We start from the raw sequence: 51,286 nt of genomic DNA, 5'->3' as shown, positions 1-51,286 counted from the left end.
ACTCACCATCCTCAACGCCATCATCAGGGACGGACGACCATGGCAAACCGCTTGACAAACAAGACAGTCGCTCTCCCCGCTGGGTAGAAGGGACGTTGCGGAGACGCCTCGCTTCTGATCAAACTGTTTCGTGCGGTTGCAGCCGTGCCGCTAGTTCCCCTCTTCTCCCCAGCGGGGAGAAGGTGGCCCGAAGGGTCGGATGAGGGGGCCGCGATCGCAAAGACATACGGCTGATCGCCAAACTTCAGACGGCAACCTTCTCCGCATATTCCTGTAGCAGCCTATCTACCAGCTGCGGCGTCAGCTCATCGAAATGGGTAATGATAACATCCGGATCGAGGCTCGAAACCGGTACGTCAGAATAGCCGAACGGCACGGCGATCGATGGTACGCCGGCGTTTCTCGCAACGGCGATGTCGTTGACACTGTCGCCGATCATCACGGTGCGGGCGATGTCGCCGCCGGCGCGTTCGATGGTGCCGGTGAGGTGGCGGGCGTCGGGCTTGCGGTATTCGAAGCTGTCGCCGCCGGTGATGGCGTCGAAATATCGGGTGAGGTCGAGCTTGCCGAGCAGGCCGAGCGCCAGGCTCTCCATCTTGTTGGTGCAGACGGCGAGGCGGTAACCCCGGGATTTCAGCCGGTCCATCGCGGCGACCAGGCCGGGATAAGGTTCAGTCCGGCCGGGCATGTTGCCGGCATAATGGGCGACGAAACGCTCGACCAGCGACGGCAGGGCGTCGCTTTCGAGCGGATGGCCGCGCAGCCGGCAGGCGCGCTCGATCATGACGCGCGCACCCTGGCCGACGAGGTGGGTGAGGTCGTCGTAGCTGACCGGTGCGAGGTCAAGGGCCGCGATCGTATGGTTCAAGCTCTCGACGAGATCTACGTGGGTATCGAGAAGGGTGCCGTCGAGATCGAAGACGACGAGCGCCGGGCGAGCGGGAACAGGGGTCAAGGGCATGTCTCTTTGAGCGATGGTCGTCTTGAGGAGCGATGGATCGTCCTAGGGAACGATGGATCGTCCCTGAGGTAGGCGATCACGCGGCGGAAAGCAACGTCAGGCAATGGCCGGGAAGGCTGCAGGCCTCTGTTTCGGCTTTTCATTTTCCGTGATGATTTTGACTTTCGTTTGCCAGGCGAGCCGTGTAAACAGCACATCCAACGCAATATCAGGAGCTGGCGGCGCATGGATGCCCGCGAAATGAAGATCAAGGCCGCCGAGGCCGCACTCGCCCATGTGGAAAGCGGGATGCGTCTCGGGATCGGCACCGGCAGCACGGCGGAGGAATTCGTTCGCCTGCTGGCGGAGAAGGTCGCGGGCGGCTTCAGGGTCGAAGGCGTACCGACGTCCGAACGAACCGCGCGGCTCTGCGTCGAACTCGGCGTGCCGCTGAAGTCGCTCGACGAACTGCCGGCACTCGACCTGACGATCGATGGCGCCGACGAGGTCGATCAGGCGCTCAGGTTGATCAAGGGCGGCGGTGGCGCATTGTTGCGCGAAAAGATCGTTGCGGCCGCCTCCGAGCGAATGATCGTCATTGCCGACGAGAGCAAGCTGGTGGAAACGCTCGGCGCCTTCGCGCTGCCGATCGAGGTCAATCCGTTCGGGCTCGTCTCGACGCGGATTGCGATCGAAAAGGTGGCGGCACGGCTCGGTCTTTCCGGTGAACTCGATCTGCGCCAGTCGGGTGACGGAGAGTTTACCACGGATGGCGGCCATCACATCATCGATGCATCTTTTGGCCGCATTCCTGATGCAGAGGCGCTTTCGAGCGAGCTGAATTCCATACCCGGCGTCGTTGAACACGGGCTCTTTATCAATATGGCGGCACTTGCGATCATTGCCGGTCCTGCGGGTGCGCGCACGCTGCAGGCAAACAGATAACAGGAGCATATACTCATGATGAACATTGCAGGTCTTGGCCGTCTCGCCGCTGCGTCCGTCGTTCTTTCCGGGCTTGCCTTCGGCTCCGCCGTCAAGGCGCAGGAAGTCTCCGAGGACCAGCTGAAGGCGTCTCGCGCGGCGATCGACGCCATTGGCGCCACTGCCCAGTTCGACAACATTCTGCCCGGGCTCGCCGAGCGTCTGAAGGCCGGCCTGATCCAGGATTCGCCGAACTACCAGGACATCATTTCGTCGACGGTCGACGCGCAGGCGCTGGCGCTGGCGCCGCGCCGCGGCGATCTGGAGAAGGAGGCGGCACTCACCTATGCCAAGACCTTCACCGTCGATGAGCTGAAGGCGATCGCCGACTTCTATAATTCCGACGTCGGCAAGAAGCTGCTCCGCGACGGTCCGGTCGCCTCGCGCGAGACGGCGAAGGCTGCCGACATCTGGGCGCAGGGCATTTCCCGCGACCTGGAAAAGCAGAGCAACGCCGAGCTTTCCAAGGTCATCAAGGCGCCGCCGCCGGCAACCGACAGCCCGACCGCGCCGGCTCCGGCACCGGCCGCCCAGCAGTAAGGCCTGCCCCATCAAATTTGCGAAAGCCCGGCATCGTCCGGGCTTTTTTGCTATGATGCGGTAAATGCCGCCGGCGAGGCTTCAGGTGACTGCAGACATGTCCGATCACGGTAGGGCCGTCCGAGTGCGGATATCCGGCAAGGTCCAGGGTGTCGGTTTTCGCTATTGGACGCGCGATGAGGCGGTACGGCTCGGTTTGACGGGCTGGGTTCGCAATGAAGAGGACGGGGCCGTCGTTGCTGTGATCGCAGGGCCGGACAGCGCCATTTCGACGATGATCGAGCGTTTCGGGCGCGGGCCTTCAGGGGCGTCTGTTTCAAACGTCGAGACGGAAGCAACCCAGCTTGAGAAGAACCCGACGGATTTCCGGATTGCCCGCTGACAGCGCCAATCTCTAAGCATATGCAATTGGCAACGCATGTGCGCCGCAACTCAGCCCCTACGGGTTCGGGTTTTTTGCAAGTTGCCATTCACCCGTCTCATCCGGCTCTACGCGCTTGTTGCCACGATAGAAGATCGGCAGCCTCGTCTTTTTGTCGATCGAGAAGCGGCTCGGCGTGTATTTTTCATTCTCATGGCCTTGAATGGCGAGGCCCAGCGCTTCCTTGAATTTGCCAGCCTTGCACAGGTTGCTGAAGAGAGTTTGATCCATCTTTTGCTCCGCCATTCTTTTCCATCCCACGGATTGCCTGCCAGCCTCGGCCGACCGGGTCAACCGTAAACGGTGACTGGTCAACCGAAGAAGGTGACCGGGTCACCGAAGACGGTGACTGGGGTCAACCGCAGACGGTGACTGGGTCAACCGGAGACGGTGACTGGGGTCAGCCCTTTACAATGAAGATTCGGCGACGGGAACGGGATGACGCTGGAGCGGGCTTTTGTTTTCATGACGATCGCCCCTATATCAGGAAGATCCTTCCTGCGATTCCCTTCCGGAGCTTCTCATGTCTTCCTACGACTACGACCTCTTCGTCATCGGCGGCGGTTCCGGAGGCGTGCGCGGCGCACGTGTCGCCGCCTCGCTCGGCAAGAAAGTGGCTATCGCCGAGGAGTATCGCTACGGCGGCACCTGCGTCATCCGCGGCTGCGTGCCGAAGAAACTCTTCGTCTATGCTTCGCAGTTCCACGAGCATTTCGAGGATGCGGCGGGTTTCGGCTGGACAGTCGGCGAAAGCAGCTTCGACTGGAAGAAGCTGGTGGCGGCCAAGGATGTTGAAATCGCCCGTCTGGAAGGCCTCTACAAGAAAGGTCTCGCCGGCGCCAATGCCGAGATCTTGGAAACGCGCGCGGAACTCGTCGATGCCCATACGGTCCGGCTGCTGAAGACCGGTCAGACGGTGACGGCAAAGACGATCGTGATCGCCACCGGCGGACGGCCGAACCCGCATGCAGCCCTTCCCGGTCACGAGCTCTGCATCTCCTCCAACGAGGCCTTTCATCTCGAGGAGTTGCCGAAATCGATCGTGATATCAGGCGGCGGCTATATCGCCGTCGAGTTCGCCAATATCTTCCATGGCCTCGGCGTCGAGACGACGCTGATCTATCGCGGCGCCGAAATCCTGTCGCGCTTCGACGAGGATCTGAGGCGCGGGCTGCACGAGGCGATGGTCGCCAAGGGTATCCGCATCCTCTGCCACGACACGCTGCAGAAGGTTTCGAAGGGTGCGGACGGGCTCATTATGGAGACGCTGAACAACGGCACGCTGCAAGCCGGTGTCGTCATGCTGGCGCTCGGGCGCGATCCGAACACCGAAGGCCTCGGCCTCGAGGCGGCCGGCGTTGCGGTCGACGAGCGCGGCGCCGTTATCGTCGATGAATATTCCCGCACCAATGTCGAAAACATCTATGCGCTCGGCGATGTCACCAACCGGGTACAGCTGACACCGGTGGCGATCCACGAGGCGATGTGCTTCATCGAGACCGAGTACAAGAACAATCCGACCCGGCCGGACTACGAGCTGATCCCGACCGCCGTGTTCTCGCAGCCTGAGATCGGCACTGTCGGCTTTTCGGAAGAGGAGGCCGGCAAGCGTTATTCCGAACTCGAAGTCTATCGCGCCCAGTTCCGGCCGCTGAAGGCCACGCTTTCCGGCCGGGCCGAGCGGATGATCATGAAGCTGATCGTCGATGCGGTGAGCCGCAAGGTGGTCGGCGCCCATATCCTCGGCCACGATGCCGGCGAGATGGCGCAACTGCTCGGCATCACGTTGAAGGCCGGCTGCACCAAGGACGATTTCGACCGGACGATGGCGCTGCACCCGACGGCGGCTGAAGAGCTCGTCACCATGTATGCGCCGAGCTATCGGATCCGCGACGGCAAGCGGATTTAACCCGTGCCTCTAAGCCCACTTAGCTGGTGATGCGGGGCGCGCGGATGACCTTGAGGAAGAGTTCCTTCATCGCTTCGGTGATGCCTTGGGTCATCGACACCTCGAAATAAAGGCCGGGCGAGGCGCATTCCTGCATCTTCGTGGGGATCTCGTTCTGGAAGGGCCTGATCCAGTCTTTGTACCAGTTGTTCTTCGGCAGCGGCAGATAGGTGGTGTAGAGCACCGCAACTCTGATTCCCTTGTTCTTCAGCGGCTGGCAGAAAGACGTGTCGATCGGCTCCTGGCAGCGTTTGCCGGTGAGTTTCTTCGTGCAGCCCTGTGGCTTTTCGCTGTCGCCGACACCGTCCGAAACGAAGAACAAGATCTTTTGAGGTGTCGCGGAGGTGCTGCCATCGCCGGGGGTGGTGATGATGGTTTTCATCTGATCCAGCGCGCTATCGAAGCTCGTCTGCTGGTCGTTGTTGTAGCCCTGCCTCGGGATGGTCATCAGGTCGACGGCATCGGTATAGGTACGCACCTGATCAAGATCGTCCGTTGGGTTGGATATGGTCGTCAACTTTGCGTCTTCGGCCTTGGTGCCGAAGGTGTAGACGCCCATGCGGAACTGATTGTCGGAAACACGCGTCGTCTTGGCGGTTTGCGTCAATTCTTTGGTCGCCTGACGCACGACGTCGATGCGCATACTGACGCCCAGCTTCTTGGCGAGATTGTAGTAATTGTTTTTGTTCTCGGTTTCGTGGCAGGCAAAGGCGCAGGTGTCGCTGGTGTTCTTTTCCATGGTCGCGACGTCGTTGGCCGTTGCGCCGACACCCATCGAGGGGGTGTTGTCGAGCAGGATGTAGAAATCCATGAAGGTGGCGGTCTGGTATTCGGCCGTGGCCGTGCCGGAGATCGTGACCGTGTCCCGGCCGAGGATGCGCATGAAGGTGGTGGGCATGGTGGCGCTGAAGGAGACCAGCGAATTCACCTTGTTGGCGGTCTTGGTGACATCGATGCCAAGATCGACATGAACGTCGGTCAGCTCGCCGGACATCTGCGACGTAAAAATGTTGCGCGCGTCGTCCTTGCCGAGCGAGATCGTGCCGTCGCCACTCATTTTCATCGCGGCGGCGACGGCGCCGGATTTTTCAGAGATCGCGCCGACGGCGGCGGCATCGGCAGCGGCGTAGAGCTGTGTCCTCAGGCTGAGCGCGTGGGCGAAATCCACCGCCATGCCGGCCGCACCGAAGAGAGGCACCACCAACAGCGCCGTCATGATGCCGAAATTGCCCGAGCGGTCCGATATGAAACCGGGCGGAAGGATCGCCATGCTATGTCCCCGACATTGAAACTCTTTCCGTTCTACATTGAAAGTCTAAAATATGGGGAAATCGACATGGTATATGGCGGTTTAACCAGATAAGGCGGGCGGCGGCGGTGAGGCGACAACTGTCGGCGAATGGTCTTTGCAAGCCGGGTCTAAAGGTCTATAAGCCGCCGCATATTGAGGGCATCCTGAGGTATGGATGTGAGAACAGGTGAGTGAGATGGCAGACAATTGGACCCCGAGCAGCTGGCGGCAAAAACCGATCCTGCAGGTTCCCGAATATCCCGACGCAGCCGCTTTGGCGGCAACGGAAGCCACGCTCGCCAGCTATCCGCCGCTCGTCTTTGCAGGTGAAGCGCGCCGCCTGAAGAAACATCTCGCCAATGTCGCCGAAGGCAACGGTTTTCTGCTGCAGGGCGGCGATTGCGCCGAGAGCTTCGCCGAACATGGCGCTGACAACATCCGCGACTTCTTCCGCGCCTTCCTGCAGATGGCCGTGGTGTTGACCTTCGGCGCGCAGCTGCCGGTCGTCAAGGTCGGCCGCATCGCCGGCCAGTTCGCCAAGCCGCGTTCGTCGAATGTCGAGAAGCAGGGCGACGTGACGCTGCCGGCCTATCGTGGCGATATCATCAACGGCATCGAATTCACCGAGGAGTCGCGCATTCCGAACCCGGAACGCCAGGCCATGGCCTATCGCCAGTCGGCTGCGACGCTGAACCTGCTGCGCGCCTTCGCGATGGGCGGTTATGCCAATCTCGAAAACGTGCATCAGTGGATGCTCGGCTTCGTCAAGGACAGCCCGCAGGGCGAGCGCTACCGCAAGCTTGCCGACCGCATCAGCGAAACCATGGATTTCATGAAGGCGATCGGCATCACCTCGGAAAACCATCCGAGCCTGCGCGAGACCGATTTCTTCACCAGCCACGAGGCGCTGCTGCTCGGCTACGAGGAGGCGCTGACTCGCGTGGATTCCACGTCGGGCGACTGGTATGCAACGTCGGGCCACATGATCTGGATCGGCGACCGCACGCGCCAGGCCGACCATGCGCATGTCGAATATTGCCGCGGCATCAAGAACCCGATCGGCCTGAAATGTGGCCCGTCGCTGCAGGCCGACGACTTGCTGCAATTGATCGACATCCTGAATCCTGCCAACGAGGCCGGGCGCCTGACGCTGATCTGCCGTTTCGGCCATGAGAAGGTCGCCGAAAGCCTGCCGAAGCTCATTCGCGCCGTCGAGCGCGAGGGCCGAAAGGTCGTCTGGTCCTGCGATCCGATGCACGGCAACACGATCACGCTCAACAACTACAAGACTCGTCCCTTCGAGCGGATCCTGTCGGAGGTCGAAAGCTTCTTTCAGATCCACCGCGCCGAAGGCTCGCATCCCGGCGGCATCCATATCGAGATGACCGGCAAGGACGTGACCGAGTGCACCGGCGGCGCCCGCGCCGTCTCCGCAGAAGATCTGCAGGACCGCTACCACACCCATTGCGATCCGCGCCTCAACGCCGACCAGGCGCTCGAACTCGCTTTCCTGCTTGCCGAACGCATGAAGGGCGGCCGCGACGAAAAGCGGATGGTCGCCAACGGCTGAGGCTGGGTCGAAACAGATGACGAAAAGCCCGGCTCGCCCGGGCTTTTTGTTGGCAGGCTTTGCTCTTTACTCGGCGTCATCCTCGGCCTCGTGCCGAGGATCTGCTGCGCCGGCTGCAGATGCTCGGGACAAGCCCGAGCATGACGAAAGAGGAGTTGGCCGACTTTGTCGGCGGTCTAAGCCCGGCGTGATTGCCGGGCTTTTTTGTTGCCGGTAGACCAAGCGCTCATATGCTGGCCTGGACGCTGTGCAGATTGGCGTAGACGCCGTCTTGCGCCATGAGCTCATCATGGGTGCCCTGTTCGACGATGCCATCAGCCGTCAGGACCAAGATGCGGTCGGCATGGCGGACAGTCGACAGGCGGTGGGCGATGACCAGTGTGGTTCGGCCGTTCGCCAGGCTGAGCAGTGCCTGCTGCACAGCCCGTTCGCTCTCGTTGTCGAGCGCGCTGGTCGCCTCGTCGAAGATCAGGATCTCCGGATTCTTGAGGAAGGCGCGGGCGATGGTGATGCGCTGGCGCTGGCCGCCCGAGAGCTTGACGCCGCGTTGGCCGATATCGGTGTCATAGCCATGGGGCAGGGCGCTGATGAAGTCGTGCGCATTGGCGGCGCGCGCGGCCGCCTCCAGTTCGGGATCGCTGGCGTCGGGCCGGCCGTAGCGCAGGTTTTCCGCCACCGTACCGGCAAACAGGTAGACATCCTGCTGCACCACCCCGACATGGCGCCGGAGCGAGGCCAGCGTCACATCGCGGATGTCGATGCCATCGATCTGGATCGCCCCGGCCTCGACATCGTAGAAACGCGGTATCAGCGCGCAAAGCGTGCTCTTGCCGACCCCTGACGGGCCGACCAGGGCGACGAACTCCCCGGGAGCGATGGTGAGCGACAGCTGCTCGAGCACCCGCGGGCCATCGGCCTCATAACCGAAGGCGACGTTGGAAAAACTGATCTCGCCCCTTGGCGCCGGCATCGGACCCGCCGCCGGCCGATCGGTGATATCGGGGGCGATCTCGAGGATCTCCATGGCCCTGACAAAGCCGGTATAGCCCTCCTGCCAGAGGCGCACGAAGTTGGCGAGCCGCTGCACCGGATCGACCAGCACGGCGACGCAGAGCAGGAAGGTCAGCATATCAGGCACGGTCAGCTCCGCTGACAGGATGCGCAGGCCGCCGACGATGATCACCAATATGGTGACGAGCTGGGCGAAGGTTTCGGTGCCGACCGAAAACCAGGCTTCGCTGCGGTAACCCTCGGCGCGGCTTTGCAGGAAGCGCCGGTTCTGCTCGGCGAAGCGTTCCTTCTCCAGCGCCTCGTTGGCGAAGGACTGGACGACGCGGATGCCCGCAATAGCGTCCTCGACGCGCTCGTTGACGGCAGCGATCTGCCGTTTGCTGGCTTCGAGCGCGCGGTTCATGTGCCGGTTGAAATAGAGCGCATAGGCCACCGCCACCGGGGTGAGCAGCAGGATCAGGGCTGCCAGTGGCGGATCGATGAAGAACAGCACCAGCATGGCGCCACCATATTTCAGCACGGCGATGGAAAGATCCTCGGGGCCATGATGAAAGAGCTCGCCCAGCCACAGGCTGTCATTGGTGATGCGGCTCATCAGCTGGCCGGTGCGCTGGCGGTCGTAGAAGCTGAACGAGAGCTTCTGGCAATGCTCGAAGAGTTCCTGCCGCACCGTTGCTTCGATGCGGGCGCCCATCACGTGGCCGCGATAATCGACGAAGAAGATAGCGACGATCTGGACCGCCAGAACGGCCAACATGACGCCGCCCATCGCCAGGATCTGTGCAAGGGCCTGCGGCGCGTCGGGCAGAGCCAGAAGGCGGCTCGTGACGACGTTGGCGCAGAGCGGCAGGGCGACTGCCGTGCCGGCGACCAGGATGGCGCACAGCAGATCCGCCAGCAGCAAAGGCAGGTGCGGACGGTAGTAGGAGAGGAATTTGCGCATGCGCGACCAGCGCCGCTCGCGGACGGCGGCGGCATTCGGGTGGTCGCGGAAGAGGTTCGGAGACGGGTTACGACGTCGCGAGTTTTTCCTCGCGCGGGAGAACGGAATGTTCATGAAGCTGAATGTCCTTGTGGGGGATGTTTCCTTTCTGTTTGGACAGGGTCGCTCTCATGTCAGTCTCCCGAGGATGAATTGAGCTGTTAGTATCGCCGACAACCGCGCCGGATTCAATGCAGCGATGGGAGGAGGCCGGCGGGTGTTGTCGACGGGCAACAGCTTCCCGGCGCAATTTCGGGCCAAGCAGGGGCTTTATTGCACCAGCACCGATTGCTGGCAGCGCACATCGGTGACGCGCACGTCGGCTTCGCCGACCTTGACGCCGAGTAGCGTCAGGAGGTTGAAGAGCAACTCGTCGAGCGGCTTGGTCAGCCCCGTAAGCGTATCGGCGACGGCGCTCTGCACCACCGATTTCGACAGGCCGATGCCGAGGCCGAGAATGCTGACCTGGATATCCGTCTCCTTGACCAGCGACGCCATGGCCGAGGTCAGGGTGTCCTTGGTCGAGACGTTCTTGATGGTCTTTGCCGCGATGTCGGCCGGCTGGAAGGTGAGCTTGCTCTTGCTGAGATTAGTCACGTTGACATGGGCGAGGCCCGAGACACTGAGCAGAATCGCGTCGATCAGCTTGGCACGGGTGACGCGTGGCGGACTGTCGAAATTGACGAAGGCTTTGGGGTCGACGTCGCCGAGCGACAGTTCGGCGACGCCGGGTACCACATCGACGCCAACGCTCGCGTTTTTGGCGCCGCCGCCGAGACAGGTGATGGTCGCGAGCCTGGCCTCGGCATGGGCGACCTCGAGGTAGAGAGGCACGCGTACCTTCAGCCCGGCGAGGGAATTGGTCCCGAGCACCGACACTTCGAGCGCCAGGCGCACCTGCGCCGTGCGGACGGTGGCGCCAACGGCGCCGATCCCGTTCGAGGCCGCACCCTTCGGCATCTCGCCGATCGCAAGCGTCAGCTTCACCGTGGCAAGCCCGGGCACGGAGCCGCCGAGATTGGCGGCGACCTGCTTCTCCTGGTTGGCCGCAACGGCTGCCGCCGAGACAATATCCATCACGCTCGCCTCGGCCGAGAGCTGTGAGCCGCTGCCGATGACGCGCTCGCCGATCGGGCCGAGGTTGAAGAGATCCTCGAGCTTGATCTTGACCTGCGTCGTGCCGAGCGCCTTTTCGATCGTGTTGAGCGCATTGGTGACGGTGGGCGTGAGGCCGCCTGTCTTGCCGAGCGTCTTCAAGAGCCTGGGATAGGAGATGTCGGTTGCCAGCAGATCGTCATAGGTGCCGGCGGTGAGGTTGAGATCGGTCGCCAGCATGTCGAGGAAGGGGAGCAGCTTGATATCGGCTGATGTTAGCGCCTCGTAATCGGCCACCTTCAGCGAGAGGCTCGTGCCGAGCAGACTGCCGAGCAGCGCGTTCAGCACGCCGCCATTGAGGCTTGCCAGCCGTGAGCCGATCGAGAAGGCAGCAAGCTTTGAGGCCGAGGCTGTGCCGACCGCCCTGAGGTTGGGAGCGGTGGCAAAGGCAGTGGCGAAGATCAGCTCCGCCTTCTGGGTGATGCCGACCTTGACGGCGTCGTAGGGTTGGGCGCCGGCGGCAAAACGGCTGCCGAGCGGCACCGAGGCATCGGCGAGATAGGTGCCGGGAGTGAATTCGGCGACAGCGTCGAATTGCTTGAGATCAGCCGTTGCCGGCAGCGCGCCCTTCTTCGTCGCATAACCCGTGTCGGTGCGGACGGCAATGTTGAGGCCGTTTTGGTCGAAATTGGTGACGAGATTGTCGGCGGCGTGGCTGATGTCGGCGGCGGCGACGATGGCGCCGATATCGCTCAGCTGCTGCAGGCGGCGCTGCTGCAGCGTCATCATGCCGTAGTCGACGCCGAGGCCGAGGGAATAGAGGATGAGTGGGGCTGAGATCGCTGCCATGATGGCGATATTGCCTGATGCATCGGCGGCGAAGCGGCTCAGGCGGGCCCTGAACATCGGCATCTCACAGGCCTCCCATCCGGATGGTCGCGAAGCGCCGGATCATGTGGTCGGGCAGGGGAAAGGTGTAGAGGTTCCAGATCGGCAGATTGACGGTGTCATATTCCGCCGTCACGGTGAACTGGTTCGCATTGCCGGGGTCCGTGGTAACTGTGACATGCAGCTTGCTCTTTTCGAGCAGCGGATGGTCGATGGTCGACTGGCTGATGAAATCATTGACCAGCTGCGATCGCTCCTGGCTGGTCATGCCGGCAACGGCGGTGCGCGCGGCATCGGCGGTCAGCTGCTGCACCGCATGGGATGCGCTCAGATAGATGCCGTAGGCGATCATCGTCAGGACCACCAGAAGGAAAAGCGGCGCGACGATGGCGAATTCGATTGCTGCGGCGCCACGTTCGTTCGAAGGGAAACGTTGGAAAATTCTCATTTTTCACCTCGCAAGCTGACCGTGCAAGTATCGATCAACGGTTGTGACTCTAGAGCCGCAGAGGTTAATTTTGGATTATCTAATAAACGTTTTGGATGTATTAGATTATTATTATATTCCTTTTGTTTTGTTAGAAAATAGCATTTTATTGAGGAATTTTCCTTGTGCTGCAACCTGTGGTGTGTTTCCGCGTTGGCTGGGGAGATGCGCGCATAAGGAAATGCTACTTCCTGCTCCGCGCCGAAGTGTTGGCGTGATTGGCACAGGGCCGCCGGCCTTCAAGATTCCTGATGGTTCGTTCAGGGAAATGGATTTGACGCCGGAGCAGATCGGCGGCAACGTTCCCTTGGAAACAGCGGGGCGACGATGACCGAACAGCATACAGGCGGCTGCCTTTGCGGCGCCGTGCGATTTTCAAGTGCGGCAAAGCCCGGGCCTGTCGTCGGCTGCCATTGCTCGCAATGCCGCCGGCAGACGGGGCTTTACTACGCGGCGGTCAACGTGGCGCGCGCGGCTCTTTCGGTGGAAGGCGCTGAAGCGGTCCGCTGGTACAGGTCAAGCGAGGAGGCGCGACGCGGCTTCTGCTCGAATTGCGGCTCGGCGCTGTTCTGGCAGGCGGACGGATCGGCGGAGATTTCGGTGATGGCCGGCGCCTTCGACGAGCCGAGCGGCCTTGCCTTCGGCCATCACATCTACTGCGCCGACAAGGGCGATTTCTACGAGATATCGGACGGCCTGCCGCAATATGCGGTGAATCCGGTTTAGCTTTTCGCGGCCAGCGCTGCTGTGAGGCGGGCCACGTCCTCGCGCAGCGCCGTCAGCTCGGTCAGCACGCTCATATCGATCTTCTGGTGCAGGGAGAGCACCTCAAGCTCGGCCTTGAGATTGACCTCGTAATCCTTGGCGGCCTCGAAGCGGTCGCGCTCGGCCTGCCGGTTCTGCGACATCATGATGATCGGCGCCTGGATGGCGGCGATCATCGACAGGATCAGATTCAGAAAAATGAAGGGGTATGGGTCGAAGGGATTCGCCACCAGACCGATGGTGTTCATCAGTGTCCAGACGGCGAGAAAGGCGAGGAAGGCGAGTATGAAGGACCAGGAGCCGCCGACGCGGGCGATGCCATCGGCAATACGCTCGCCGAAGGATGACTCTGCTGATAAGGCGGCGTTGACGTCGGTCGAGATGACCTTGCGTTGGTGCGCTTTCGCCAGCACTCGCTTTTCGACGTCGCCGAGCTCGTCGGCCGGTTTGTCGAAATGATGGTGCACGAAGTCCGAAAGATTAGACATTGCCTGTTTCCGATACCGGTTATCGATGCGGTCGCTTTCGGCGCCAGTATTCCGCTCCGGAGGCAAATTGCAATGCGTATCAGTGCCGCGCGGGGGCACGCGAGATCCGTTCACAAAAATTTCGTCGTCGCGAGGTGCCGCTTTCGGCCCGAACGTGTTGCGGTCGTGAAAGCTGCAGGCTAAATAAATGACATGACACAGGAAAACGCCCTTTCTGATATCTTCCGCATCGCCATCGGTCAGCTCAACCCGACGGTCGGCGATGTCGCCGGCAATCTGGCCAAGGCGCGTGAGGCGCGCGCCGATGCTGCCCGGGAGGGCGCGCATCTGCTCGTCCTGACCGAGCTTTTCATCTCCGGTTATCCGCCTGAAGATTTGGTGCTGAAGCCGGCCTTCATCCGCGCCTGCTGGAAGGCGGTCGAGAATCTCGCGGCCGATACCACCGATGGCGGGCCGGGCGTCATTATCGGCTTTCCCCGGCAGGACGAGACCGGGCGCTACAATTCGGTCGCCGTGCTCGACGGCGGCAAAGTGATCGCGGTGCGCGACAAGATCGACCTGCCGAATTACGGCGAGTTCGACGAGAAGCGCGTCTTCGACCAGGGCGCCATGCCAGGGCCGGTGAATTTCCGCGGCGTACGCATCGGCATTCCGATCTGCGAGGATATCTGGGGCGATCTCGGCGTCTGCGAGACGCTGGCCGAAAGCGGGGCCGAGATCCTGCTGTCGCCGAATGGTTCGCCCTATTATCGCGGCAAGGTCGATATTCGCCATCAGGTGGTGCTGAAGCAGGTAATCGAGACCGGCCTGCCGCTGATCTATGCCGCCCAGCTCGGCGGCCAGGACGAACTCGTCTTCGACGGAGCGAGTTTCGCTTTCAATGCCGATAAATCACTCGCCTTCCAGATGAGCCAGTTCGAGACGGCACTTGCTGTAACGACATGGAAGCGCGGCGAAAACGGCTGGCACTGCGCCGAAGGGCCGATGGCGCGTATTCCAGAGCGCGAGGAAGCCGATTATCGCGCCTGCCTGCTCGGCTTCCGCGACTACGTCAACAAGAACGGCTTCAAGACGGTGGTGCTCGGCCTTTCCGGCGGCATCGACTCGGCGATCTGCGCGGCGATCGCCGTCGACGCGCTGGGCGAAGAGCGGGTACGCACGGTCATGCTGCCCTACCGCTACACCTCGGAGGATTCGCTGAAGGATGCGGCCGATTGCGCCAAGGCGCTTGGCTGCCGCTATGATATCGTGCCGATCGAACCGCCGGTGACGGGCTTCAGCAGTGCACTGTCCAGCCTTTTCGAAGGCACGGACAGCGGCATCACCGAAGAGAACCTGCAGAGCCGGGCGCGCGGCGTCATCCTGATGGCGATCTCCAACAAGTTCGGCTCGATGGTGGTGACGACCGGCAACAAGTCGGAAATGTCGGTCGGCTACGCCACGCTCTACGGCGACATGAATGGCGGCTTCAACCCGATCAAGGATCTCTACAAGATGCAGGTCTATGCGCTTTCCCGCTGGCGCAATGAAAACGTGCCGCCGGGCGCGCTGGGGCCGTCGGGCGAGGTGATCCCGCAGAATATCATCGACAAGGCGCCTTCGGCCGAGCTTCGTCCCGACCAGAAGGACCAGGATTCGCTGCCGCCCTATCCCGTTCTCGACGATATCCTTGAATGCCTGGTGGAAAAGGAAATGGCGGTCGAGGAGATCGTCGCGCGCGGCCATGATGTTGGGACCGTCCACCGGGTCGAGCACCTGCTCTATCTCGCCGAATACAAGCGCCGGCAATCGGCGCCTGGGGTAAAGATCACCAAGAAGAATTTCGGCCGCGACCGGCGCTATCCGATCACCAATCGTTTCAGGGATCGCTGACGCAATTGAGATCGCTGACGCAATCGAGATCGCTGACGCAATCGAGATCGCTGACGGCATCAAGCTTTTCGGGAGGAATCATGCGCAGCTCGGTTGAGATCTACAATGTCAGGACGGGCAGGGCCCGCGAGGTCTGGCAGACGGACAAGCTGGTGGAGGCGCCGAATTTCTCGCCGGATGGTTCCTACCTGCTCTTGAACGGCGACGGGCTGCTTTACCGGTTGCCGCTCGATGGCGGCGAGGTGGTCAAGGTCGATACCGGCTTTGCCGTCAACTGCAACAATGATCACGGCATTTCGCCCGATGGCACTGAGATCGTCATTTCCGACAAGACCGAATTCGGCAAGTCGGCGATCTATATCCTGCCGATCGAAGGCGGCACGCCGAGGCTGATCACCGAGAACCTGCCATCCTACTGGCATGGCTGGTCGCCGGACGGGCGCCAGCTCGCCTATTGCGGCATCCGCGACGACCTCTTCGATATCTACACCATCTCCGTCGACGGCGGCACCGAGACGCGGCTGACGCATGGCGAGGGCCGCAATGACGGACCGGATTATTCCGCCGACGGGCAATGGATCTATTTCAATTCCAGCCGTACCGGGCTGATGCAGATCTGGCGCGTCCATCCCGACGGCACGGGTCTCCAGCAGGTGACATCAGACGATTACGGCAACTGGTTCGCCCATCCGTCGCCCAACAACGACACGGTGCTGCTCCTATCCTACGACCCATCGGTGTTCGACCATCCGCGCGACCTCGACGTGCGGCTGCGGCTGATGGACATGGATGGCGGCAATCTGAGGACGCTGTTCGAACTCTTCGGAGGGCAGGGCACGATCAACGTGCCCTGCTGGTCTCCTGACGGCGAAGAATTCGCCTATGTCCGCTATTTCCCGGCGGCTTAAGCGCGGGTCTGGCGGCGCTCGCGGGCAGACTTTGCCAGGTCTTCCAGTACCGCGACCGACATGTCCCAGTCGATGCAGCCGTCGGTGATGGACTGGCCATAGACCAGCGGCTTGCCGGGAACGAGGTCCTGGCGGCCGGCAACGAGGTTACTTTCGATCATCATGCCCTTGATGTCGCTGTTGCCGGCGGCAATCTGCGCGGCCACGGATTTGACCACGAGCGGCTGGTTCATCGGATCCTTGCCGCTGTTGGCATGGCTGGCATCAATCAGGATGCGCGGGGCGACGCCGAGCTTGACGGCTTCGCCGGTCACCGCTTCGACGTCGGCCGCTTCATAGTTCGGCCGCTTGCCGCCGCGCAGGATGATGTGGCAGTCCTCATTGCCCGTCGTCGAGGCGATTGCCGCCTGGCCTTCCTTGGTCACCGCCGGGAAGTGATGCGGCTGCGAGGCGGCGAGGATGGCATCCAGCGCCACACGCACGCCGCCGTCGGTGCCGTTCTTGAAGCCGATCGGGCAGGAGAGGCCCGAGGCGAGCTGCCGGTGGATCTGGCTTTCGGTCGTGCGCGCGCCGATCGCGCCCCAGCTGACGAGATCAGCAATATATTGCGGCGTGATCGTGTCGAGGAATTCGACGCCGGCGGGAACGCCCATCGCATTGATGTCGAGCAGCAGGCGTCTGGCAATCCTCAACCCCTCTTCGATGCGGTAGCTACCGTCGAGATGTGGGTCGTTTATCAGGCCCTTCCAGCCGACCGTCGTGCGGGGCTTTTCGAAATAAACGCGCATGACGATCTCGAGATCGTCGGCGAAGCGGCGTCGCTGTTCCTCCAGCCGTGCGGCATATTCCCGAGCCGCAACGGGGTCATGGATGGAGCAGGGGCCGATGACGACGACCAGGCGATCGTCCTCGCCCTGAAGAATTCTGTGAATCTCGCCACGATTGCTGGTCACGGTCTCGGTGACAACAGCGTCGCGGTGGATTTCCGCGAGGATATCGGCGGGTTTGGTGAGGGGTATGATCTCGAGGATACGCAGATCATCAATGGTGTCGGACACGGGGTATGCTCCTGTTTGGTCATACCTGCGCGGAACAAAAAAAGCCGCCAGGTAGACTAGCGGCTGTTCGGGTTGTCGTCGCGTCGAATTCAGTTACGCATGGACCCGCGTCCGCTGTGAGCAGCGGTACCAATAAAATCGCGAGGCGTAGGTTGAGGTGATCGACATGCGGCGTATGTAGCGTCACGCTCGGGCATTGTCACGCAGAATTTGCTGCCTGAAAAGCTGACGCTCTTGCGGGGACAGACCCTCTGAGGAAGGCATGTCGCACTCGATCTGTTTATGCATATCGCCCGAACCGTGCATGCTCCGGGCGATATCGTTTTCACTGCTTTGGAATGTCGTTGCTGAGATCAGAGAGCGTCGACGTTCACACCGACGGTGATGGCGCCGATCGGCGTTCCCTTGTCGTCGGAAATCGTCACGCTTGCCTGCGACTGCAGCGTCTGGGTCGACTCATCCTTTTCGATCTCGTCGACGAAGACGGCGTCCTTGCCGGCGCCGAAGGACTTCTGGAACTTGGCCTCATCGCCCTGCCAGTAGTCGGATGTGATGTCGCTTTGACCGACGTCCAGACCCTTTGCATCCATGACGAAGATTTCCGTGATCTTGCCGCCGGAAGCCTCCTTCTTTCCTTGAAGGAATTTCGACAGGGCATTGTTAAGCACACCGTCGATCATCGAGTGGTCGGAGCCATCGACTTCGGCACGCCACTTCTTGTCGAGGGCGTCGATATCGGCAGCGCTGAGATTGGCGTTGGCAGTGTTCTGCGCCTTGATAGCCTCGATGATGGCGGGGTCGTTAAGCCAGGGCTTGACGTCGCTTGTTACGTAGTCGGAGATCGGGGCAAGCTGTGCATCCTGTGCCGTGGATACGCCCATGGGCATGGCAAATGCGGTGCAGGCCAAAAGAAATGCGGGCACGATTTTCTTCATAGTGTTTCCTTCCTGATTATGGGTTGCTGCGGCATAAGGCTTATTGAACGAGGATGACGTTAGAACTCCTCCCAGGCACCGGGAGCAGCGGCAACGGCAGCATTTCCTGCATGTCGCTGCACGAAGGCTCTCGGCTCGGGACGAGATTGGCGGGTGGGTTGAACGGCTTTGGGCTGGCTGGCCGCAGACGCGCCGACGATGAACCTGCCGGCAGAGTCCTGCAGCAGGCGTCCTTGCGACAGCAGTTCGTGGCAGGCTGCGTTGGTTTCCTCGACCATCGCCGCGTTCTGCTGTGTCGTCTGATCCATCTGGTTGATCGCGCCGTTGATTTCCTGCAGACCCGTCGCCTGTTCGCGATAGGACTGGACGATGGAAGCGATACTGTCGCTGATGCGGTTGATCTGCTCCTCGATCTTCAGCAAGGCGTCGCCGGTTTCGTTCACCAACCCGACGCCCGCGGCAACTTCCTGACCGGACACATTGATCAGGTTCTTGATTTCCTTGGCTGCATTTGCAGACCGCTGGGCGAGCTCACGCACCTCCTGCGCAACAACCGCAAAACCCTTGCCGGCCTCGCCGGCGCGCGCCGCCTCGACGCCGGCGTTCAACGCCAGCAGGTTCGTCTGAAAGGCGATTTCGTCGATGACGCCGATAATGCGGCCGATCTGGCTCGACGAGGTTTGAATCCGGTCCATGGCCCCGATCGCATCACGCACCACCGTCGCCGAGATATGGGCGCTCCGCTTTGTCTCCTCGACCAACTGCCCGGCATTTTCTGCCCGTTGCGACGATGTCCTGACCGTCGTGGTCACCTCATCCAGTGCCGCAGCGGTCTGTTCCAATGCTGCTGCCTGTTGCTCGGTCCGCCTGGCGAGTTGATCCGCGGAGGTCGCCAGCTCGCTCGAGCCGGTTTCAACCGCCACGGAAGCGGTCTTGATCTCTGTCAGCGCGGCCGCGACCGCATCGACCATGTTGTTGAAATCCTGCCGCAATTTATCGAATTCTGGACCGAGATCGGCCAGGTGTATCGAGAAGTCGCCGGCGGCGAGCCCTTCCAATGCATTTGCGAGAGCGTTCATGACCAGCCGTTGCGTGTTGCTGGCCTCTTCGGTCAACAATGCGTTGCGCGCCCGTTCGGCGTCGAGCGAAGCGCTCTGCTCGGCAGCGGCCTGCTCTCTCTCGACTTTCGCAATCGCCTCGTGACGGAAAACTTCCAATGCACGCGCCAGAAAGCCGATCTCGTCGCCATTTTCCCTGTAGGTGACGGGAGAGACCAGATCGCCTTTCTGCAACGCGCTAATTCTCTCGCTGATTACCCTGATGGGCCGGCCAACGAGGCTGCGCATGGCGAGAAGGAAGGCGATGACGGCCAAGGCGGTGATCGCGGACTGCGTGAGCAGCGAAACGAGAACCTTCTGCCTGACTTCGGAAGCGATTTTTTCGACAGACCAGTTCGTGACGATGTAACCGGTGGCCTTGCCTGCCTTATCCAACGGAAGCGGCGCGATGATCGTGACCACGCCGGCGGATGTTCCGCTATCATCGACAGTCGTCTTTTCCGGTTTCGCGCTGAGACGCTTCGCCAGATCGGCGGGTGCAGGCAAACCGTTGATGCCGTCGCGTGTCCACGCATCGACGGATGCTGGTTCCGCGTTGAATGCGGCAAACTGTACAAGATCAAGTGAAGGGTCGTCGCGGTAGAGGGAGTAAGCCTCGCGAACGGCATTCGCTTTCCCCCATTTCACGCCGCCCGCGGCCAGAGATGCAAACTGCTCCGCATCCTTGGACCAGTTCGCTTTGGCGCCATCGATCAAGGCCCGGGTTTCGTACATCCAGGTATAGGTGGCGAAAGCGGAAATGCCGCAGAGATTGACGGCAACGATAATCGCCGCCAGCTTGGCTGTCAGAGGCATCGTTTTCAAAAATTGGAACATTCCGCGGCGGCCTAGAATTGCGGCTCAGTCGGACATGTTCCCGACCGGCGTATCAATACGGGCATCGACGCCGACGGTCACATCACGAGCGCTCATGCCCATGTCCTGATAGCAACCCAAAACGCGCAAACGCAGTGTGTATTTGATGTGTGAATAAATCATAAAGTAGAAAGGAATGCTGAGCACACGCGTGCCATTCGCGCCTACTCCCGCCGTTGCCGAGCCTTGCGAACCGGTGGGTGCAGGAGGGGTCCATGGCGCGAGGGAGATCAGCTATTTTCCGCCACGGCCTCTTCGGGCTCGGCATGCCGGCGCTTGCGGCCGCGCGCCGTCAGTTCTGCGCCGGCATCATGCGGCAGGCGCAGGAAGGTGATGCAGGCCAGTGCCGAAATCGCCGCGACGCTGAAGAAGGCGATATGGAAATCCGAAACCAGCAGCCTGCCGCCGTGAAAGCTGCTCGAGATTTCGAGGATGCCGCCGGCGATCGCCACACCCATCGCCATGGAGATACGCTGGGCAACGGCATTGATCGCGGTTGCCTGGCTGCTGTCGGCGTCGTCGACATCGCCGAAGGCCATGGCGTTGACGCCCGAGAAAGCCATGGAGCGGAACAGGCCGCCGATCAGCAGGCAGGCCATGATGAGGAATAGCGGCGTTTCGGCGGTGAACAGACCGTTGATGCCGAGGAAGATCGCCGCCAGCAAAGTCGTGATTGATATGACGGTGCGAAAGCCGAAGGCATTGAAGGTGCGCGATGCGGCGAATTTCGAGCCCATGGAGCCGAGCGCGCTGACGAAGGTGACCGAGCCCGATTGCAGCGGCGTCAGGCCGAAGCCGAGCTGCAGCATCAATGGCATCAGGAAAGGCAGGGCGCCGAGCCCCATGCGGAAATTCGAGGCGCCGAGGATCGCCGCCCGGAACATCGGGTAACGGAACATCTTCGGATCGAGAAGCGGATAGGGCACGCGGCGGGCATGCAGGAGGTAGAGGAGGCCGGCAAGGATGCCGATGGTAACTGTGGCATAACCGTAGATAACGGGCACGGCCGGCAGGCTGATCACCGACACGCCGAAGACGAAGCCGGAGAAGCCGAGGCCGCACAGGAAGAAGCCCGGGAAGTCCATCGGCCGCGGACTGCGTGGCTCGACCGCCGGCAGGAACCGGGTGACGAGGATGATGCCGAGCACGCCGATCGGGACATTGATCCAGAAGATCCAGTGCCAGGTGAGGTAGGTGGTGAGGAAACCGCCGATCGGCGGACCCATGATCGGACCGATCAAAGCGGGAATGGTGAGCCAGGCCATGGCATCGACGAGTTCATGGCGCGGCGTTCCCCGGACCAGCAGCAGGCGGCTGACCGGCGTCATCATCGAGCCCCCTGCGCCCTGGATCAGGCGTGAGATGACGAAGGCCGTGATCGAGTTGGAAAAGGCGCAGGCGATCGAGCCGATCATGAAAACGAAGATCGCCATGCGGAAAATGTTGCGCGCGCCGAAACGATCGGACATCCAGCCGCTGATCGGGATGAAGATCGCCAGCGCCACGAGATAGCTGGTGACGGCAAGCTTCAGCGCGATCGGCGAGGTGCCAATATCGGCAGCGATTGCCGGCAGGCTGGTGGCGATAACGGTCGAATCCATCTGTTCCATGAACAGGGCGACCGCAAGGATCATGGGTGTGAGGCGGGGCACGGGCAACCAAAGTGTAAAGAGAAAAAGTGCGGCGCCATGGGCGTCGGCCAGGATCGGTTTGTTTTTAAGGCAGCGATGCGCCTCTGTCCATGAAGTCGATGTCGCATGCAACGTGTCGGCGGTATGAGGGCCGGCTTGCCGCCGCCGCGCTTTCCTGAAATAGATGCGCCGTCAGGTGCCCGCCGGTAAGGCGGGAGAATCGGGAATCCGGTGCAAGACCGGAACGTGCCCAACGCTGTAAGGCCGACGCCTGCCGCTTCATCACGCCACTGGCTTTTCGCCGGGAAGGCTGCGGCAGACGGATGACGCCGAGTCAGAAGACCGGCCTGGTAAGATAGACCGATCCGCGCGGACGGCGGGGCGGTCGCGTTGTTTGGGATTTGACGATGCGACCCTTTGATGAGGATGCCCTTTCGGCGGCATCCGGTTTTTCCTTGGCCGAACGCGAGGCCGTCTATCATGCGATCATGACGCGGCGTGACGTTCGCAGCCAGTTCCTGCCCGACTCTTTGCCCGATGATGTCGTGAAGCGGTTGCTCACGGCAGCGCATCACGCGCCGTCGGTTGGTTTCATGCAGCCGTGGAATTTCATTCTGGTGAAAAGCCCAACTGTGCGGGCGCGCGTCCGGGACGCCTTTGCCAGCGCCAACGAGGAGGCGGCGCAGATGTTTGCCGGCGAGCGGCGGCAGGCCTACCGCGCCCTCAAGCTCGAAGGCATCGTGGAGGCGCCGCTCGGCATATGCGTGACCTGCGATCCCACGCGCAGTGGCAGCGTGGTGCTGGGGCGCACCCACAATCCGAAGATGGATTCATACTCGACCGTCTGCGCCATCCAAAATCTCTGGCTGGCGGCGCGGGCGGAAGGGGTCGGCATCGGTTGGGTCAGCATTTTTCGCGAAGGCGATCTGAAGAGCATTCTCGGCATACCCGAGCATATCGAAGTGGTCGCCTGGCTCTGTGCCGGTTTCGTCGACCGGCTCTATGACGAGCCGGAACTCTCCGTCAAAGGCTGGCGGCAGCGGTTGCCGCTCGATGAACTCGTCTTCCATGATGGATGGGGACTGAACACCTAGAGGTCGTCTTCTTCGGCACCGACAAAGGCGAGGTCACGATTCGCGACATCAAGATGCAACAGAACTTCGCTCGCAGCATGTCGCTCGCCGACGCGATGAACCCCGACAATCTGCTCTGCTACGAAATGAACGGGGCGACCCTGCCTGCCCCCAACGGTTTCCCGCTGCGGCTGATAACTCCGGGCTGGTACGGGATCGCCAACGTCAAGTGGCTGGAAGGGCATCGAGGTTCGCGACACCCGCTTCATGAGCCTGCTGATGGGCCGCGACTATGTCACCATCCGGGAGGAGGAGCATAACGGCGAGACCGTGTGGGCCGAGACCTCGGTCGGCCGGGCTTTGCTGAAATCCGCGCCCGCGAAGGTCACGCGCAACGACTCGGGTCACCGGGTCGTCGGCGCAGCCTGGGGTGCACCAATCGACCGGGTCGAACTGAAAATCGATCAAGGGCCCTGGATGCCGGCAGTCATCGTCCACAGCGAGGAGGCCGAATACGCCTGGAAGATTTGGTCACTGGATTGGCCAAATCCCTCGCCTGGAGAACACACGGTGACCTCGCGCGCGATCAGTACCGCAGGGCAAATTCAACCGGCGATGGACGATCCCTTGATCGCCAAAAAGCACACCTACTGGGGAAAGCAATGGCCAGGTGACGCGCCGCATCCGCATCGTTTGAGAAACGTTGCTGCCTCCCACGTCGGCTGCTGAGTGGACGGAACGTTCCACCGAGAACCCCTCGCTTAGGATTGCGACATTTCAGGAGAAAGGGCGCTAGCGGCCCTTCCGCTAGTCTGCCCCGTCTTTTTTTGCCCGCTCGATGAATTTCCCGGCGACTGCTTTGCCAAGTGCGGCACCGGCCCGGTTGTCCATTTCATAGTGGATGCCGGCCCAGATGCGGGAATCGCCCGCTTCCTTGCCGACCGTTCGGATGAACTCTGCCTGGTCGGGGAACAGATAGGCAAGCACCTCGCATCGGGCAGTCGACAACGTGGAGTGATTCGACGGATAACTGGGATGGGCCGGCACTGCGAACAGGGGAGTGATGCTCGGGTCAAGCATGTTGGGCCGCAGGTACCAATAAGCGTATTTCCCGTCGTTGCTTGCAATATAGGCGTCGTAGTAGACCGTTGCGAGCATCGCGTAAGCCCGTGCGGCGCGCGGCGGGTTCGAATCCGTCTTGTCCTCGAACATCCACTTGCTGGCATAGTCATACCAGTCGGTGAACAGGCCGGATGGGCTTTGCCAGTAGAACGCCTTGTAGCTGTTGGGGAATTTTCGCTCAAACTGGCGGACTGCATCCGTCTCGGCCTTCACGGCCGCAGACTTGCAGTCGGGCGGAGTCGGTGGCCTGAATTCATCGGCTGTCTCGAGCAGGATCGGCTTCCAGTTTGGCATGGTTGCATTGGCGGGTTTGTCTCCGACCCACATGCACGGCCCGGTCGGCACGGTGCCGGTCCAGACGGCATCGGAGCCGTCGGCCTTTGCCCGCGCAATCACTTGCTCTGCCACGCGTCGCCCCAGTTCCAGGCCGGCGGATGAATCGCTTGGGAACTGGACACCGGCAAGGACACGCGACTGTGCGGCTTCTTCGGCCATCGCCTGGAACGACGACGCCTCGTCGGGAAAGAAATAGGCAAGAACGGTCGCGGCGGCGGCGGCGGCGGCCGCGTGTTCGGATGGATAATCGGGACTCCGAGGCGTAGGTAGCGCAGTCGGCAGTGTCGTATCCACCTCGCTCGGGCGGGGGCGATTGTAGAAGTATTTCGACTCCCAAGCCGCGATGGTGGCGTCGTAGACCGCCATCGTCAAATAGGTGTAGACGCGATGCGCATTGGGGATCGTCTGGTTTGCGAGAAGACGTTTGTTGACCAGGTCGATCCATCGATAGCCGGGCGAGCCAGCGTCCCAGAATGTGATCTTGGCGGCGACCTGCGCATCGTTCTTTGCGACAAGTTCGCGAACCTGCTCCAACTCAGTTGCGGAAGTATCCGGTGGGGGCGAGACTCGGAAGTCTTTGCCCGACGTGATTACCCACGTCTTCCACATTCCAGCGTTTGGCTCTATCTGATCCGATTGGGCGAAAGCGAAGTTCCCTGACAAAAGGATTAGCGCGCAGGCCTGCTAAAGCCGCTAAGCATTTTCGACCCCCATAGTTGATCCCCGGCCCAAAGACGGAAGGTTTTCTGTGCTGTCAAATTTTCTAATTTAGCTTGTTCTAATTATACCGCGAAGCGCTGCCAAGTGAAAGGATCAAAAATGAGAGCAGGTTGCGGTATGAAAGGTCAGGTCCGAAGATCGCTGTCTTCCTGCTTTGCACCTCGCAGGGTCACTGTGACGACGCTCAGCAGTTGATGGAATAGGCAGGAAAGCCCCATTAACGGCCATGAGGTCTTTGCTCAAGCTCAAGCACATTTCCCTCTGGGTCGCGTGCATAAGCAATTAGATACGGCATCTCTGGCGTCCCGAAATCCGTAATTTGTCCGATCTGCGCCCCTCCAGCTTGGATGATGTTTGAAAGTGTGTCGCTAATATCTTCCATCTGGAATGCTAAGTGTCCGAAGCCGGGTTCATTGACCCTTGGCTGGTCACGATGATGGATGACCGTATGTTCGTGAATCTCCAGAAAAGGCCGTTCCAGTTCCGGGAATTTAAGCCAGATTGCACGAATCTCAGAATTTGAAAGCCCATTCCCTCGCGAGACCTTTTCGCCTGACAACGTCTTCGGTTCGCGAAGAACATCGCATTTCATGACGTTCACGTAGAACGCGGCGAGTGCTTCCGCATCGCGGGCAACCAAGTTGATGTGAGCAAGTCTCATGACGTTCGGCATCCTCGCCTTTGATGTAACCATCAGGTTCCCTGAAGGCCACGAAAGAGGTCTGCTTCGGGCCGAACCCGGACTTCTAACGCGTATAAATTATGCCGAGCTTTCGATCCAGGACTAACGGAAATCTCAGGCCTTAGGGAATGGGCTCGGCATAGTATCGGGCTTGGGATAAATTCATAACCTTCATGTCTTTACGCTGAAGGCGAAATCCCGGAATTTCCAATAGATATTCGGCTATCGGCTCAATCGGAGGATAACGGCCCAATGAACATGATCGACTTGAAGGAACGCATCATCGTGATCACAGGCGGTGCGCGCGGCATCGGCTATGCTATCGCAGAGCGCGTCATCCAGTCTGGTGGCAAGGTGGCCATCTGGGACTTGAACGAAAACATGGCGAAGAACAGCGCTTCCGCTCTCGGATCCGGCACAGTCGCTTTCGGCGTCAACGTCGCAGATCCCGTATCAGTGAAAAACGCGGCGGCGGCGACCGAAGAGATTTTTGGCCGTATCGACGGGCTCGTCAATTCCGCCGGGATTACCGGCCCGGTAAAGCCCGCGATCGAATACGATGTCAGCGAGTGGAAAGGCGTCGTCGATGTCTGCCTCACGGGAACCTTCAATTGTTGCCGGCACGTCGTTCCGGTCATGTTAAAGCGCGACTACGGGCGGATTGTGAACATCTCCTCGGTTGCGGGAAAGGAAGGAAATCCGAACATTGCCGCCTACAGCGCAGCGAAAGCTGGTGTGCTGGGCTTCACCAAGTCCCTTGGCAAGGAACTCGCAAAGACAGGAATCGCCGTGAACGCGGTAACGCCGACCACAGCAAAGACACCTATATTGGACGGGCTGACAGCCGAGTTTATCGAATATATGCGCGTTCGCATTCCGCGCGATCGTTTCGTCGAACTTGGTGAGATCGCTTCCATGGTCGTCTGGCTGCTCTCCGAAGAGAACTCCTTCACGACCGCATCAACGTTCGACTTGAGCGGCGGTCGTACAACCTACTGATCACACTCAAGCGACCCGCATTCCCATCCGGCCGCACGTTTACGTGACATCTCCGTCATCTCATGCACCCTGGCACAACGCCGCTATGGCTCCGCCACCGCAGTTTCAGCTGTTCAATCACTGCTGCTGTTGCGGCTGCGGGCCCGGCGTTGCCGGATTGGCGAGGTCGATCGAGCCCTGATCGCCGGCCAGAAACTGCGGGCCGACCTGACGGACGCGGTTCTGCGTCGGATCATAGGGGCGCTCGGGAACGGATGGTTGCTGTGCGGCGGCTGCAGCATCCTTTGCCGGGGGATTGGTGCGGATGGTGGTGATCGAGCCCTGCTGCGGCGGCTCGCTCACCGCCTGCTTGCCGCGCATTTCCTCATAATAGGCGGTGAGATTGCAGGCGCAGGAGGACTTTTCCCCGGGCGTGCGATTCTTGTAGGCAAAGGCATTTTTCATGGCGCTGTAGGGCGTGCCCGTTGCGACCGAGATCATGTTCGAGGCTTCGGTGCTCGTCACGTCACGATAGAACAGTTCAGTCTCGATGCCCGGGCACATCTTGGCGCAGGTCTGGGCGTCGCGGCCGAAATCGACCGACGTGGCGTTCGAGCTGATCGGGAAGAAGCCGCCGTCGCAGCTGCGCACGCACATGGTGCTGACCGGCGAGAGCATCTCGGCCCGCGGCAGACCGTAACGCGGATCGATCTCCTCACCGCCGCCGAGCGGAATGAAGGTATCGCTGCGCATCGCTTGTTCCTCGACGCTCGGGGCCGGTTCGTTGGCGCTGCGATCGCTCGGGGCATAGAAGTTTTCGCTGTTGCAGCCATTGCGGTCGAGAGCGGCGACCAGTTCGCGGCGGGCGCCGTCAGCGGCGCCGTTCTGGCCGGCCAGTTCGTTGCGGCGGTCCTGGAGATAGCGGATATTGTCGATCATGCGGGCTTCGGACTGCGAGAGCTCGGCGCAGTAGTCGGCATTCTCGCCGCCGATCACGACCATGCTGCCCGAGGTGCAGCCATTGCTGCGCAGCTCGTTGCGAACCTTGCGCAGCTCGAGGTTCTGCTCGGCCATGGCGCTGGAATATTGGCGCGCTTCCGGGCCGTTGCCATTGCCGATCGATCGCGGCAGGTCGGCAAGGCGACCGCGCAGGTCCTCACAGATGGCGCTGTTTTGCGCGGCGGCAGGCGCCGCAAAGGCAAGGAGAAGAGCAAGAGACAGGTTTCGGCGTTTCACGGCGTCGTCCCGGAATGAGCAAAGAATCGATCGGTCGATTGCGGCCTCGATCGCCGCGCGTTGTCTCTTAACGTGTTTCTCTTAATAAGCTGGGATAAATTCCTAGCGTATTTTCGCGATTTTATCTAGCGGACCGCCAGAGACCCAGTGTTCGATTATGAAGAGGCTGCCGATGGTTATCAACGAGGCCACGTGCTCCACTCCAATCTCATGGGTCGCTTGGGGAGCGTACTCATATCCGGACGTCGAAAATGACAGGTATTGCCAACGAACTCAGCTCCCCTGCAACGACAGTCGGGATACCCGAAGCCCAACACGGCCTCCATGTCTTCGTGGACGGTTGTTATGAACCCGGTTCTGGGCACGGAGGCTGGGCATTTGTCGTTTACCGCGATGCGGCGGAAATCGCGTCCGGCTTCGGTGGCGCTGAAGATTCCGCCAATAATTCGATGGAATTGACCGCCGTCCTTAGGGCGGCAATCTGGATCAACACCGAAGCAAGCGGCGAGCCCGCTACCATCTGGTCCGATTCCGTCTATGCCGTCACAGGCTGTAATAGCCGGCGACATATCTGGAAGAACAACGGCTGGAAGAAAAGCAATCCGAACGGGAATGCCCGAAGCCGAACAATCGCCAATGCGGAACTCTGGAAAGCAGTCGACCTTCAACTATCCCCGAATGGTCTGGTGACCATCGCCTGGTGCAAGGGCCATTCCGGCATAGCCGGCAACGAGCGCGCGGATGCGCTCGCGGAGAAAGGGCGCCTGTCGATACGGAGTGCCTGAGACGGCATCAAGACATGTGTCGGAGCGGCTTCAAGAGCCGCTCGTACCAGAGGATTTTATCCCAGGCCCCGGCTTGATATCTGCTGTATATCAACCGGCTGCAGATGCTCGGGACAAGCCCGAGCATGACGAAAGGGTGGCCGACATTGTCAGCAGTCTGAGCCGGCTCAGGCCGGTTGCGATGCCTCGACGACGGCGAGTGCCGCCATGTTGACGACGCCGCGGGAGGTGACCGAGGGGGCGAGGATATGGGCGGGCAGGGCGGTGCCGAGCAGGATCGGGCCGACATGCAGGCCGTCGGTCATCGACTTTACCACACCGAGCGTGATGTTGGCGGCATCGAGGTTCGGGAAGACCAGGAGGTTCGCCTCGTCGTGCAGGGTCGTGTCCGGCATGACGCGCTTGCGCAACGCTTCAGTGATGGCGCTTTCGCCGTGCATCTCACCGTCGACCTCGAGGTCGGGCGCGGCTTCGCGCACGAGCTGCAGGGCGTTGCGCATCTTCGTGGCGCTTTCGGATTCACGCGAGCCGAAATTGGAATGCGAGACCAGGGCGGCGCGCGGGGTGAGGCCGAAACGGCGGATTTCCTCGGCCGCCAGCACCGTCGCCTCGGCGACCTCCTCGGCGGTCGGATTGAAGGTAACATAGGTGTCGGTGAAGAAGGTGGCGCCGCGCTGCGAGATCATCAGGCTGAGGGCTGAGAAATCGCGGACATCCTTGCGCTTGCCGATAATCAGGCGGACGTCGCGCAGATGCTTCTCGTAACGGCCTTCCAGGCCGCAGATCAGCGCATCGGCCTCGCCGCGCCTCAGCGCCAGCGCGCCGATGACGGTGGTGTTGGTGCGTACGATCGTGCGGGCGGCTTCCGGGATGACGCCGCGGCGGCCGACGAGGGAGAAATAGAGATCGACATATTCGCGGAAGCGCGGATCGTCTTCCGGGTTGATGACCTCGAAATCCTGCAGCGGCCGGATGCGCAGGCCGTAGCGCTTCAGGCGTGTCTCGATGACTTGCGGGCGGCCGATCAGGATCGGTTCGGCAAGGCCTTCCTCGAGCAGCACCTGGGCGGCGCGCAGCACGCGTTCGTCCTCGCCTTCGGAGAAGATGACGCGCTTGCGCTCGGCGGCCTTGGCCGCGGTGAAGATCGGCTTCATGACGAAGCCGGAGCGGAAGACGAAGCGGTTCAGCTGGTCGAGATAGGCATCGAAATCCTGGATCGGACGGCGCGCCACGCCGCTCTGTTCGGCGGCCTTGGCGACCGCAGGCGCGATGCGCAGGATCAGGCGCGGATCGAAGGGCGAGGGGATCAGATAATCGGGGCCGAAAACCGGGGTCTCGCCGGAATAGGCGCGGGCGGCGACATCCGAAGGCTCTTCGCGGGCAAGGGCTGCGATGGCGCGCACGGCCGCCATCTTCATTTCCTCATTGATCGTCTCGGCACCGCAATCGAGCGCGCCGCGGAAGATATAGGGGAAGCAGAGGACGTTGTTGACCTGGTTGGCGAAATCCGAGCGGCCGGTGCAGATCATCGCATCGGGGCGGGCGGCACGGGCGAGATCCGGCATGATCTCCGGTGTCGGATTGGCAAGCGCCATGATCAACGGTTTGTCGGCCATCTGCGCCAATAGTTCCGGCTTCAGCACGCCGGCGGCCGACAGGCCGAGGAAGACGTCGGCGCCGCCGATATTTTCGGCCAGCGTACGCGTCTCGCTCTTCTGGGCATAGATGGATTTCCATTCATCCATCAGCTCGATGCGGCCCTCATAGACGAGGCCTTCGAGATCGTGGACCCAGATGTTTTCGCGTTTTGCCCCGAGAATGACAAGCAGGTTGAGGCAGGCAAGGGCGGCAGCACCGGCCCCGGAGGCGACGATCTTGATGTCGGCGATGTTCTTGCCGGCAAGCTCCAGCCCGTTCAGGATCGCGGCGGCGACGATGATCGCCGTGCCATGCTGATCATCGTGGAAGACGGGGATCTTCATCTTCTCGCGCAGGCGCCGCTCGACCTCGAAACATTCCGGCGCCTTGATGTCCTCGAGGTTGATGCCGCCGAAGGTCGGTTCCAGCGAGGCGATGGTCGAGACCATCTGGTCGACGCCTGCCGCGTCGATCTCGATATCGAAGACGTCGATGCCGGCGAATTTCTTGAAGAGCACGGCCTTGCCCTCCATGACCGGCTTGGAGGCAAGCGGGCCGATATTGCCGAGGCCAAGCACTGCGGTGCCGTTGGAGATGACGGCGACGAGATTGGCGCGCGAGGTATATTCGGCCGCCATTTCGGGATTGTCGCGGATGGCAAGGCAAGGGGCAGCAACGCCGGGCGAATAGGCGAGCGCCAGGTCGCGCTGGTTGCCGAGCGGCTTTGTCGCCTGGATCTCAAGCTTGCCGGGGCGAGGATAGCGGTGGAAGAAAAGCGCCTGTTCGTCGAGATCGCCGCTCGTCAGGTTCTTTTCCGTCTTCGATTTTTCCGGGTGATCCATCGCCGCCTCCGTGCACGTCTTTTGGGGAATTCCCTCCATACATTAATCGAATACGGGCGACAGTATGGAAATGAGAGATGGGAGAAGTTTTCGTGACGTGGGCGGGGACCCCCGGGACGACCATTCGACCCCGAAGCCAATGGCTAATCCTTTTGGAAAACTTGTTTGACGACCTCAACAGGCGCAAAATGCCGCCGCGACGGTGCGGGGCGCCGGGCGCATGGAGGAAATCATGGACAATTTGAACCTCACGACCCTGCAAAGGGGGCAGACGATGGTCAATGACGTGGCCATCGATGCTTTTGCCGCCGGATTTCGCGGCAGTCTCCTGACCAGTAAAGACATGGATTACAACGAAGCGCGGGCGATCTGGAATGCGATGATCGACCGCCGGCCCGGGCTTATCGCGCGTTGCGCCGGTGCTGCCGATGTTGTGCGGGCGGTGCGGTTTGCACGCGACAATAATCTGCTCGTTTCGGTGCGTGGCGGCGGCCACGGCATTGCCGGCAATGCGGTTTGCGAGGGCGGCGTCGTCATCGACCTGTCGGCGATGAAATCGGTGCGGGTCGATCCGCAAACGCGGCGCGCCAGGATCGAGCCGGGTGCAACGCTTGCCGATGTCGACCAGGAAACGCTGGCCTTCGGGCTGGTGCTGCCGACCGGCATCAATTCCACGACCGGCATCGCCGGCCTGACGCTCGGCGGCGGTTTCGGCTGGCTGACCCGCAAATTCGGGCTGACGTTGGATAATCTGCTTTCGGTTGATGTGGTGACGGCCGATGGCGAGTTGGTCAAGGCGAGCGAAAAGGAAATGCCGGACCTCTTCTGGGCGCTGCGCGGCGGCGGCGGCAATTTCGGGGTGGTGACCTCCTTCGAGTTCCAGCTCAACCCTCTCAACACAGAGGTTCTCGCTGGGCTGGTCGTGCATCCCTTCGCCGATGCGGAGAAGGTGCTGAGGGAATACCGGCAGGCGCTGGACGCGGCACCTGACGAACTGACCTGTTGGGTGGTGATGCGTCAGGCGCCGCCGCTGCCGTTCCTTCCGGCCGAATGGCACGGCAAGGAGATCGTCGTGCTCGCCATGTGCTATTGCGGAGACATCGCGGCGGGAGAAAAGGCGACAGCCAGATTGCGCGCGATCGGCAATCCGATTGCCGACGTCGTCGGCCCGGTGCCGTTCACCGGCTGGCAGCAGGCCTTCGACCCGCTGCTCACGCCCGGTGCGCGCAATTACTGGAAGAGCCAGGATTTCGCCTCTCTCTCGGATGCGGCGATCGACGTCCTTCTCAACGCCGTGCGCAAGCTGCCCGGGCCGGAATGTGAGATCTTCATCGGCCATGTCGGTGGTGCGGCTGGCCGCGTGGCCACCGAGGCCACCGCATTTCCGCAACGAAGCTCGCATTTCGTCATGAATGTGCATGCGCGCTGGCGGGAATCCGGGATGGATGGAAGCTGCATCGGTTGGGCGCGGGAGCTGTTCGAGGCAACCAAGCCGCATTCGGTCGGCACCGCCTACATCAACTTCATGCCCGAAGACGAAGGCGATCGCGTCGAGACTGCCTACGGCGCCAATTACGCTCGTCTTGCCGAAATCAAGCGGCGCTACGATCCGAACAATCTGTTCCGCATGAACCAGAACGTGAAACCGATGGCGGCAGTGCGGGCTGCCTAGCCCGACCATCCCCGCGCTCGGGTGATATACTCGGGCGCGGGATGAGGCCAATCGCCTGTCACCCCTCGGTGAGTTCGATCAATTCCTGCAACAGCGCCGTGTCGTCCGAACCTGCATGGTTGTCAGGCCTCAGAACATGGGCAAGCCATGCTCCGTCCGCCGCCAGGCGAACAATCTGGAGCCGCATTCCCACGTCTGTTTCGGCGTGCCTGACCAGCCGGTCATTCATCCATCTATGCCAGAGGCTCTTGGAGTAGGGGTCGGCGAGCACGGTCATCGTCTGCGCCGACCACGGGCTGTTGTTAAGGGCGCGGTCGGCAAACAGGGTGCGGACATAGGCGCGGGTAAATGTGCCGTGGCCGCCCTTATCCGTTTCAAGCTCCTCATCGATCTCGAGGTCGAGGCTTTCCATCATGCCGTCGAACACGGCCTCTATAAGCGCCTGCTTATTGGGGAAGTGGTGAAACAGACCTCCCTTGGTCACGCCGGCTGCGCTCGCGACCGCCTGGAGGCTGACGGCGGCCAGACCATGCTCGAGCGCCAGCTTCCTGGCGCAATCGAGAAGAGCCTGTCGCACGACATCCGGCTGTTTCTTTCTGTTGCGGGGGCTATCTACCAATGCATGACCTGTGTTCGAGATAGGTTTCGCGCCGAGGCGCCCAGGAGGATCAGTATCACCCCTGGGATCGCGGTTCTATGGGAACTCTGAAGGTGATAATGCTATCATACCGACCGGTAGGTATCTTGCAAAGCGAAAAAATATCGACTATCTGTCGGCTGAGGAGGCCCGCCGAACGTCATTTCGGCGGGCTGTGCTTTTTTGGACCCCCGCGGGACCAGCAGGAAGGCTGATGAACATGTTTTTTCTAACAAAATCATTGCGTTACACGCTTGCCCTGGCACTGATATTCAGTGCCGGCCTGCCAGCTTACGCTCAGGAAGGCGGCGCGATGCCGCCTGCGGCCGTCAGTGTCCTGACCCTTGACGCCCGCCCGGTTCCCGTTATCAGCGAGCTGCCCGGCCGCATTACAGCGACGCGCGTTTCCGAAGTGCGGGCCAGGGTTTCCGGCATCCTGCAGGAACGGGTCTTCGAGCAGGGCAGCCTCGTTCATCAAGGCGATGTGCTCTACCGGATCGATCCGGCGCTGTTCCGGATCCGGGTGGCAAGTGCCGAGGCCAGCCTCCAGCGCGCCAAGGCGACGCAGCTGAATGCCCGCCAGCAGCTGGACCGGCAGAAGTCGCTGCGCGACCGCGATGTTGCAAGCGGCATGGAATACGATGCGGCAGCCGTCGCCCTTGCCCAGGCCGATGCCGATGTCGCGCTGGCACAGGCAGCGCTCGACGAAGCGAAGATCAATCTCGGCTATACCGAAGTTCGTGCGCCGATATCAGGCATCATCGGCGGCGCGCTGGTGACGGAAGGCGCGCTGGTGACTGCCGACGCCGGCGATGCGCTGGCGATGATCCAGCAGATCGACCCCGTCTATGCCGACTTCACGCAATCCTCCGGAGACCTGCTGGCGCTAAAGCGGGCGGTCGAGAACGGCAGCCTCACATCGACCGAACCGGGCAAGGCCGACATCAAGCTCGTTTTCGACGACGGCACGGTCTATGGCGAAGCCGGTAAGCTTCTCTTCAGCAGCGCCAGCGTCGATGCGACGACGGGCCAGGTCACCCTTCGCGGTGAATTCCCCAATCCCAGGGGCGACCTGCTGCCGGGCCTTTACGTCCGCGTCCGCATCGAGCAGGCCGTCCGGGAGAAGGCGATCCTCATCCCGCAGCGTGCGGTCATCCGCACGGCCGACGGCAAGGCGCAGGTCTATGTCATCCAGGAGGGGGACGTGGCGCAGCCGCGCGACGTGGAGCTCGGTCAATCCTCCGGCAATGAGTGGGTCGTCGAAAGCGGCCTGTCGGCAGGCGAGCGTCTCGTCGTCGACGGCGGCCAGAAGCTGCAGCCGGGCGCAAAGGTCGCGCCGGAAGAATGGCGGGATGGCCAGCTTGCGTCCGGTGACGCCAAGAAGCCGGAGTAAAGTCGATGGCACGTTTCTTTATCGATCGCCCGATCCTTGCCTGGGTCTTTGCGATCTTCATCTCCATCGCCGGCCTGATCGCGTTGCCGTTCCTGCCGGTCGCGCAATACCCCAAGGTCGCACCGCCGCAGCTCAGCATCACCACCAGTTATCCCGGCGCATCGCCGCAGGATATCTATCAGGGCGTCACTCGCCAGATCGAGGAAGAGCTGAACGGGGTCGAGCACCTTTCCTATTTCGAGTCGACCTCCGATACATCCGGCGCAATGACGATCACCGCGACCTTTGCGGCGGGCACCGATATCGACCAGGCTTCCGTCGACGTTCAGAATGCCATCCGCCGCGTCGAACCGCGGCTGCCGCAATCCGTCAAGGATCAGGGCATCACCGTCGAGGAGGCGTCCTCAGGCTTCCTGATGTTCATCTCGCTGACCTCGACGGACGGGAAGACCGACGAGGTGGCGCTCGGCGACTATCTCAACCGAAACGTCATCGGCGAACTGCGCCGTCTCGAGGGCGTCGGCCGCGCCCAGCTGTTTGCGTCGCAGCGGGCGATGCGCATCTGGATCGATCCCGACAAGATGGTCGGCCTGAACCTGACAGCATCCGATATCAGCGCGGCGATCTCGGCGCAGAACGCCCAGGTCGCAGCTGGCCAGATCGGCGCAGCACCCAATCCGATCTCGCAGGACCTGACGGCGACGGTGCTGGTGAAGGGGCAGCTGACCGACATCAAGGAGTTCGGAGACATCGTGCTGCGCGCCAATGCCGACGGATCGAACGTCAGGCTGCGCGACGTCGCGCGCATCGAAGAGGGTAGCGAGAGCTACAGCTTTTCCACCCGCTTGAACGGGCAGCCGAGCGCTGCCATCGCCATCCAGCTGTCGTCGACAGGCAATGCCGTCAATACGTCCAACCTGGTCAAGGCGAAGATGGAGGAGCTGTCACGCTTCTTCCCTGATGGCGTCGAATATTCCGTTCCCTATGATACCAGCCCGTTCGTCTCGGCATCGATCGAGAAGGTGGCGCATACGCTCGCAGAAGCCGTCGCGCTCGTCTTCGTCGTCATGCTCATCTTCTTGCAGAGCTTCCGCTACACCATCATTCCAACACTGGTCGTGCCCGTCGCGCTGCTCGGGACGCTTGCCGTCATGTATGCCGCCGGCTTCTCGATCAACGTGCTGACGATGTTCGCGATGGTGCTTGCAATCGGCATTCTCGTCGACGACGCCATCGTGGTGGTGGAAAACGTCGAGCGGCTGATGGCGGTGGAAGGGCTGTCACCGAAGGAAGCGACCAAGAAGGCGATGCGGCAGATCACCGGCGCGATCCTCGGCATCACGCTGGTTCTCTCCTGCGTCTTCGTGCCGATGGCGTTCTTCCCAGGTTCAACCGGCATCATCTATCGCCAGTTCAGTCTGACCATGGTTGTTTCCATCCTGTTTTCGGCCTTCCTGGCGCTGTCGCTGACCCCGGCGCTTTGCGCCACCTTCCTGAAGCCGATCAAGGGTCATCACGAGAAGAAGGGTATCGCCGGCTGGTTCAACCGCAATTTCGACCGGTTGACCGGCCGTTATGCCCGCACCGTCGAGGGACTGGCCAAGCGCTCTTGGCGGGTCATGGCTGTTTATCTCGCGCTGCTCATCGGCCTTGGCTATCTCTTCGTCAACCTGCCGAGCAGCTTCGTGCCGGATGAGGATCAGGGCTTCCTGATCGTCGATGTGCAGGGACCGCCGGAGGCGAGCCGCAACCGCACGGTGGCCTCGCTCGAAAGCATCGAAGCGATCTTCAAGAAGGAGCCGGCCGTTGCCAACGTCGTCGCGATCCAGGGCTTCAGCTTCTCCGGGCAGGGACCGAACGCCGCCCTGGTGTTCGTTACCCTCAAGGACTGGGCCGAACGCGGCGCCGGCAATTCGGTGCAGGAGATCTCCAACCGCGCCAATATGCAGCTGTTTGGGCTGAAGGACGCCACATCCTTCGCGCTGTCGCCGCCGCCGATCGAAGGTTTCGGCACGACCAACGGCTTCACCTTCCGCCTTCAGGATCGCGGGGCGAAAGGGCAGGCGGCCCTGACCGAGGCGGCGGGAATGCTGATCGGCAAGGCATCGCAGAACCCCATCATCGCTGGTATCCGACCGGAAGGCATGCCTGACTCGGCCCAGCTCGTGCTCGTCATCGACCGCGAAAAGGCAAATACCTTCGGCGTCGCCTTCGCCGACATCAACAGCACGATCACCGCCAATCTCGGTTCGAGCTATGTCAACGACTTCCCGAATTCGGGCCGGATGCAGCGAGTCATCGTGCAGGCGCAGGACAAGAGCAGACTTCAGGCGGAAGACCTGATGAAGCTCAATGTCCGCAATGCGAGCGGCGGCATGGTGCCCCTATCGTCCTTCGCCGTCGCCGAATGGCAGAAGGGACCGGCGCAGATCGTCGGTTATAACGGCTACCCTTCCGTGCGTATCTCCGGCGCTCCGGCGCCGGGATATTCATCGGGGGCGGCGATTACCGAAATGGAGCGGCTGGCCTCGGAACTTCCCGACGGCTTCGGCTTCGAATGGACCGGCCAGTCGCTGGAGGAGCTGAGATCGGGATCGCAGGCGCCGTTCCTGTTCGGCCTCAGCATTCTCTTCGTCTTCCTGCTGCTGTCGGGACTTTACGAAAGCTGGTCCATCCCGTTGTCGGTGATGCTGGTGGTGCCGCTTGGCGTCATCGGCTGCGTGCTCGCGGTGATGAGCCGCGACATGTCCAACGACATCTACTTCAAGGTCGGCCTGATCGCGATCATTGGGCTGTCGGCGAAGAATGCCATCCTGATCGTCGAATTCGCCAAGGACGGTTTTGCCGAGGGGAAATCGCTGATGGATGCCGCGATCGAAGGCGCCCGTCTGCGCTTCCGGCCGATCATCATGACCTCGCTCGCTTTCACTTTGGGCGTGGTGCCTCTGGCGATCGCCACGGGGCCAAGTGCGGCGAGCCAGAATGCCATCGGCACGGGCGTGCTCGGTGGCATGATCTCGGCGACGGTGCTGGCGATCTTCTTCGTTCCCGTCTTTTTCGTCTTCGTGCTGCGTCTCTTGAGGACGAAGCGGCCGGAGACTGTGCATGAGGAGGCGCCGGTCGGGCAGGAGCCAGCACCGGTGACGTCGCCGAGCTGAGGTGAAGAGTTGGTGGGTTGCCTTGCGCAACCCGCAACACCTTTGCACCGGTCCGATTTAAGGAACTATGCGGTCGGCTTCGGCGTGATCGTCACGTCGGCGCCATAGGCATCGCGCAGTTCGCATTCCTGTCCGGGTTGCCGGTCGACCGCCTGATGCAGCAGGATCGACTCGTATCCTTGCGAGCGCGTCCCCTCGATCAGGGTGATATCGGCGTTTCCGGGATTGTCGGAGCGCTCGAACCACTCGACAGGGCGGTGCAGGAAATTCATTTCGACCGCCCGGTTGGTGACGCCATGACCGACGATCACCAGGTTGTGGTCGCTATTTTCGGCGTCGTGCATAACGGTCTGGAGGAACAGGCGCACCCGCTGGGCCACATCCGCCCGGCTTTCTCCATCCGGCGGCCGTGCGTAGAACTTGCCGCTGTTGCTGCGCAGCCTCGCCCATTTTTCGAACTCATCGGGAAACTTCTGCTTCTGTTCGGCGTGGTCGTAGATTTCGGTGAAGAGACCGAAATCCTGCTCGCGCAGCAGATAATCCTCCCTGATATCGCCGACGAAGCTTTCCGGCAGGGCTTCGAGCAGCGCATCCTTGCTCTGCCGGGTTCTCAGAAAGGGCGAATACCAGATATGCAGCTTGCCGAAACCCGCGCTTGGCAATGCCTTGAGATAGGACGCGATCACGCCGCCTGCCTCCAGAGCCTGCCGATGGCCCCACTGCGTCAGCGGCACGTTGTGATCGCCGAATTGACGGTAGGCCTGTTCGTTGATGTTGCCGAGGGATTCGCCGTGGCGAACAAGAAAAAGACGCATCAGCCATCCCGCATTGTCGGATATGAATCGCCGCCATCATGAACGCCCTGAATGCGCAGGGCAACATTGTCGGCGGGCCTGGCGGCGAAGGGCATCCTGCCCGCGCGGCGACAGGCATTCTGCCAGCGCGGCGACGGGCCTCCGGCCCGCGCGGGGATGAACAGGTTTGCAGGGCTTTTCCCCAGCTTGTCATCTTCCTGAAACACGAGTCTGGTTTTGGAAGGTTAGATGAAAGATGGGACATGAGCGGCAGCTCGTGAAAGACATGATGGAACCCAGACATTTCCGCACGCTCTTCATTTCCGATGTCCATCTCGGCTCGAAGGCCGCGAAGGCCGACTTCCTGCTGGATTTCCTGCGCCACCACGAGGCCGATACGATCGTGCTCGTCGGCGACATCGTCGACGGCTGGCGCCTGAAGCGCAGCTGGTACTGGCCACAGGTCTGCAACGACGTCGTCCAGAAACTGTTGCGCAAGGCGCGCAAGGGCACGCGCGTCGTCTATATTCCCGGCAATCACGACGAATTCCTCCGCGCCTTCCCAGGCATGCATTTCGGCGGCATCGAGGTCGTCGAGCGTATGATGCATGACGGCGCCGACGGCAAGAAATACCTCATTCTGCACGGCGACGAGTTCGACGTCGTGGTCCGCAACGCCCGACTGCTCGCCTATCTCGGCGACTGGGCCTACGACACGGCGATCCGCATCAACATTATCCTGGCGGCGGTGCGCCGCCGGCTCGGCATGCCTTACTGGTCGTTCTCGGCCTGGGCGAAGCTGCAGGTCAAGCATGCCGTCAATTTCATCGGCGAATTCGAGCGCGTCGTGGCTGAGGAAGCCCGCAAAAACGGCGCCGATGGGGTGATCTGCGGACATATCCATCATGCCATCATCCAGGACATGGACGGTATCCGTTACATCAACACCGGCGATTGGGTGGAAAGCTGCACGGCGGTCGCCGAACACGAGGACGGCACCTTCGAACTGATCACCTGGCGTTCGCTCGCCAGCAGCGTGCCGGCGCTTACCGCCATCGAAATGCGTGACGGGGGTGAGCTGGCCCCGCAGGCCGCCTGATTTTGGCGCCCGCGCTTTACAGCGCCGGGCGTCTTTTCAGACGCGCGAAGGACGCCGTAGCACTTTGAAATTTTGCAGTAGGAATTTAGCCGTTACCGCAAGGCGACAGGCCCTATTTATTTTCTAAAACGTTTCAGAACGGCTATTTCTCGCAATAGTCGCTTCCAGGGTGGTGTGTTAGGACAACGACGAGTTTCCTTCAGGTCCACCCATGATTCCCGCTCAAAATTCCCCGACGGGTGAGGGAGCGCCGCCGCGCTTCCGGCTGCTCAGCGCGCTTTCCTATTGTGCGCCGCTGCTCGTCAACGGCATCGTCCTGCCGTTTTTTCCCGTCTGGCTCGCAACCCACAGCTTCAGCGACCATGAGATTGGCATCATCCTTGCCATACCGATGGTGGTTCGCGTGCTGGTGGCGCCTGTCGTCGCCATGATCGCCGATCGCTTGAAGGAGCGCGCCGATGTGCTGCTTTGGTCGGGCGGCCTGTCGCTGCTGACGGCGATCGCGCTCTTCTGGACGACCACCTTCTGGCCGGTGACCATCGTCTATGCGCTGCAGGGCGCCACCTTCGCGCCCTATGTGCCCGTCGTCGAATCGATCGTCATCTCGGGCGTGCGCCGCTGGGGGCTCGATTACGGATCGATGCGCGTGTGGGGCTCGATCGCCTTCATCGTCTCGACGCTGGTCGGTGGCCAGATGATCAGCCGATGGGGCGGCGGGATGGTGCTTGATGTCATGGCGTTCGGCTTTATCATGACCGTTGTCATGGCGATCTTCTGCCCGCGCATCGGGCCGACGAGACGACGCGGCCAGCCGATCAACATTCCAGCCGCTACCGGCAGCGGCCTGCGCGAGCCGCATCTGCTGCTGCTTCTGATCGGCGTCGCCATCCAGCAGTCGAGCCATGCGGTGCTCAACGCTTTTTCCTCGATCTACTGGCATCAACTCGGCTTCTCCGGCACTGAGGTCGGGCTGCTCTGGAGCGCCGGCGTCGCTTCGGAGGTGACGGTGTTCTTCTTGTCGAAGCGCCTCAACCGTCGCTTCGACGCCTGGACGCTGATCCGCTTCGGCTGCGCCATCAGCGTCTGCCGCTGGATCCTGTTTCCGATGAATACGGGATTTGCCGGTTTCTTCTTGCTGCAATGTTTCCACGGCTTCACCTACGCCTTCGTGCATACCGGCGTGCAGCGGCGGATCGTGGCGACGGTGCAGGAGACGCAGGAATCCTCGGCGCAGGGCGCCTATTTCTTCTATGTCGGCATGGCGATGGCGCTGATGACCCTGGCGTCGGGTTATCTCTACGCCTGGCTCGGCGTCGTCAGCTATTACGTCATGGCCGTGGTCGCGTTCACCGGCCTCGGGCTCGTCATCTTCGCTTATTATCTTCAGCCCCAGAGGGCGCTTTCGGGCGGAAAGACCAGCGAAGCGGCGTAACGCAGGCTGGGTTCGCGGTCGCGGGCAAGCAGTAGCGGACCATCGAGATCGACGAAATCGGCATTCTGGGCGAGCAGAACGGCGGGCGCCATGGCAAGCGAGGTGCCGACCATGCAGCCGATCATGATGCTGAATCCAAGCCGTTCGGCCTCGGCCTTCATCGACAGCGCTTCCGTCAGGCCGCCCGTCTTGTCGAGCTTGATGTTGATCGCATCGTAGCGGTCGGCAAGGCTTGCGAGATCGCCGGTGTGGTGGACGCTCTCATCGGCGCAGACGAGGAGCGGGCGACGGATATCGGCAAGCAGCCCATCGCGGCCGACCGGCAATGGCTGCTCGACGAGGGCGATGCCTGCTTCCGCGGCGATATGGAGATGACGCTCCAACACTGCTTCCGGCCAGCCTTCATTGGCGTCGAGGATGATTTCAGCATCGGGCGCGGCGGCGCGGACAGCGCGGATGCGGCTTTCATCGTCGCCGGTGCCGACCTTGACCTTCAGCAGCGCACGGCCGGCATGCTCGCGCGCCTGAGCGGCCATCACCTCCGGTTCACCGAGCGAGATGGTGTAGGCGGTGGTGAGCGGCTTCAGATCGGCAAGGCCGAGGCGGCCGGCGACGCTGTCTCCCGTCCGCTTCGCCTCGAGGTCCCAGAGGGCGCAATCGACGGCGTTGCGGGCAGCGCCCGGCGGCATAGCCGACAGCAGGTCACGGCGCGAAATGCCGGCCTCGATCAGCGGTCGCGCCGCTTCGATCTGGGCGAAAACACTCTCCATGGTCTCGCCGTAGCGGCGGTAGGGCACGCATTCGCCGAGCCCATGCGCACCTTCTTCGATAAGCGTGCAGGTGATGACCTCGGCTTCGGTCTTTGCCCCGCGCGAGATGGTGAAGGTCCCGGCAATCGGAAAGGAATTCATCTGGATATCGAGGGTGCGCGGCATTATTGCTCTCCTGCAAGCATGGAAATTGCACGGTGCTTCTGTATATTGACGCGCCGGGCGAACGATCTGCTTCGCGATTCGGCAATGTCGCTGTAAGCCTTGAAAGACACAAGTATCTTGAACGCCGAGAATCGCAACGCCGCCTCACTGCAAGTGGACGACCAGGCTGATGGCTCGGGACAGCGTGTGCGTCTTCAGGGCAATTGGCGCAGCGCCTACATCCATCTGGTGCTGCGCGATTTCGAAAAGCTCCTGCAGAAGAAGAATGGCGACCTGACGGTAGACCTCTCGGAGATTTCGGAGATCGACACAGCCGGCATCTGGCTGCTGTGCCGGCTGAAGAAGCAAGAAGAGGCGGGCGGGCGGACGCTTCGCTTCGAAGGCACCAACTCGCATATCGACGAAATGCTGGAGATGTTTTCCGAGGAGCCGGCCAAGGCCGAGCCGGAGCAGACGGAGAAAGTCTCGCTTGCCACGCGCATTTTCGCGCCGATCGGCAAAATGACCTATGAGGTCTGGGACAATTTTGCCGCCGCCATGTATATCCTCGGCTCGGCGGTGCGCGGCGCGCAGATGAAATTCGGCCGCGGCAGCGGCGTTTCGCCGGCCTCGATCGTCAACCAGATCGACCATATGGGCGTTCGCGCCGTTCCGATCATCTTGCTGATGTCTTTCCTGATCGGGGCGATCATCGCCCAGCAGGGCGCCTTCCAGCTGCGTTACTTCGGCGCTGAGGTCTTCGTCGTCGATCTCGTCGGCATCCTGCAATTACGCGAAATCGGCGTGCTTCTGACCTCGATTATGATCGCCGGCCGCTCGGGCAGCGCGATCACCGCCGAAATCGGCTCGATGAAGATGCGCGAGGAGATCGACGCGCTGAAGGTGATGGGGCTGAACCCGATCGGCGTGCTGATCTTCCCACGACTGGTGGCGCTGACCATTGCGCTGCCGCTTTTGACGGTGCTCGCAAATTTCGCCTCGCTGGGCGGCGCTGCCGCTGTCGCCTGGGGCTATTCCGGCATCACCTTCGCCAACTTCCTGTCGCGCCTGCACGAAGCGGTGACCCTGTCGACGGTGCTCTCAGGCATGATCAAGGCGCCGTTCATGGCGCTGGTCATCGGCATCGTCGCCGCCGTCGAGGGGCTGAAGGTCGGCGGTAGTGCGGAATCGCTCGGCCAGCATGTGACGGCGGCGGTGGTGAAGGCGATTTTCGTCGTCATCCTGATGGACGGGCTTTTTGCGATGTTCTATGCAGCGATCGATTTTTAGGATGGCGGACCACGTGGACGAACAACCGATCGAAAGCGAAGAACAGGGCAGGGATATCGTGCTTTCGGCGCGCGACGTGACCGTCGGCTTCGGCTCCAAGGTGGTGCTCGACAATCTCAATCTTAACATCTATCGCGGCGAGATCCTCGGATTCGTCGGCGCTTCGGGCACCGGTAAATCGGTGCTGATGCGCACGGTGCTTCGGCTGCTGCCGCGCCGCTCCGGCACGATCAAGATCCTCGGCCAGGATTTCGACGAGCTCGACGAACCGCAGCGCAACGCGCTCGACATGCGGCTGGGCGTGCTGTTTCAGCAGGGAGCGCTGTTCTCGTCGCTGACGGTCAAGGAAAACATCCAGGTTCCGATGCGGGAATATCTCGACCTGCCGACCTCGCTGATGGACGAGCTGGCGCATCTGAAGATTCGCATGGTCGGGCTTGCAGCCGATGCCGCCGACAAATATCCATCCGAACTGTCCGGCGGCATGATCAAGCGCGCAGCCCTTGCCCGCGCGCTGTCACTCGATCCGGAACTCGTCTTCCTGGACGAGCCGACCTCCGGTCTCGATCCGATCGGTGCGGCCGAATTCGACGAATTGATCGCTAATCTGCGCGATAGTCTGGGACTGACCGTGTATATGGTGACGCATGACCTCGATAGCCTGTTTTCGGTCTGCGACCGTATTGCCGTGCTCGGAAAGAAACGGGTAATGGTGGAAGGTACGATCGACGACATGCTGGCCTATGACGATCCGTGGGTGCAGGCCTATTTCAAAGGTAAGCGGGCACGCTCGATCGTGCCGCAGAACGATAGCGCGCGGCACGGCAGCAGCGGGAAGTGACCGGATAAGATGGAAACCAAAGCCAATTACACGATTGTCGGTTTTTTCACGGTGCTGGTGATCGCGGCGGCCTTCGGCTTCGTTTACTGGATGGCCGAATATGGCCGCGGCGGCCCGATGACGGAACTGATCGTTCGTATTCCGGGCTCGGCCAACGGCCTCAGCGTCGGCTCGCCGGTGCGCTTCAACGGTATTCAGATCGGCTCGGTGCAGACGCTGTCGATCGATGCCGACGATCCGCAATATTCGCTGGCTTTCACCCAGGTGCGTACCGATGCGCCGATCTACCCCTCCACCAAGGCCGCCCTTGAAATCCAGGGTTTGACCGGGGCTGCCTATATCGAACTCTCGGGCGGCCGCAAGGGCGAGGAAAGCATTCTCCAGCATGCGATCGACAACGGCAAACGCGCCGTCATCGTCGCCGACCAGTCGAGCGTCACCAATCTTCTGGCGACCGCCGACAAGATCCTCGATCGCGCCAACGACGCGGTCGGCGAACTTCAGGGTTTCATCGAAGATTCGCGCGGGCCGCTGACCGAGACTTTCAAGAATGCCGAGACGTTCTCCGATGCGCTTGCCAAGAATTCCGGCAATATCGACGCCTTCCTGCAGAGCGTCGGCCAGCTCTCCGATACGGTGAAGGCGGTCTCCGGTCGTGTCGATTCGACGCTTCAAGCGGTCGAATCGCTGGTCAAGGCAGTCGATGCGCAGAAGATCGACAACATCGTCTCCAATGCCGAGAAGATTACAGCCAATGTCGCCGATGCCTCGGGCGACCTCAAGGGCGCGATCCAGAAGTTCGACCAGACGGCCACAACCTTCAACGATTTCGGCAAGCAGGCGCAGGCGACACTCGACCGCGTCGATACGCTCGTTGCCCAGATCGACCCGTCGAAGGTGAAGGGTTCCGTCGACGATATTGCGCAGGCAACCAAGGATGCGCGCGCTGCGGTCGCCTCGATCCGCGATGTCGCCAACACGGTTTCGGCGCGCCAGAAAGACATCGACCAGACGATCCAGGACGTGTCGCAGCTTTCAAACAAGCTGAATTCGGCCTCGACCCGCATCGACGGCATTCTCATCAAGGTCGATGCGCTGCTTGGAACGGACAATACGCAATCGCTGTTCACTGAAGCGCGCAATACGCTGGAATCCTTCAAGAAGGTCGCCGACAACCTGAATTCGCGCATTGGGCCGATTGCCGACAATCTGCAGAAATTCTCGAGCGGCGGCTTGCGCGACGTGCAGACTCTCGTCAACGACATGCGCGGAACCGTGAGCAATCTGAACGATACGATCACCAACTTTGACCGCAATCCGCAACGTCTGATCTTCGGCGGGGATACGGTGAAGCAATATGACGGCCGGACGCGGCGTTAACTGGGAAGTCAGGGGTAGCCTAATATGGTCGCATCGCATTTGTTGTCGCGCCGTTCACGGATCAGGGGAACGGTGATCGCGCTGCCGCTGACGGCGCTGATCCTTTCGGGGTGCGGCACCGCGGCCAAGAACGACACCTATGACCTGCCCGCCGCTGTCGATGGCAGCGGGCCTGCGGCCAAATCCCGCCAGATCCTGATCGCCAGCCCGACGGCGCTAAGGTCGCTCGACAGCGAGCAGATCGTCATCCGTGTTTCGCCTTCGGAAATCCAGTATCTCTCAAAGGCGCAGTGGGGCGACAAGCTGCCGCGCATCGTCCAGTCGAAGCTGGTGGAAGCCTTCGAGAACTCGGGCAAGCTCGGCGGCGTCGGCATGCCGGGGCAGGGGCTGGCGATCGACTACCAGATCGTCACCGACATCCGCTCCTTCGAGATCGATGCTTCGAACGGCAACCAGGCGGTGGTCGAAATTTCCGCCAAGATCCTCAACGATCGCAACGGCTCGGTGCGCGCCCAGAAGGTGTTCCGCGCCATGGCGCCGTCCGGCGGCGACAATGACGGCTTCGTCAAAGGCCTCGACCGCGCCTTCTCTACGGTCGCCTCCGAGATCGTCAGTTGGACGCTGCGCTCAATTTGAACTGGAATTTCGAGGCCGCCCCGTGAATATCGGGGGTTGTCAATTGTGAGAAATATTTGATCCCATGGCATAGGGGTCGTCATCGTATTCAATTTCTTCACGAATTTATGGAACGCATCATGTAGTCCCTTTCAGGAGGAATGCTGCATGGTGGTTGCGCGAGTATTCGGAAAATCGTCATCGGAGGCGATCCAGCGCGAAAATGATCGCCTGGCTGTGTTGCAGCAGCTCGATATCCTCGACACGCCGAGGGATGAGGGCTTCGAGCGGATCGTACGACTGATAAAGGAGATCTTTTCCATCGACATCGGCATCGTGTCGCTGATCGATGCGCATCGGCAATGGTACAAGGCTTGCTCCGGCCTTTCGGCCGACGAGGTGTCGCGCGAAGACACGTTCTGCCGCTATGTCGTGGACTGTGAAAGGCCTGTTGTCGTGCAGGACGCTTCCAAGGACTCGCGGTTTTCACAGCATCCTTCGGTGACGGGCGAGGACCATATTCGTTTTTATGCCGGTGTGCCGTTGAAAACCAAAGCCGGGCACATGATCGGAACGGTATGCGCGATCGACCGCAGACCACGATCGTTCGGCAACAGAGATCTCGGCATTCTCGAGGAACTGGCGGGCGCGGCGATGGACCGCATCGAGCTCATGCAGTCGGCCGCGATCGACAGCCTCACAGAGGCGATGACGCGCCGTGCCTTCAAGCAGGAGGCAGATCAGCTCATTTCGCTCGCTTTGCGGCACAAGCACGACCTCTCATGTATCGTCTTCGATATCGATCATTTCAAGAAGGTGAACGATACGCATGGACATGCCGCCGGAGACGAGGTCCTCAAGGTGGTGGCATCGACCTGCAAGGCGACCCTTCGAGCCGGTGATCTGTTCGGCCGTCTTGGCGGCGAGGAATTTGCCGTCATCCTGCCGCATGTCGATCGGGACGGTGCCATTGCCGTTGCCGAGAAACTCAGAGCCGCCGTCGCCTCTCAGATCATACGCGGTGATCATGGCGCCCTGACCGTCACAGCCAGCTTCGGAACTTCGGCACTCTCGATCGTCACCAAAGAGATCGAGACCCTGCTGGCTCAGGCGGATGCGGCGATGTATCAGGCCAAGCATGGCGGACGGAATCGTTGTGTGTCGTGGAGTTCCATCCACGCCGATCACGCCATTGGGGCTCGACGGCGGGTGCTGAAGGCGGGTTCGATCCTGTTCAACGATCGACGCTCGACCATCGACTGCACCGTCAAATCCATAGGCTCGGAGAGCGCCGGTATTTCAGTCTCCAATACATCAGGTATTCCCTCGGAATTCATCCTGGCCATCAAAGGCGAAGGGTTCGAAACGAATTGCAAGGTGATCGCGCAAGACCGGCAGCACCTGGAAGTGGCTTTCAGTTAACCCGTTAGAGCGCCGTGCGTCCTTTCGGACGCATAAAGGTCGCTCTAACTCTTTCAATCCTCGCATCGGGCCGATGCGCTAGCGAAAACCTTTCGGCAGGTCTCCGCTCATCGGGCCTATTTGGTCGGCTGCGAATCCGTCATCGTCGCGCCAGGCTGGCTGCCCGGTGTCGTGGAAGCTGTGGCGGTCGATGACGACTGCAGAGTGCTGTCCAGCAGGCTTGCCATCTTGTCGTCGCGTATGCTCGCGGTCTTTTCGCCCATAACGACGCCGACGACGCGGCGGCCATCCTTCAGCGCCGACGTCACGACATTGTAGCCCGATGCGTCGGTGTAGCCGGTCTTGATGCCGTCGACGCCGTCGTAGCGATACATGAGGTTGTTGTGGCCGCGCAGCTTCATGCCGCGGAACTGGAAGCCGCGCATGGAGAAGAGCTTGAACTCTTCGGGAAAGTCGCGCATCAGCGAAACGCCGAGTGTCGCCATGTCCCGCGCCGTGGTGACCTGCTCAGGATCGGGAAGGCCCGACGGATTCTTGAAGACCGTATCCTTCATGCCGAGCTGACGTGCCTTGTCGGTCATTGCCTTGGCGAAAACCTGTTCGGAGCCGCCAAGCTGCTCGGCGATCGCCACGGCTGCATCGTTGGCGGACAACACGACAATCCCTTCGACCGCTTCGCGCAGCGTCACCTTGCGGCCGGCCCCGACAGCGAGCTTGAAGGGCTCCTTGCTCTCGGCATTTTCCGACATGGTGAGCTTCTGGTCCCAGTTGAGGCGTCCGTCATGCAAGGCTTCGAAGGCGAGATAGAGCGTCATCATCTTGGTCAGCGACGCCGGATAGTTCAGATCGTCCTGGTTGGAACCTTCGAGGACCTGGCCGGACTGCACATCCACGACGAAGCTTGCCTGGCCTGCCTGAACCTGAGTGAAAGCGCCCATCAGAAAAAAGGAAGAGAGCGCGGTGGCAAGGAGCCGGGATGTCGTCTTGGTCATCAATGTTGCTGTCTCTGTCGTTTGGATGGTGGAGTGAGCCGTTTGTTTGAATGTGAGCGGATCAGAAAAGTTTGTGACGGAATGAAGGACAGGGGGCAATAAAAAAGGGTCATCCACAGCTGATTCCTTTTGTCTCACCCTCGTCGGTTTTGACAATGATGCGCACTGCACGTAAAAAACGCGCCATGAGCATGAAGCGCGCGCCTTTCTCTCATCATGATCGCACCTGCCTGCAGGTCGCGATCGTGCGCGCTCTTGGCGGGCGAGGTCTACGCGTCCTGCTGTGACGTCAGGGCGCCAGGCGCCCGGCGCACTGCTGGACGTAAAGCCCCTCACCACGTCAATCAAGGTTGCCAGGGAGACAGGCACCGTGCTCAATATTTATCATGTCAATTCGCTCGTCCATTGGGAGGAGCGCGAGATCCATCTGCGCGATCATATGATCGGCTTCTTCTCGCAAGAGGTCCGCAGTTTTCTCAGATCCGTCAATCCAGCCTGGGATGTCAGGAGGGTCGAGGCGCCGGCGCTGATGCCGCGGTCGCTGGTTTCAAGCGCCTATTCGAACGCCGATATCTGGGATCAGGAACAGCTCTCCGCCAGCGATACCGCGCTGGTGCTGAGACCGGAGACCACGCCGTCGACCTACATCTACATGCAGCATATTCTCGGCAATCACTCGAAGACACGGTTGCCGCTCTGCGTCTGGCAGGCCGGGAGATCCTATCGTCGCGAGCAGGAGCAGCCGAGCAAACACATGCGGCTGAAGGAATTCTGGCAGCTCGAATTCCAATGCGCCTTCACGGCCGATAGCGGCAACGACTATCACGCCGCCTGCCTCGAGCCGGTCCGCCGCATGATCGCATCGCTGATCCATCTGCCAACGCGGATCGTCCCCTCCGACCGGCTGCCGGCCTATTCCGAAGTGACTGTCGATATCGAGGTCGACAATGGCGACAAATGGATGGAGGTCTGCTCGATCTCGCGACGCACGGACTTTCCGCAGCGCTACCGGTCGCAGCCGAAGAAGGGAGCGGCGGTCGACCACGACGTGCTGGTGCTTGAGATCGCCATCGGCCTCGATCGGTGCATTTATAACTGGAGCGTAGCCGCCGATCGATGAGATATCGGGAACCGGGACTGCCAAGCGGTCCCGGTCTTCCTGCAGTCCGAAAATTTATGAAAAGTCGATCTCGGCGGCGGGGCGGATTTCTACCGTCGCCTTGCCCGCATCGAAACCATCGAGTGTTTCATTATGATGGGCAATAATCTCGGAGAAGGTGAAGGTCGCCGTGTCGCCGGTCGTGTGACCATCGGCAATCAACGTCACATCATATCCGAGCGACACGGCTCGCCTGACTGTCGTGTCGACACAGAATTGGGACATGCATCCACCGACGACGAGGTGAGTGACCGTTCGTTCGCTCAGGCGCTCTGCAAGATCGGTCTCGAAGAAGGAGTCGGCGCTTTTCTTGCGCACCACGACCTCGGCCTGCCTCGGCGCGATCTCGTCGCGTAGCGCCCACCCCGCCGTGTCGACGGCCAATCGGTGGCCGCTGTCGCCGTCATGTTGAACGAGCACGATCATCGCGCCCGCCTGCCGAGCTTTTTCCTTCAGCACGGCCAGCCGTGCGACGGTCTCGTCGAGTGCGGCATCAATATCAGGTTGCCGCTCCGGCGAGGCTTTGCCGGAGAGGATGGCATTCTGGACGTCGATGATCAGAAGGGCCTTGGTCATTTCGGGCGAGGTTTCCGCGGCTGGATGGCGAATGGACAACACTCGCGCTTCAAAGAGCGAAAGCCGCCCGACATGTGGTCAAGCGGCTTTCCAATTGTGGGCACCAGTCAGGCTCAGCCGAGCCTGCCTGCGGCGTGGGCGAGCATGGTGTAGACCTTGCCCGTATCCGAGGTGAGGTAGGACTGCGTCACCGTCCGGTTCGGATCGGTGCGGGCGACGTCGGCGAGCAGCTTTTCGAAATCACCAATGTAGCGGTCGACGGCGGTGCGGAACTCCGGTTCGCGGTCATATTTGCGCTTGATCTCGTCGAAGGTCTGCTGGCCCTTCAGCGTGTAGAGGCGACGGGTGAAGACGTCGCGCTCGCCGCGCTGATAACGGCGCCAGAGATCGACCGAAGCGTCGTGGTCGATGGCGCGGGCGATATCGACCGAAAGCGAATTCAGCGATTCGACGACGTGGCGTGGATTGCGGCTGTCGTTGCTGCGCGTGGCCGGTGCGGCAGTTTCCGCCGGGCGGGCGGGAACACGGGCGGCGGCGGCCTCGTCGGCGGCCTCCTCACGCGATGCGCCACGCAGGAGATCGCTGATCCAGCCGCCGCTTTCCGGACGAGCCGGCTCTTGGCGAGCTGTTTCCGGGCGGCCTGTTTCCTGGCGAGCGGGGGCAGGCTGCGGCGCAGCGCGCTGGGGGGCAGCAGGCGCAGACGGAGCGATCGT

Annotated in this window: 44 protein-coding genes, 1 pseudogene and 1 riboswitch (1 of these 46 cut by a window edge); of the genes and pseudogenes, 24 read left to right on the top strand and 21 right to left on the bottom strand. The window is 61.3% G+C overall.

Annotation, left to right across the window (positions count from 1 at the left end):
• Positions 1-244 precede the first annotated feature (244 nt).
• On the bottom strand, positions 245-961 hold the full coding sequence (locus A6U98_RS04795) for an HAD family hydrolase (RefSeq protein WP_197496344.1): 717 nt from the start codon (positions 959-961) through the stop codon (positions 245-247).
• Between the two features lie 225 nt (positions 962-1,186).
• On the opposite strand from A6U98_RS04795, the gene rpiA reads away from it, so the two are divergent.
• The 3 genes from rpiA (at position 1,187) to A6U98_RS04780 (ending at position 2,846) form a co-directional block, all read left to right on the top strand.
• A complete protein-coding gene (gene rpiA / locus A6U98_RS04790) occupies positions 1,187-1,885 on the top strand; it encodes a ribose-5-phosphate isomerase RpiA (RefSeq protein WP_003540249.1) in 699 nt (232 codons plus the stop codon).
• Between the two features lie 15 nt (positions 1,886-1,900).
• Positions 1,901-2,464, top strand: a complete 564-nt coding sequence (locus A6U98_RS04785) for a DUF2059 domain-containing protein (protein ID WP_064648295.1) — start codon at positions 1,901-1,903, stop codon at positions 2,462-2,464.
• A gap of 97 nt (positions 2,465-2,561) precedes the next feature.
• Positions 2,562-2,846, top strand: coding sequence for an acylphosphatase (locus A6U98_RS04780; protein ID WP_064648319.1), 285 nt, complete (start codon positions 2,562-2,564; stop codon positions 2,844-2,846).
• 57 nt (positions 2,847-2,903) lie between these two features.
• Here the strand turns inward: A6U98_RS04780 and A6U98_RS04775 are convergent, their stop codons facing one another.
• Entirely contained in the window at positions 2,904-3,116 is a 213-nt protein-coding gene (locus A6U98_RS04775; protein ID WP_064648318.1) for a hypothetical protein, read from the bottom strand.
• A gap of 292 nt (positions 3,117-3,408) precedes the next feature.
• On the opposite strand from A6U98_RS04775, the gene gor reads away from it, so the two are divergent.
• Complete coding sequence (gene gor, locus A6U98_RS04770; protein WP_064648294.1) at positions 3,409-4,794, top strand: glutathione-disulfide reductase; 1,386 nt, start codon at positions 3,409-3,411, stop codon at positions 4,792-4,794.
• A 19-nt stretch (positions 4,795-4,813) separates the two neighbouring features.
• On the opposite strand, the gene A6U98_RS04765 is transcribed toward gor, so the two are convergent.
• Positions 4,814-6,103 carry a vWA domain-containing protein gene (locus A6U98_RS04765; protein WP_064648293.1) on the bottom strand — a complete coding sequence of 430 codons (1,290 nt, stop codon included), beginning with the start codon at positions 6,101-6,103 and terminating at the stop codon, positions 4,814-4,816.
• Between the two features lie 217 nt (positions 6,104-6,320).
• On the opposite strand from A6U98_RS04765, the gene A6U98_RS04760 reads away from it, so the two are divergent.
• Complete coding sequence (locus tag A6U98_RS04760; RefSeq protein ID WP_064648292.1) at positions 6,321-7,694, top strand: 3-deoxy-7-phosphoheptulonate synthase class II; 1,374 nt, start codon at positions 6,321-6,323, stop codon at positions 7,692-7,694.
• Between the two features lie 226 nt (positions 7,695-7,920).
• Here A6U98_RS04760 and A6U98_RS04755 read toward each other — a convergent pair whose 3' ends face one another.
• The 3 genes from A6U98_RS04755 to A6U98_RS04745 all read right to left on the bottom strand — a co-directional run bounded on the left by A6U98_RS04755 (position 7,921) and on the right by A6U98_RS04745 (position 12,118).
• Positions 7,921-9,762 (bottom strand): ABC transporter ATP-binding protein, encoded by a 1,842-nt coding sequence (locus tag A6U98_RS04755; RefSeq protein WP_064648291.1) that lies wholly within the window; start codon positions 9,760-9,762, stop codon positions 7,921-7,923.
• A gap of 195 nt (positions 9,763-9,957) precedes the next feature.
• Positions 9,958-11,688: a pilus assembly protein TadG-related protein gene (locus tag A6U98_RS04750; RefSeq protein ID WP_082933843.1), complete on the bottom strand. Its 1,731-nt coding sequence runs from the start codon at positions 11,686-11,688 to the stop codon at positions 9,958-9,960.
• 7 nt (positions 11,689-11,695) lie between these two features.
• Complete coding sequence (locus A6U98_RS04745) at positions 11,696-12,118, bottom strand: TadE/TadG family type IV pilus assembly protein (RefSeq protein WP_018242263.1); 423 nt, start codon at positions 12,116-12,118, stop codon at positions 11,696-11,698.
• A 70-nt stretch (positions 12,119-12,188) separates the two neighbouring features.
• Between A6U98_RS04745 and A6U98_RS36635 the strand changes: the two genes are divergently transcribed.
• A complete protein-coding gene (locus tag A6U98_RS36635) occupies positions 12,189-12,488 on the top strand; it encodes a hypothetical protein (protein ID WP_156667811.1) in 300 nt (99 codons plus the stop codon).
• On the top strand, positions 12,485-12,883 hold the full coding sequence (locus A6U98_RS04740) for a GFA family protein (protein ID WP_064648289.1): 399 nt from the start codon (positions 12,485-12,487) through the stop codon (positions 12,881-12,883). The genes A6U98_RS36635 and A6U98_RS04740 overlap by 4 nt, the downstream gene beginning before the upstream one ends.
• Here A6U98_RS04740 and A6U98_RS04735 read toward each other — a convergent pair.
• Complete coding sequence (locus tag A6U98_RS04735) at positions 12,880-13,410, bottom strand: DUF1003 domain-containing protein (protein WP_064648288.1); 531 nt, start codon at positions 13,408-13,410, stop codon at positions 12,880-12,882. The genes A6U98_RS04740 and A6U98_RS04735 overlap by 4 nt on opposite strands.
• 192 nt (positions 13,411-13,602) lie before the next feature.
• Between A6U98_RS04735 and A6U98_RS04730 the strand changes: the two genes are divergently transcribed.
• Positions 13,603-15,282, top strand: coding sequence for an NAD+ synthase (locus A6U98_RS04730; RefSeq protein ID WP_064648287.1), 1,680 nt, complete (start codon positions 13,603-13,605; stop codon positions 15,280-15,282).
• A gap of 80 nt (positions 15,283-15,362) precedes the next feature.
• The gene (locus A6U98_RS04725) at positions 15,363-16,190 is read left to right on the top strand and encodes a TolB family protein (protein ID WP_064648286.1); all 828 of its coding nucleotides are present in this window, start codon (positions 15,363-15,365) and stop codon (positions 16,188-16,190) included.
• Here A6U98_RS04725 and A6U98_RS04720 read toward each other — a convergent pair.
• The 4 genes from A6U98_RS04720 to A6U98_RS04705 all read right to left on the bottom strand — a co-directional run bounded on the left by A6U98_RS04720 (position 16,187) and on the right by A6U98_RS04705 (position 21,790).
• Positions 16,187-17,248, bottom strand: a complete 1,062-nt coding sequence (locus A6U98_RS04720) for a 3-deoxy-7-phosphoheptulonate synthase (protein WP_064648285.1) — start codon at positions 17,246-17,248, stop codon at positions 16,187-16,189. The two genes, A6U98_RS04725 and A6U98_RS04720, sit on opposite strands and share 4 nt — an antisense overlap.
• Before the next feature lie 353 nt (positions 17,249-17,601).
• Positions 17,602-18,183: a hypothetical protein gene (locus A6U98_RS04715; protein WP_064648284.1), complete on the bottom strand. Its 582-nt coding sequence runs from the start codon at positions 18,181-18,183 to the stop codon at positions 17,602-17,604.
• 59 nt (positions 18,184-18,242) lie between these two features.
• Positions 18,243-20,117, bottom strand: coding sequence for a HAMP domain-containing methyl-accepting chemotaxis protein (locus tag A6U98_RS04710; RefSeq protein WP_064648283.1), 1,875 nt, complete (start codon positions 20,115-20,117; stop codon positions 18,243-18,245).
• Positions 20,118-20,386: 269 nt separating this feature from the next.
• On the bottom strand, positions 20,387-21,790 hold the full coding sequence (locus A6U98_RS04705) for an MFS transporter (protein WP_064648317.1): 1,404 nt from the start codon (positions 21,788-21,790) through the stop codon (positions 20,387-20,389).
• Between the two features lie 174 nt (positions 21,791-21,964).
• Positions 21,965-22,153: riboswitch (cobalamin riboswitch) on the top strand.
• 41 nt (positions 22,154-22,194) lie between these two features.
• Between A6U98_RS04705 and bluB the strand changes: the two genes are divergently transcribed.
• Positions 22,195-22,881 (top strand): 5,6-dimethylbenzimidazole synthase, encoded by a 687-nt coding sequence (gene bluB / locus A6U98_RS04700; protein ID WP_064648282.1) that lies wholly within the window; start codon positions 22,195-22,197, stop codon positions 22,879-22,881.
• Positions 22,878-23,557: pseudogene (locus A6U98_RS04695) on the top strand (molybdopterin-dependent oxidoreductase); the annotation flags it as partial. The gene bluB and the pseudogene A6U98_RS04695, both read left to right, overlap by 4 nt.
• Positions 23,558-23,667: 110 nt before the next feature.
• Here the strand turns inward: A6U98_RS04695 and A6U98_RS04690 are convergent.
• A complete protein-coding gene (locus tag A6U98_RS04690; RefSeq protein ID WP_064648281.1) occupies positions 23,668-24,852 on the bottom strand; it encodes a phosphatase PAP2 family protein in 1,185 nt (394 codons plus the stop codon).
• Between the two features lie 403 nt (positions 24,853-25,255).
• Positions 25,256-25,699, bottom strand: a complete 444-nt coding sequence (locus A6U98_RS04685) for a VOC family protein (RefSeq protein ID WP_064648280.1) — start codon at positions 25,697-25,699, stop codon at positions 25,256-25,258.
• A 273-nt stretch (positions 25,700-25,972) separates the two neighbouring features.
• Here A6U98_RS04685 and A6U98_RS04680 point away from each other — a divergent pair, with 273 nt between their 5' ends.
• The gene (locus A6U98_RS04680; protein ID WP_064648279.1) at positions 25,973-26,719 is read left to right on the top strand and encodes an SDR family NAD(P)-dependent oxidoreductase; all 747 of its coding nucleotides are present in this window, start codon (positions 25,973-25,975) and stop codon (positions 26,717-26,719) included.
• Positions 26,720-26,836: 117 nt separating this feature from the next.
• On the opposite strand, the gene A6U98_RS04675 is transcribed toward A6U98_RS04680, so the two are convergent.
• Positions 26,837-27,934, bottom strand: coding sequence for a DUF2865 domain-containing protein (locus A6U98_RS04675; RefSeq protein ID WP_064648278.1), 1,098 nt, complete (start codon positions 27,932-27,934; stop codon positions 26,837-26,839).
• 251 nt (positions 27,935-28,185) lie between these two features.
• Between A6U98_RS04675 and A6U98_RS04670 the strand changes: the two genes are divergently transcribed.
• A complete protein-coding gene (locus tag A6U98_RS04670) occupies positions 28,186-28,719 on the top strand; it encodes a ribonuclease H (RefSeq protein WP_064648277.1) in 534 nt (177 codons plus the stop codon).
• 167 nt (positions 28,720-28,886) lie between these two features.
• Here the strand turns inward: A6U98_RS04670 and A6U98_RS04665 are convergent, their stop codons facing one another.
• On the bottom strand, positions 28,887-31,199 hold the full coding sequence (locus A6U98_RS04665) for an NADP-dependent malic enzyme (protein WP_064648276.1): 2,313 nt from the start codon (positions 31,197-31,199) through the stop codon (positions 28,887-28,889).
• A 232-nt stretch (positions 31,200-31,431) separates the two neighbouring features.
• Here A6U98_RS04665 and A6U98_RS04660 point away from each other — a divergent pair, with 232 nt between their 5' ends.
• Positions 31,432-32,871 (top strand): FAD-binding oxidoreductase, encoded by a 1,440-nt coding sequence (locus A6U98_RS04660; protein ID WP_064648275.1) that lies wholly within the window; start codon positions 31,432-31,434, stop codon positions 32,869-32,871.
• A 58-nt stretch (positions 32,872-32,929) separates the two neighbouring features.
• Here the strand turns inward: A6U98_RS04660 and A6U98_RS04655 are convergent, their stop codons facing one another.
• Positions 32,930-33,490 (bottom strand): TetR family transcriptional regulator, encoded by a 561-nt coding sequence (locus tag A6U98_RS04655; protein WP_064648274.1) that lies wholly within the window; start codon positions 33,488-33,490, stop codon positions 32,930-32,932.
• 232 nt (positions 33,491-33,722) lie between these two features.
• Here A6U98_RS04655 and A6U98_RS04650 point away from each other — a divergent pair, with 232 nt between their 5' ends.
• A complete protein-coding gene (locus A6U98_RS04650) occupies positions 33,723-34,901 on the top strand; it encodes an efflux RND transporter periplasmic adaptor subunit (RefSeq protein ID WP_197496343.1) in 1,179 nt (392 codons plus the stop codon).
• 5 nt (positions 34,902-34,906) lie between these two features.
• Complete coding sequence (locus tag A6U98_RS04645; RefSeq protein ID WP_064648273.1) at positions 34,907-38,059, top strand: efflux RND transporter permease subunit; 3,153 nt, start codon at positions 34,907-34,909, stop codon at positions 38,057-38,059.
• Positions 38,060-38,124: 65 nt separating this feature from the next.
• Here A6U98_RS04645 and A6U98_RS04640 read toward each other — a convergent pair whose 3' ends face one another.
• On the bottom strand, positions 38,125-38,874 hold the full coding sequence (locus A6U98_RS04640) for a phosphoglycerate mutase family protein (RefSeq protein WP_064648272.1): 750 nt from the start codon (positions 38,872-38,874) through the stop codon (positions 38,125-38,127).
• 235 nt (positions 38,875-39,109) lie between these two features.
• Here A6U98_RS04640 and A6U98_RS04630 point away from each other — a divergent pair, with 235 nt between their 5' ends.
• Together A6U98_RS04630 and A6U98_RS04625 are read left to right on the top strand one after the other, a co-directional pair.
• Positions 39,110-39,952, top strand: coding sequence for a UDP-2,3-diacylglucosamine diphosphatase (locus tag A6U98_RS04630; protein ID WP_064648270.1), 843 nt, complete (start codon positions 39,110-39,112; stop codon positions 39,950-39,952).
• A gap of 211 nt (positions 39,953-40,163) precedes the next feature.
• Positions 40,164-41,384 carry an MFS transporter gene (locus A6U98_RS04625; RefSeq protein ID WP_064648269.1) on the top strand — a complete coding sequence of 407 codons (1,221 nt, stop codon included), beginning with the start codon at positions 40,164-40,166 and terminating at the stop codon, positions 41,382-41,384.
• Here A6U98_RS04625 and dgcA read toward each other — a convergent pair.
• Positions 41,336-42,319, bottom strand: a complete 984-nt coding sequence (gene dgcA / locus A6U98_RS04620) for an N-acetyl-D-Glu racemase DgcA (protein WP_064648268.1) — start codon at positions 42,317-42,319, stop codon at positions 41,336-41,338. The two genes, A6U98_RS04625 and dgcA, sit on opposite strands and share 49 nt — an antisense overlap.
• Positions 42,320-42,418: 99 nt before the next feature.
• Between dgcA and A6U98_RS04615 the strand changes: the two genes are divergently transcribed.
• The 5 genes from A6U98_RS04615 (at position 42,419) to A6U98_RS04595 (ending at position 47,846) form a co-directional block, all read left to right on the top strand.
• Positions 42,419-43,588 (top strand): MlaE family lipid ABC transporter permease subunit, encoded by a 1,170-nt coding sequence (locus A6U98_RS04615; protein WP_197496342.1) that lies wholly within the window; start codon positions 42,419-42,421, stop codon positions 43,586-43,588.
• Between the two features lies 1 nt (position 43,589).
• On the top strand, positions 43,590-44,429 hold the full coding sequence (locus A6U98_RS04610) for an ABC transporter ATP-binding protein (protein ID WP_064648266.1): 840 nt from the start codon (positions 43,590-43,592) through the stop codon (positions 44,427-44,429).
• A gap of 9 nt (positions 44,430-44,438) precedes the next feature.
• A complete protein-coding gene (locus A6U98_RS04605) occupies positions 44,439-45,809 on the top strand; it encodes an MlaD family protein (protein WP_064648265.1) in 1,371 nt (456 codons plus the stop codon).
• Between the two features lie 24 nt (positions 45,810-45,833).
• Entirely contained in the window at positions 45,834-46,445 is a 612-nt protein-coding gene (locus A6U98_RS04600; RefSeq protein WP_064648264.1) for an ABC-type transport auxiliary lipoprotein family protein, read from the top strand.
• A gap of 147 nt (positions 46,446-46,592) precedes the next feature.
• Complete coding sequence (locus A6U98_RS04595; protein WP_064648263.1) at positions 46,593-47,846, top strand: sensor domain-containing diguanylate cyclase; 1,254 nt, start codon at positions 46,593-46,595, stop codon at positions 47,844-47,846.
• A 116-nt stretch (positions 47,847-47,962) separates the two neighbouring features.
• On the opposite strand, the gene A6U98_RS04590 is transcribed toward A6U98_RS04595, so the two are convergent.
• Entirely contained in the window at positions 47,963-48,838 is an 876-nt protein-coding gene (locus A6U98_RS04590; protein ID WP_064648262.1) for a D-alanyl-D-alanine carboxypeptidase family protein, read from the bottom strand.
• Positions 48,839-49,208: 370 nt separating this feature from the next.
• On the opposite strand from A6U98_RS04590, the gene A6U98_RS04585 reads away from it, so the two are divergent.
• The gene (locus A6U98_RS04585; protein WP_064648261.1) at positions 49,209-49,958 is read left to right on the top strand and encodes an aminoacyl--tRNA ligase-related protein; all 750 of its coding nucleotides are present in this window, start codon (positions 49,209-49,211) and stop codon (positions 49,956-49,958) included.
• Positions 49,959-50,012: 54 nt separating this feature from the next.
• On the opposite strand, the gene A6U98_RS04580 is transcribed toward A6U98_RS04585, so the two are convergent.
• Positions 50,013-50,573, bottom strand: coding sequence for a cysteine hydrolase family protein (locus A6U98_RS04580; protein WP_064648260.1), 561 nt, complete (start codon positions 50,571-50,573; stop codon positions 50,013-50,015).
• Between the two features lie 113 nt (positions 50,574-50,686).
• On the bottom strand, positions 50,687-51,286 hold the 3' end of the coding sequence (locus A6U98_RS04575; RefSeq protein WP_064648259.1) for a hypothetical protein. The gene runs 6,393 nt beyond the window's last position; the window shows 600 of its 6,993 coding nt (coding positions 6,394-6,993); the start codon falls outside the window, past its right edge; the stop codon is at positions 50,687-50,689.

The sequence above is a fragment of the Rhizobium sp. WYCCWR10014 genome (assembly GCF_001657485.1).
GTDB lineage: Bacteria > Pseudomonadota > Alphaproteobacteria > Rhizobiales > Rhizobiaceae > Rhizobium.
The sequence above is the reverse complement of the archived record's forward strand: the minus strand, read 5'-3'. Positions and strand labels throughout refer to the sequence as shown.

Bases quoted from the DNA above. Each gene is read 5' to 3' on its own strand.
- bluB (WP_064648282.1), top strand. From the start codon at position 22,195: ATGCGACCCTTTGATGAGGATGCCCTTTCGGCGGCATCCGGTTTTTCC.
- A6U98_RS04685 (WP_064648280.1), bottom strand. From the start codon at position 25,699: ATGAGACTTGCTCACATCAACTTGGTTGCCCGCGATGCGGAAGCACTC.
- gor (WP_064648294.1), top strand. From the start codon at position 3,409: ATGTCTTCCTACGACTACGACCTCTTCGTCATCGGCGGCGGTTCCGGA.
- A6U98_RS04580 (WP_064648260.1), bottom strand. From the start codon at position 50,573: ATGACCAAGGCCCTTCTGATCATCGACGTCCAGAATGCCATCCTCTCC.
- A6U98_RS04705 (WP_064648317.1), bottom strand. From the start codon at position 21,790: ATGATCCTTGCGGTCGCCCTGTTCATGGAACAGATGGATTCGACCGTT.
- A6U98_RS04610 (WP_064648266.1), top strand. From the start codon at position 43,590: ATGGCGGACCACGTGGACGAACAACCGATCGAAAGCGAAGAACAGGGC.
- A6U98_RS04680 (WP_064648279.1), top strand. From the start codon at position 25,973: ATGAACATGATCGACTTGAAGGAACGCATCATCGTGATCACAGGCGGT.
- A6U98_RS04775 (WP_064648318.1), bottom strand. From the start codon at position 3,116: ATGGATCAAACTCTCTTCAGCAACCTGTGCAAGGCTGGCAAATTCAAG.
- A6U98_RS04785 (WP_064648295.1), top strand. From the start codon at position 1,901: ATGATGAACATTGCAGGTCTTGGCCGTCTCGCCGCTGCGTCCGTCGTT.
- A6U98_RS04765 (WP_064648293.1), bottom strand. From the start codon at position 6,103: ATGGCGATCCTTCCGCCCGGTTTCATATCGGACCGCTCGGGCAATTTC.
- A6U98_RS04715 (WP_064648284.1), bottom strand. From the start codon at position 18,183: ATGAAGAAAATCGTGCCCGCATTTCTTTTGGCCTGCACCGCATTTGCC.
- A6U98_RS04590 (WP_064648262.1), bottom strand. From the start codon at position 48,838: ATGACCAAGACGACATCCCGGCTCCTTGCCACCGCGCTCTCTTCCTTT.
- A6U98_RS04750 (WP_082933843.1), bottom strand. From the start codon at position 11,688: ATGTTCAGGGCCCGCCTGAGCCGCTTCGCCGCCGATGCATCAGGCAAT.
- A6U98_RS04755 (WP_064648291.1), bottom strand. From the start codon at position 9,762: ATGAACATTCCGTTCTCCCGCGCGAGGAAAAACTCGCGACGTCGTAAC.
- A6U98_RS04795 (WP_197496344.1), bottom strand. From the start codon at position 961: ATGCCCTTGACCCCTGTTCCCGCTCGCCCGGCGCTCGTCGTCTTCGAT.
- A6U98_RS04605 (WP_064648265.1), top strand. From the start codon at position 44,439: ATGGAAACCAAAGCCAATTACACGATTGTCGGTTTTTTCACGGTGCTG.
- dgcA (WP_064648268.1), bottom strand. From the start codon at position 42,319: ATGCCGCGCACCCTCGATATCCAGATGAATTCCTTTCCGATTGCCGGG.
- A6U98_RS04660 (WP_064648275.1), top strand. From the start codon at position 31,432: ATGGACAATTTGAACCTCACGACCCTGCAAAGGGGGCAGACGATGGTC.
- A6U98_RS04735 (WP_064648288.1), bottom strand. From the start codon at position 13,410: ATGTCTAATCTTTCGGACTTCGTGCACCATCATTTCGACAAACCGGCC.
- A6U98_RS04725 (WP_064648286.1), top strand. From the start codon at position 15,363: ATGCGCAGCTCGGTTGAGATCTACAATGTCAGGACGGGCAGGGCCCGC.
- A6U98_RS04595 (WP_064648263.1), top strand. From the start codon at position 46,593: ATGGTGGTTGCGCGAGTATTCGGAAAATCGTCATCGGAGGCGATCCAG.
- A6U98_RS04780 (WP_064648319.1), top strand. From the start codon at position 2,562: ATGTCCGATCACGGTAGGGCCGTCCGAGTGCGGATATCCGGCAAGGTC.
- A6U98_RS04645 (WP_064648273.1), top strand. From the start codon at position 34,907: ATGGCACGTTTCTTTATCGATCGCCCGATCCTTGCCTGGGTCTTTGCG.
- A6U98_RS04640 (WP_064648272.1), bottom strand. From the start codon at position 38,874: ATGCGTCTTTTTCTTGTTCGCCACGGCGAATCCCTCGGCAACATCAAC.
- A6U98_RS04760 (WP_064648292.1), top strand. From the start codon at position 6,321: ATGGCAGACAATTGGACCCCGAGCAGCTGGCGGCAAAAACCGATCCTG.
- A6U98_RS04670 (WP_064648277.1), top strand. From the start codon at position 28,186: ATGACAGGTATTGCCAACGAACTCAGCTCCCCTGCAACGACAGTCGGG.
- A6U98_RS04745 (WP_018242263.1), bottom strand. From the start codon at position 12,118: ATGAGAATTTTCCAACGTTTCCCTTCGAACGAACGTGGCGCCGCAGCA.
- A6U98_RS04665 (WP_064648276.1), bottom strand. From the start codon at position 31,199: ATGGATCACCCGGAAAAATCGAAGACGGAAAAGAACCTGACGAGCGGC.
- A6U98_RS04730 (WP_064648287.1), top strand. From the start codon at position 13,603: ATGACACAGGAAAACGCCCTTTCTGATATCTTCCGCATCGCCATCGGT.
- A6U98_RS04600 (WP_064648264.1), top strand. From the start codon at position 45,834: ATGGTCGCATCGCATTTGTTGTCGCGCCGTTCACGGATCAGGGGAACG.
- rpiA (WP_003540249.1), top strand. From the start codon at position 1,187: ATGGATGCCCGCGAAATGAAGATCAAGGCCGCCGAGGCCGCACTCGCC.
- A6U98_RS04650 (WP_197496343.1), top strand. From the start codon at position 33,723: ATGAACATGTTTTTTCTAACAAAATCATTGCGTTACACGCTTGCCCTG.
- A6U98_RS04740 (WP_064648289.1), top strand. From the start codon at position 12,485: ATGACCGAACAGCATACAGGCGGCTGCCTTTGCGGCGCCGTGCGATTT.
- A6U98_RS04625 (WP_064648269.1), top strand. From the start codon at position 40,164: ATGATTCCCGCTCAAAATTCCCCGACGGGTGAGGGAGCGCCGCCGCGC.
- A6U98_RS04630 (WP_064648270.1), top strand. From the start codon at position 39,110: ATGGGACATGAGCGGCAGCTCGTGAAAGACATGATGGAACCCAGACAT.
- A6U98_RS04710 (WP_064648283.1), bottom strand. From the start codon at position 20,117: ATGTTCCAATTTTTGAAAACGATGCCTCTGACAGCCAAGCTGGCGGCG.